Below are 54,661 nucleotides of genomic sequence, written 5' to 3'. Positions count from 1 at the left end.
CGACATACGAGACATGGTTCGCGGAAAAGCAACTTGAGGCTGGTGTCCACTATGTGCCGCTCGACCCGGATTTCTCCAACCTTGCGGAACGCGTGGCATATTTCGAGCGGCATCCGGCCGAGGCGGAACGCATTATCGCCGCGGCCAACGCCTATTGCCGCCAATTCTCCAACGAGCAGGCCGAACAGGCGATTTCCCTGCTCGTCCTCTACAAATACTTTGTCCTCAGCGGCCAGATCGACCCTGATCCCGAGGTCTGGCGATTTATCCAGGGTTAATGCATGTCGCCCAAAAGTGGTCCCGGTTTTGGGAGAACGACATGCATGAAAACAAAGACCTAAAGCGCGGTGCCTCAAGCGCGACGCGCTTCAGGACGTCGCGTGCCTCGGCGCCTGCTCGTCAGATGCCGCTGCGGTCAAGAACCAGATCGGCGGGGCCGAAGCGGTCCTTTGCCGTCAGCTGCTGGTGCCAGTAGGGATAGAGCAAGGGCGGCCGGCTGACCGCGTCGAGGCGACCGCGTTCCTCGACGGAGAGCACCAGGCTTGCCGCCGCGATGTTGTCCCTGAACTGCGTTTCGGTCCTGCCGCCGATCACCAGCGAGGAGACCGCAGGTCGGCCGAGCAGCCAGGCCAGTGCCACCTGCGCCGCCGACACGCCGCGCTGCGTGCCGATCTCGACAAGCACGTCGACGATCCGCCACAGCCGGTCCTCGTCGCGGATCGGCGGTTCGGACCAGCCGGCGAGCTGGCGGGCGGTGGGGCTGTCGCGGCGGTATTTGCCGGACAGCAATCCGCCGGCAAGCGGGCTCCAGACCAGAACGCCCAGCCCCTGGTCGACGGAAATCGGCAGCAATTCATATTCCGCCTCGCGCGCTTCCAGCGTGTAGTGGATCTGCTGGGTGACGAAGCGTGGCTGGTGATGGCTGTCGCTGATGCCGAGCGCCTTCATCACCTGCCAGCCGGAATAGTTGGAACAGCCGACATAGCGGATCTTGCCCTGGGCAACCAGCGTGTCGAGCGCGGCGATGGTTTCCTCCAGCGGTGTCACGCCATCCCATTCGTGCAGGAAGTAGATGTCTATGACGTCGGTCTTGAGCCGCTTCAGGCTCTTCTCGCATTCGCGGATCAGGTGATGACGCGACAGGCCCTCGTCGTTGGGACCTTTGCCGATCCGCATCCGCGCCTTGGAGGCGATCAGCACGTCGCCCTTGCGCTTGCCGCCGAGCGCTTCGCCGATGATCTCTTCCGAAATGCCGTTCGAATAGACATTGGCGGTGTCGATGACGTTGATGCCGGCATCGATGCAGAGATCGATCATCCGGCGCGCCTCGTCGAGGTCGGTCTTGCCGACAGCCGAAAACGCGCCGGCGCCGCCGAAAGTCATCGTGCCCATGGTCAGCGTCGAAACCTTCAGGCCGGAACGGCCGAGAGTGCGGTATTCCATGTCAGTCCTCGCTATTGCATTGGGGAAGGGGCGTTGGGGAAGGCCGCCCCGAATGTGGCCGCTATTTGTAGGACAATTTGAGCGGTTTGTCGCCATGCCACGACAACGGATCGATCATGCCTCACGGGATTTGCAGCGGCGACTTCATGTTCCAGGCTGCAATAAAACCGTCATTGCCGGCCTATATTGAAGTCGGCTCAGGTGTTGGCGCTCCGAGACGCAAGCCAGGGGTTTGGGGCGCGCCGGACGTGGATCGACAGGGCTTGCAGGTGGAGCAGCTGATATGATCGAGCTAAAACAGAATTCTCCTGCCAAGGACTGGCTTGAGGCCGAGCTCGCCGACACGCTCGACGAGGACTATGAGCTCGAAATATCGGAGCCGGCGCTGTCGATGGAGATCGCCAAGATCTACAAGAACGCGCATCCGCCTTCGATCGATCGCATGCAGTATTTTCGCGACCTGATCACCTTACAGTCCGAACTGATCAAGCTGCAGTCCTGGGTCGCCTACCACAAGAAGAAGCTGGTGGTGATCTTCGAGGGGCGCGATTCGGCCGGCAAGGGCGGCGTCATCAAGCGCATCACCCAGCGGCTCAATCCGCGCATCTGCCGTGTCGTGGCACTGCCGGCGCCGACCGAACGCGAGAAGTCGCAATGGTATTTCCAACGCTATGTCCCGCATCTGCCGGCCGGTGGCGAAATCGTGCTGTTCGACCGCTCCTGGTACAACCGCTCGGGCGTCGAACGGGTGATGGGCTTTGCCCAGCCCGATCAGGTCGAAGAATTCTTCCGCGACGTGCCGGAGTTCGAGCGCATGCTGGTTCGCTCGGGCATCACCGTGGTCAAATACTGGTTCTCGATCACCGACGAGGAACAGCAGATGCGCTTCCTGATGCGCATCCACGATCCGATGAAGCAGTGGAAACTGTCGCCGATGGACCTGCAGTCGCGCATCCGCTGGGAACAGTACACCAAGGCCAAGGAAGAGACCTTCATCCGCACGAACATCCCGGAAGCCCCTTGGTTCATCGTCGAAGGCAACGACAAGAAGCGGGCGCGACTGAACTGCATCGATCACCTGCTCAAGCAGATGCCGTATGAAGAGGTGCCGCACGAGGAGATCACGCTGCCGGAGCGCGTCTTCAACCCCGAATACGAGCGCCAGACCCTGCCGCGCGAGCTCTACGTTCCGGAGAAGTACTGAAGGTTCTCCCTTCTCCCCGTCACTATACGGGGAGAAGGTGCCGGCAGGCGGATGAGGGGCGGCGCTGACTTAGACAGTTGAACTCGGTAAAATCGCCGCATGGGCGAAACGTATTCTGTCCCCATATTGCCATCGGTGGCATTCTCGGCAACACAATATTCGACCGGTTGCGCCGCCCCTCATTGCCCTGCCGGGCATTTCTCCCCGTATAGTGACGGGGAGAAATGGGCCTGCACCGAAGGTTTCGCCACCTAAGCCCGTTTGATAACCACGGGGCTCAAGCACGCTTGATGACGACGTGCGTAGCGAGCGGCGTCGCAACCTGCTCGCTGCAGACATAGCCGAGCTTGACCATGTCGAGGCCGGCAAAAAGGTTCTCGCCCGCGCCGAGCAGCACCGGCGCGATCGCCAGATGCATCTCGTCGATCAGCTTCTCCTGGAGATATTGCTGGATGGTGGCGACGCCGCCGCCCACCCGCACGTCCTTGCCGTCCGCCGCCGCTTTTGCCTGTTCAAGCGCCGAATGGATGCCGTCGGTGATGAAATAAAAGGTCGTGCCGCCCTCCATGACGATCGGTTCGCGCTTGTGGTGGGTCAGCACGAAAACCGGCACGTGATAGGGCGGGTTGTCGCCCCACCAGCCTTTCCAGCTATCGTCAGGCCATTCGCCGCGGATCGGCCCGAACATGTTGCGGCCGAGGATCCAGGCGCCGACATTCTCGAAGCTGCGCGCCGCGAAGTCCTCGTCAATGCCGTCCGCGCCGCCTTCCTCGCCAAACATCTTGCGGAAGGTGCGGGTGCTAAAGGCCCATTTGTGCAGGGATTCCCCGCCGACACCGAGCGGATTTTGCAGGTCCTGATCAGGACCCGCGCCGTAGCCGTCAAGCGACAGGCTGAAAGCGTTGACACGTAGTTTGGACATGCGAGCCTCCTCGATAACCAGTTGTATTTTGCAAGCAGTTGTTTCGTAGCAGACTGATTGCGAATTGCAAGCGGGATTTTTAGGGCGACGATCGGACTGTCGGCTCTGAAGACAAGCCAGCAGCCTCGCCGGCGTGAACCCGCCGTTGCTGCCGCGCTAGTTACATGTGCGGAGAAGAAAGATCCGGCGAATCGGTTCGATCCGGCGCACTGCCATCAGAATATGCGCACAGCAGATCGTTCGATATCGGCCTTCAACATGGGATTGAGGCTGTCGCGGGTGGTGATATCGATCTCCGCTGACATCTTCTCTTCAAGAAATTGCTTGATGCCGACCAGATCGATCAGCGAAAAGCGCCTTGCAGGATCATAATCGATGAAGAGGTCGAGATCGCTGTCGGCCCCTGCGTCGCCCCGCAAAGTCGATCCGAAGAGATAAAGCGAAGTCGCGCCCATGCCTTTGATGGCATCTGCATTTCTCTGCAACCGCTCTATGACCTCATTCCTGCTCATGAATTCATTCTAGCGGATTGCGCTAAAATTCCAAACGACCTGGTGGCCTATCCCTTCAGCATCATCGCCACTTCGGGGGCGAAATAGGTCAAAATGCCGTCGCAACCGGCGCGCTTGAAGGCGAGCAGCGATTCCAGCATCGCCTTCTCGCCGTCGATCCAGCCATTGGCGGCGGCGGCCTTGATCATCGAATATTCGCCCGACACCTGGTAGGCGAAGGTCGGCATCTGGAACTCGTCCTTCAGCCGCCGGATGATGTCGAGATAGGGCAGGCCCGGCTTGACCATCAGCATGTCGGCGCCCTCAGTGATATCCTGTTCGGCTTCGCGCACCGCCTCGTCGGAATTGGCATGGTCGATGTAATACGTCTTTTTGTCGCCCTTGAGCAGGCCGGCGGTGCCCACCGCTTCGCGATAGGGACCGTAGAAGGCCGAGGCGAATTTGGTCGCATAGGACATGATCGCCACGTCCTGGAAACCGTTGGCGTCGAGCGCGTCGCGGATGGCGCCGATGCGGCCGTCCATCATGTCGGACGGCGCGATGATGTCGGCGCCGGCCGCCGCCTGGATGACAGCCGCGGCGGTCACCTGTTCCACCGTCTCGTCGTTGACGATGATGCCGTCGCGCAGGATGCCGTCATGACCATGGCTGGTGAACGGGTCGAGCGCGGCGTCGGTGATGATGCCGATTTCCGGCACCGCGTCCTTGATCGCGCGGGTGGCGCGGTTGATGACGTTGTCGGGGTCGAGAATGTGCGAGCCGGTCTGGTCGCGCAGCGAGATGTCGACATTGGGGAAGGTGGCAAGTGCGGGAATGCCGAGTTTTGCGGCGCGTTCGGCCTCCTTGACGGCGAGATCGATCGACAGGCGGAAGACCCCCGGCATGGCGGCGATCGGCTCGCGCACATTTTTGCCGTCGACGACGAAGATCGGCCAGATCAAATCGTCGACCGAGAGCCGGTTCTCCTGCACCAGACGGCGCGACCAGTCTGCCTTGCGCATGCGGCGCAGGCGGCGGCTGCCGGTGATGTCGTCGACGCTGCGAGCGCCGGCTGGCTTTGCGGGGGTGAATTTGTTCATCGCCAAAACTCCAGATCGGCGGCTTTTATCACGAGCCCTTGCCGCTGACCAATGCGATACGTTTGTGCCAGCAGTCCGTTCCAATTCTATTCCGGTTGGCCGTTGCCCGACAGGATCTGCGCCGCGCCTTTGACAGCAACGCGGAACGCCTCGTCGAAACTGACGCCGCGCACTTGCCACCGATATGTCTTGCCGGCCATCGCCAGCCGCCAGTCGGCGATCCAGCCCAACTCCTTGTCGCTCCACATGAGGCTGCCGCCCAAGACCTGGCGGCTGCCAATACTTCTTGCAACACTGCCTAGCAGTTCGGGTGAGATAGGCCCCACCTCTTCGAAAGTGAGTCCGGCCTTGGCGAGCGTGGCCTTGTTCGGAACGACAATCGACATCGCCATGGGGTCAGCGGCCGATTGAAAAGACTCTATCATGTACGGATTTTCGTCCCCATCATTGGCAAGGACGAAATGTCGGCGCGAGTCGTCCACAGCCAGGACGACCGAGAGCGTCGGCCGTTCGGCCAGCCAGGGCTTGCTGCCGAGCGAAGCCAGAACCGGGTCGATCGTCGCCGGCGTGTACTGGCAAAAGAGATCGTGAGGCCTGTCATGGGTGCCCTGTTCGTCATGCACTGGAATGCCTTCCATGCGGTCGCGGTAACGGAAGCCGGTGACGAAGCTGCCGGCCTTGTCGCGCAGCGCTGTCAGCTCAGGTTTTGCCAGCAGACGCTGGTCGCCGGAAACCCGGACCAGGACCGCGTCGAGGCAGATCTTGAAACCTGCCTGGCGGTTTGGCTCGCCCTGGCCGGTGACGATGGTCTGGGATCTGTAGAGATCCTCGACATCGGCCGCCCTGGCCAGGCCATTGGCGGAGCAGATGGCCAGGAAGCCACCCAGAACAAAGGCAAGGCGCAAAAAGTGCGGCATGGCTCACCATCCGGTTCGAGGCTTGGCGGCCAATCTCTAACACCGAGTGCCGCTGGCGGCCAAGACCGTGCGAAGCTCAGTTCAAGCCTGCGATCTAGGAAGCGGCTGTCGGCGGGCAGGCCTCGCCCGCCGGTGTTCCTGACCATGCCCGCCGCTGGAAGGCCTTGGCGTGACAGCGCGGCAAGCGCCTTTCTCCCGCACCATTTGGCCGGGACGCAAAGGATGGCGTCTTTCCACTTCCGAGCCCAAACTGATACACGCCCGGCAGGGCTTGGCATTGACGCACCCATGCGCCACCCTTTAGCACTTCAATCCCGGCGGCGCGGGGGAGGGATTCTTTCACGATGGATTTTGGCGGAGGCGACGAGATCCGCTTCGAACATCTGGGCCGGGCCGGCGTCGTCACCTTGACGCGGCCGCTGGCGCTCAATGCCTTGACGCACCGCATGATCAGGGCGCTCGACGTTGCCCTTTCCGCCTGGGAGACCGACCAGGGCGTCGATGTCGTCGTCGTCAAGGCCGAGGGCAGGGCCTTTTCGGCCGGCGGCGACATCCTGCACGTCTATGAGGCCGGCCGGGCGGGAAAACCGCCGGTCGAGTTCTTCGCCGACGAATACCGGCTCAACGCCCGCATAAACAGCTTCAACAAACCCTATGTCGCCCTGATCGACGGCATCGTCATGGGCGGTGGCGTTGGCATTTCCTTCCACGGCTCTCACCGGGTGATGACCGAGAATGCCCAGTTCGCCATGCCGGAGGTCGGCATCGGCTTTTTCCCCGATGTCGGCGCCAGCCACCTGCTATCCGATCTCGGCGGCTCCTTCGGCATGTATCTGGCGCTGACCGGCAATCGCATCCGCTATGGCGATGCGCTGTGGTCGGGGCTGGCCACCCACGCCATCAAGGCCGAGGACCAGGGCGGCTTCCTCGACCGGCTGACGCTGACCGGCGACCCGGAATCGGTACTGCGCGGCTTCTTCGTTCAGGCAAGGCGAGAGACCGACAGGCCGACGCTGGAGGCGATCGTTCGCCATTTTTCACAACCATCCCTCAAACGCGTCATCGACAGCCTGGAGCGCGCCGCGGACGCCGACGAGTTCGCCGCAAAGACGCTGGCCACGATCCGCACCCGCTCGCCGACCAGCCTGCACGTCGCCTGGCGCCAGATCAGTGCTGGGCTGACACTGTCCATGGACGATTGCATGAAGATGGAGTTTCGCATCCTCAACCGCATGCTTCTCGGCCATGATTTCTACGAAGGCATCCGCGCCGCCATGATCGACAAGGGCTCAAAACCGCAATGGCGTCCGGCGAGCCTCGATGCGGTCAGCGAGGCGGATGTCGACGCCTATTTCGCTCCGCTGGGCGAACGGGAGCTCTTGATATGAGCGAGGTGACCTCGAGACGCGTCGTGCTGCAGCCCTCCGGGGTGGAGGTGATTTTCGCCTGGTTCCAGCGGGTCATCGCCGGTTACTGCCTGCTGTTCGGCATTCTCTACTGGATCAAGCTGATCGGCTTCTATCCGGGCTCGCTGTGGCGTTTCGACCTGATGCCCGTGCACTGGCAGGTGGCCGCGGTGGTGCTCGCCGTGTTCTTTCCCTTCGCGGCTGCCGGCCTGTGGATGCTGGCGTCCTGGGGGCCGGTGATCTGGTTCATTTGCGCGGTGACCGAGACGGTCATGTATGCCGGCTTTCCCGAGCTTTTCGGGCATCGCCCGCTGATTGTCGTCTCGCATGCCGCGGTGGCGGTGCTCTACATTGTCTTCCGCGTCGTCATCTACCTGCAGAAGCGCCCGGTCCGCCACTAAGCCCTTGAGCACATTGGCGACCTGGCGACTGCATGAATTCAGCCGCGAAATCATTGCCGAAATCTTTAGGTTAATTGTCCTTGCTCGAGTGACCGTTCGTTAAGGCTCTTTCGAAACCTATTACCGGTAAGCTCTTGTTAGCCCTAGCGTTTAAGTCGAATTTTATGAGTATTCGATAGTGTCGCGATCAAGGTGAAAAACAAAAAATCACCAGGGCGACAAACGAGAGGCAAAGACAATGATCAATTCGCGTCCGGCGGCGAAGACCGCCAACGTATCCGACGATCGCCGCGAGGCTATCCGTTCCCTGTACATGGAATCGCTGCAGCTTGTTGAGCGGCTGCACCGCCGCCTGCTTGATGTAATCAAGGACGAATTCGACCGCAACGGCCGTTCCGACATCAATGCCATCCAGGCGCTGCTGCTGTTCAACATCGGCAATTCCGAGCTGACCGCCGGCGAACTGCGCTCGCGTGGCTACTATCTCGGCTCGAACGTCTCCTACAATCTGAAGAAGCTGGTCGATCTCGGCTTCATCAACCACCAGCGCTCGCGCATCGACCGCCGTTCGGTCCGCGTCTCGCTGACGCCGAAGGGCAACGAGGTGGCGGAGGTCGTCGCTGGTCTCTACGAGCGCCATGTCGGCTCGATCGAGCAGGTCGGCGGCATCAACACCGACGAGTTCAAGCAGATGAATCGTGCCCTGCAGCGGCTCGACCGCTTCTGGAACGACACCATCGCCTACCGGATGTAGGACATCCGGTGCGTCGGATACGGCCCGCGCCACAGAAGCGCGGCCGAAATATCGACCTTCAGTCAGGGCCGGTGCCGAAAAGCATCGGTCCGTTTCTTTTCGGAATGCCGGCCGGTCGGATTTGGGAGCAAGGCCACGTTGCCGCCATATTCCAATGGAACCGAGAGTGGCAGTGATGCTGTGGTGAAGACCATGCGTTCACCCGCAATCCGTATCGCGCCCGTGCGTTGTCACGCCAAGGGGATACGGACCATGGTTGGCTAATTGTTAAGATTGCCAATTTTAGAGTGCGGGCGAGATCGCCCGGTGATCAACGCAGCAAGTGATCGAACTGCTACAAATGTCTGGAATGTCTATGAGAACCAGCCGTCGTTTTTTCCTCTCCGGAGCCTCCGCGCTCGCAGCCGCGATGGTTGCCGGCGGCGCCAATGCGCAGGATGTGATCGGTGATATCCTGAAGTCCTCGGCGCGCGGCAATTGGGACGATCAGTTCGACGCCCGCGCCAGCGAGGGCGGCAAGGTGGCCTCGACGCTGCCGATCTTCAGCCTGCAGACCGTCGCCTTCACGGAACAGGCGGTCGCGCAATATCAGAACATCGTCGGGCAGGGCGGCTGGGTAGAGGTTCCCGCGACCAAGAAACTGCAGCTTGGCGTCGATGATCCCGATGTGGTGCCGTTGCGCAAGCGGTTGATGGTTTCCGGCGACCTGGCACAAGGCGCCGGCATTTCGACGGCCTTCGATTCCTATGTCGACTCGGCGGTCAAGCGTTTCCAGTTGCGTCACGGCCTGCCTGCCGACGGTGCGCTCGGCAAATACACGTACGCGGCGATGAACGTTTCGGCGCAGATCCGGCTTGGCCAGTTGCAGACCAATCTGCAGCGGCTGCGCGAGAAGGCCGGCACGTTGGGCAACCGCTACGTGCTGGTAGACATTCCGGCGGCACAGATCGAAGCCGTCGAGAACGACCGCGTCGTGCTTCGCCACACCGCCATCGTCGGCAAGATCGATCGCCAGACGCCGATCGTCAATTCTAAGATCAACGAGATCATCGTCAACCCGTACTGGAACGCGCCGGTCTCGATCGTGCGCAAGGACATCATTCCGCTGATGCGGAAGAATCCCGATTACCTGAAGGACAGTCACATCCGCCTGTTCGCGCCGGACGGCAGCGAGGTCGATCCTCTCAATGTCGACTGGTCGACCGACGATGCCGCCAAATATCGCTTCCGCCAGGACCCGGGTGCGGGCAACGCGATGGCTTCGGTCAAGATCAACTTCCCGAGCCCCGACGGCGTCTATATGCACGACACCCCGCAGCAGAGCCTGTTCGGCAAGATGATGCGTTTCGATTCCTCGGGCTGCGTTCGCGTGCAGAATGTGCGCGACCTCGTCACCTGGATCCTGCGCGACACGCCCGGCTGGGACCGCCAGCATTTCGAGGCGGCGATCAAGACCGGCGAAAACACGCCGGTCCAGGTCACCAACCCGGTGCCGGTCCACTTCCTCTATCTTTCGGCCTGGTCGACTGGTCCGGGCGTCGTGCAGTTCCGTGACGACGTCTACGCGCTCGACGGCGCCAACGAGCTGCAGATCACGTCTTCGCTTTAAGCAGCTGATTTTTTTAAAAAAAGGCCGCCGTTCAGGGCGGCCTTTTCGTTGCTCGGGTCCCACTGCGCTTTTCGCGGGATGAAGCGGATGAGGCCCGCACTGAGGCTTGCGAATCCGGAAGGCTGGAGCTGGAACTGCGGCTCGCCGGCATCGAGGCCGAGCGCGCAGCCGTGCGTGACATGTTTCGCAGCGGCGAGATCGACGACCATACGTCGCGGGCGCTGTTTACCGAGATCACGCTCACCGAGGCCTTGCTGAAAGGCCGCAAGGCGAGGAAATAGCCTCTTGTTGCCTCGCTGGCGCAAACCAGCCAGCAAATTTCGCGTCGCAAACGTGGCGGGGCGAAAACAACTGTGTTAATGGCCCGGCAAATGCAAGTCGCCCAAAAGTGTGCAGCGGTTTTGGGACAACGACTTGCATAAATCAAAAATTGCCCCGAACCCCGAGGATTTCAGCCCATGGCAACAGCAGCGGCAGTGTCGAACAAGTTCGAATCTTTCTTCGAAACCACGCTGGAAGATGCCGATCCGGAGATTTTCGGCGCCATCCGCAACGAACTCGGCCGCCAGCGCCACGAGATCGAGCTGATCGCCTCGGAAAACATCGTCTCGCGCGCCGTACTGGAAGCGCAGGGCTCGATCATGACCAACAAATATGCCGAGGGCTATCCGGGCAAGCGCTACTATGGCGGCTGCCAGTTTGTCGACGTGGCCGAGGAATTGGCGATTGAGCGCGCCAAGAAGCTGTTCGGCTGCAACTTCGCCAACGTCCAGCCGAATTCCGGCAGCCAGATGAACCAGGCAGTGTTCCTGGCGCTCTTGCAGCCTGGCGACACCTTCATGGGCCTCGACCTCAATTCCGGCGGCCATCTGACCCACGGTTCGCCGGTCAACATGAGCGGTAAGTGGTTCAAGGTCGTATCCTACGGCGTGCGCAAGGACGACCATCTGCTCGACATGGACGCCATCGAGAAGACCGCGCATGAGACCAAGCCGAAGCTGATCCTGGCCGGCGGCACCGCCTATTCGCGCGTCTGGGACTGGAAGCGTTTTCGCGAGATCGCCGATGCGGTCGGCGCCTATCTGATGGTCGACATGGCGCATATCGCTGGCCTGGTCGCCGGCGGCGTGCATCCGTCGCCGCTGCCGCATGCCCATGTCGTGACGACCACGACGCACAAGTCGCTGCGCGGCCCGCGCGGTGGCATGATCCTGTGCAATGACGAGGACATCGCCAAGAAGATGAATTCGGCGGTGTTCCCCGGCCTGCAGGGCGGCCCGCTGATGCATGTCATCGCCGCCAAGGCGGTGGCCTTCGGCGAAGCGCTGAAGCCGAGCTTCAAGGTTTATGCCGAAAGCGTCGCCGCCAACGCCAAGGCGCTTGCATCCAGTCTCAAGGAAACCGGTCTCGACATCGTCTCCGGCGGCACCGACAACCATCTGATGCTGGTCGATCTGCGGCCCAAGAACGCCACCGGCAAGCGCGCCGAGGCGGCGCTCGGCCGCGCCAACATCACCTGCAACAAGAACGGCATTCCGTTCGACCCGGAAAAGCCTTTCGTCACCTCAGGCGTGCGTCTCGGCACCCCCGCCGGCACCACGCGCGGCTTCGGCCAGGCCGAGTTCCGCGAGATCGGCAAGCTGATCGCCGAAGTGCTGGATGGTCTCAAGGTCGCCAATTCCGACGAGGGAAATGCCGCTGTCGAAGCGGCGGTCAAGGCCAAGGTCGTGGCGCTGACCGACCGTTTCCCGCTCTATCCCTATCTCGGTTGACGCGATAGGAGGTCTCATCGTCTTGCCGCCACGACGAGCGCCTGGCGGCAAGGCCGGTGCGCCCGACAGGAGCCTTGATGATACGAATTGTTCGTCTCGCCGACCTTGCCGTCGCTGGCGTTCTGGCCGCCTTGATGGCCTTGCCGCTCTCCGCCATCGCCTTGGCGCAAACCGCACCCGCGCAACCCGCACGTCCTCAGGCCGCGCCCGCTTCGCCGGCCCAGGCGGCACCCAAGCTCGAAACCTTCGGCAGGTGGTCGACCCTGGTCGACGAGGTCGACACCGGTGAGGATCTCCGCAAGACCTGCGCGGCATCAACCGCCTTTGTCGGCGCTGGCGGCGAGAGCGGCACTCTGACACTCATCATCACGAACGGCGATGCACTGCCGCCGGATGCCTACCCATCCATAACCATCTCCGTCGACAACAAGGCCTTGCCGACCGGCAAGTCGGTCGCCGCCGCTTTCGGCGATGACAAGGGCCGCGTCGCCGCAAAGCTCCATTCCGATGGTGCCGTGAACGGCCGGCTCAGCTGGACCGTGGACAACCAGGCCAAGACCAGCCTGGCGCTCTTGCGCGTCATGCGGCGGGCATCGGCGCTTGACGTTTCCTTTGGCGACGCGCCGGTTGGAAGCATATCCATGGACGGCTTCACCAAGGCCTATCGCAGCCTCGGCGTATCGTGCGGGTTCCCGACCGCCGACGTCGCGCCCTGACGGCATCGGAACGCAGTCCGGCTGCTTGGCGAGGCTGGCAATCTTGCTCGCGCCTCGCTATTTCTCTGGCTGAGGGGCGAGGGGCGGATGCAGATACTTTGCCATCGCTGCAAAAACCTCTAAGCCTTTCGCTTCACCGGATTCGCCAACCAAAGGCTTCTCAATGCGCTGTCCCTATTGCCAGTCAGAAGATACGCAGGTGAAGGATTCGCGCCCCGCCGAGGATGGCGCGGCGATCCGCAGGCGGCGCGTCTGCCCCGATTGCGGCGGCCGCTTCACCACCTTCGAGCGCGTGCAGTTGCGCGACCTCGTGGTGGTCAAGAAATCGGGCCGCAAAGTGCCGTTCGACCGCGACAAGCTGCTGCGCTCGGTGGAGATCGCCGTGCGCAAGCGCAATGTCGATCCCGAGCGCATCGACCGCGCGGTGACCGGCATCGTGCGCCAGCTCGAAAGTTCCGGCGAGACGGAGGTTGCTTCGGGGGAAGTCGGCCGACTGGTCATGGAAGCGCTGAAGTCGCTCGACGATGTCGCCTATGTCCGCTTCGCCTCGGTCTACCGCAATTTTCGCGAGGCCAAGGATTTCCACGAATTGCTGGGCGAGCTCAAGGGAGACGAAGTCAAAGGCGAAGAGGACGCCAGCTAAGCATGACTGCAAGCGAACAGGCCGCCCTTGATCGCCGGTTCATGGCGGCGGCGCTCCGCCTTTCACGGAAGAATGCCGGGCGCACCTCGACCAACCCGTCAGTCGGCACGCTGATCGTGCGCGATGACGGCAACGGCCCGATGATCGTCGGCACCGGCGTCACCGCTGTCGGCGGCCGCCCGCATGCCGAGACCGAGGCCCTGGCCGAGGCCGGCGCGCTCGCGCGTGGTGCTACCGCCTATGTCACGCTGGAACCTTGCGCCCATCATGGCCGCACGCCGCCTTGCGCCAATGCGCTGGTCAATGCCGGCGTCGCGCGCGTTGTCGGTGCGGCCAGCGATCCCGATCCGCGCGTGTCCGGCAATGGCTACGCAATCCTGCGTGCCGCCGGTGTCGAGGTGGTCGAGAAGGTGTTGGCGGCGGAAGCGGCCGAGCAGATGGCCGGCTATTTGATCCGATCATTGAGAAAACGCCCAGAAGTGATTCTCAAGCTTGCGCTTTCCAGCGACGGCAAGATCGGCCGGGAAGGCGAGGGGCAGGTGTCGATCACCGGCGATATCGCGCGCCGCGAGGTGTATCTGATGCGGGCCGAGGCGGACGGCATACTGGTCGGCATCGGCACAGCCCTTGAGGACGATCCGGCCCTGACGGTACGCTTGCCGGGGCTGGAGAACCGCTCGCCGGCGCGCATCGTGCTCGACCGCCAGATCAGGTTGCCGGAGACCTCGAAGCTGGTTTCGGGCGTCGACCGGGTGCCGCTCTATGTCGCCGCTTCCCTGGAGGCCGATCCGCTGCGGCGCGCAGCACTCGAACGCGCCGGCGTGCGCTTCATCGGCACTGAAACACATGAGGGCGGCGTCGCACTGCCGGAACTGCTCGAGGATCTGGCCGCGCTCGGCTTGGCAAGCGTGCTGGTCGAGGGCGGCGCCAAGGTGGCTAGCGCCTTCCTCGCCGATGGGCTGGTCGACCGCATCGTGCTGTTCCAGGGGCCGGAAGCGATCGGCGATGACGGCATTGCATCGCCGATCGACGTTGACCATATCCCGGCAGGTTTTCGCAAGCTTCGCGACATGCGTTTCGGCGAGGACAGCTACGCCGAGTGGATAAGGGATATCTGATGTTTACCGGGATTGTCAGCGATGTCGGCACTGTCGCTTCCGTCAAGCCGCTCAGGGAAGGGGTGGGGTTGCGCATCGACACCGCCTATGACCCCGACACCATCGCCATCGGCGCCTCGATCTCCTGCGGCGGTGTCTGCCTGACGGTCACGGGCTTGCCCCACAGTGGCTCGAATGCACGCTGGTTCGAGGTCGAGGCCTGGGAAGAGGCGCTAAGGCTGACGACGGCGATGGGCTGGAAGTCGGGCACGCGGATCAATCTGGAGCGGGCGCTGAAGATCGGCGACGAACTCGGCGGTCACATCGTTTCGGGCCATGTCGACGGCATGGCCGAGATCATCGAGCGCAAGGATGAGGGCGACGCCGTGCGCTTCACGCTTGAGGCGCCGCGCGACCTGGCGAAGTTCATTGCGCCCAAGGGCTCCGTCGCGCTCGACGGCACCTCGCTCACCGTCAACAAGGTGCAAGGCACGCGCTTCGACGTGCTTCTGATCCACCATTCGCTGACCGTGACCACCTGGGGCGAGCGCAAGGTCGGCGATCGCGTCAATCTTGAGATCGACACCATGGCACGCTATGCGGCGCGGCTCGTGGAGGCCGCGAAAGAGGGCCTTTGAGTGCTTGTCGGCCTGAACCTTTACCTCGACTTAATCAGTTTTAATCGCTATGATTAAATCTGACTGTGAGGCTCAGATGGATACAAAAGTAATCACCGCTCACGTTCCGCTGCCGCTAGCAGAAAAGGTAGATCAGCTGGCTGCTCGCCTTGAGCGTCCGCGCGGCTGGATCGTCAAACAAGCCCTTTCCGCGTGGGTGGATTTGGAGGAGGAGCGCCGACGGCTCACGCTTGAAGCAATGGCCGATGTCGACGCAGGACGGGTCATCGACCACCAGGCCGTGCAGGCGTGGGCTGAGAGTCTTGGTACCGACAAGCCACTGCCGGTGCCTCGTTGATGGAGTTGAAATGGACCAACAAGGCTCTATCCGACTTGGTCCGGCTCCATGATTTTCTCGCGCCAGCAAATGGCCCGGCGGCCGCACGTGCCGTACAGTCGCTTACTGCCGCGCCGGCACGGTTAGTTGAGTATCCGCGCATCGGTGAGAGACTGGAAGAGTTCGAGCCACGAGAAGTGCGCCGCATTTTGGTAGGCAGCTACGAAATTCGCTATGAGATACAGAACACCACAATTTCTGTGTTGCGCCTGTGGCATACGCGAGAGGATCGATAGGGCGGGCGTTCATCCCGCAATCTTCCGCTTGCGGTCAACCCGGCTTCGGCCTAAGTCACCGGCAACCCCCCGGAGACTTTTATGGCTGGCACATCCCAACACGGCAAAGCGTTTATCCGTCCGAAGAAGAAAGCCCGCGTTCTGATCATCGAAGCGCGCTTTCACGACGGCCTTGCCGACGCGCTGCTCGATGGCGCGACGAGCGCGCTCGATGAAGCGGGCGCGACCTATGATGTTGTCACCGTTCCAGGTTCGCTCGAGATTCCCGCGGTGATTACCTTCGCGCTGGACGGCGCGACTGAAGGCGGTCCAAATTATGACGGCTTCGTTGCGCTTGGCACCATCATCCGCGGCGACACCTATCATTTCGACATTGTCGCCAATGAATCCAGCCGCGCGCTCATGGACCTGACCGTGCAGGATTCGGTCTGCATCGGCAACGGCATCCTCACCACCGAGAACGACGCACAGGCGTGGACGCGGGCCAAGCGCTCGGAGGGCGATAAGGGTGGCTTTGCCGCGCGTGCGGCGCTGACCATGATCGCCCTCAAAGAACAACTGGGAGCGCGATCGTGAGCGAACCCGCTTCGCCCGGCCAGCCCGCGGTGCGCCACGCCAACAAGCGCGGTGCTGCCCGTCTGGCCGCCGTGCAGGCGCTTTATCAGATGGATGTCGCCGGCAGCGGCGTCTTCGAGATCACCGCCGAATACGAGGCCTTTCGTCTCGGCAAGGAAGTCGACGGCGCGCTCTACCGCGAGGCCGATGCGCAATGGTTTCGCGCCATTCTGGCGGGTGTCGTCGAAAACCAGAAGACCATCGATCCCATCATCCGCCAGGCGCTGACCGAGGACTGGCCGCTGTCGCGGCTCGATTCGACGCTTCGCGCCATCCTGCGTGCCGGCGTCTACGAGTTGATGAAGCGCGAGGATGTTCCCGTCGCCGTCATCGTCTCCGAATATGTCGACATCGCCAAGGCCTTCTACGAGGAAGACGAGCCGAAGCTGGTCAATGCCGTGCTCGACCGTGTGTCACGCCGTGTGCGTGGCGAGGGGCGCGGCAAGGACGCATCATGACGGCAATTGCCGTCGAGGCAGGCAAGGAGGCGCGTCGCACCGCGCTGATCCTCGCCGCCTCGCAGGCGATCATCGGCTCGGCGGCCCCTATCGCCATCTCCATGGGCGCGCTGGCCGGGCAATATCTGCTTGGTCCCGACAAATCGCTGGCGACGGCACCGATCACCGGCTTCAACGTCGGCGTGGCGCTCGGCGCGCTGCCCGCGGCGGCCATCATCCGCGGCATGGGCCAGCGCGGCGGCTTCATGATCGGCACGATCGTCACGGCGCTTGGCGGCCTGATCGCCACGTTGGCACTTTTTCAAGGCAGCTTCTGGCTGTTTGCCTTTGGCTTGCTCACGATCGGGGTCGGTGGCGCTTTCGTCCAGCAGTTCCGCTTCGCCGCCGCAGACAACGCGCCGTCGGAATTCAAGGCGCGCGCCATCTCCTTCGTGCTGGCCGGCGGCATCGTCACCGCCATCCTCGGGCCGCAGATCGTCATCTTCACCCGCGAATTGTTGGCGCCGGTGATGTTTGCCGGTGCATTCATTTCCATCCTGCCGCTGGCCGCGGTCGGTGCCATCATCCTGTCGTTCCTGCGGCTGCCGACGAAGACATCCGGCAAGGTGGCGATCACCGACAGCGACGCCAGGCCATTGGCCGAAATCGTCACGCAGCCGCGTTTCATCGCCGCGCTTTTCTGCGCGGTCGGCAGCTACGCGCTGATGAGCTTCGTCATGACCGGCGCACCGCTGGCCATGGTCGGCTGCGGCCTGTCGGAGACCGACGCGACGCTCGGGATCTCCTGGCACGTCATGGCGATGTTCGCGCCGAGTTTCTTCACCGGCTCGCTGATCCATCGCTTCGGCGCGGAGCGCATCGTGGCGACCGGCCTGATCCTGCTCATCGGCTGCGCCATTGTCGCTCTGTCAGGCCTGGCGCTGTGGCAATTCTGGACGTCGCTGATCCTGCTCGGCCTTGGCTGGAATTTTGGCTTCATCGGCGCCACGGCGATGGTGTCGGCCAGCTACCGGCCGTCGGAAAAGGGCAAGGTGCAAGGCTTCCACGACTTCGTGCTGTTCGGCTCCGTCGCCTGCGCTTCGCTGATGTCGGGGATGGTTTACAACGCCTGGGGTTGGGAAATGCTGAACTGGGTGATATTCCCGGTCACCGTTCTGTGCTTCGTGGCGCTCGGTGCGCTCAAGCTGACGGGCTTGCGCAAGCCAGCGCTTGATCGCGCTTGACCTGACACGATGCTGTCAGGATGACTTCGGTCGAAGCCCCGGCCGGCGAACAAAATTATTGCGCTGATCCCCATTCTTATGAAACCGTATGCCCCGACGGGCCGTCGAAGCCATGCGGCCACCGCATTCCGGTTCACAGTAAGGGATTTTCACAATGTTCTCAGTCAAGCTTCTGGCCGGCGCGGCATTGGCGCTCGGCGTAACAGTGGCTTCCGCCAGTGCCCAGGTGGTTGTCTCCTCGAAGATCGACACCGAGGGCGGCGTGCTCGGCAACATCATCCAGCTGGTGCTCAACGCCAACAACATCAAGACATCGGACCGCATCCAGCTCGGCGGCACGCCGGTGGTGCGCAAGGCGATCATCGCCGGTGAGATCGATATCTATCCCGAATACACCGGCAACGCCGCCTTCTTCTTCGAGAAGGCCGACGACCCGGCTTGGAAAGATGCCGCCAAGGCCTATGAGACGGCCAAGAAGCTCGACTACGACGCCAACAAGATCGTCTGGCTGTCGCCGTCGCCCGCCAACAACACTTGGGCGATCGCGCTGCGCAAGGAAGTCGCCGAGACCAACAAGCTCGCCACGCTTTCAGACTTCGGCAAATATGTCGCGGGCGGCGGCCAGGTGGTGCTGGCGGCTTCCGCCGAGTTCGTCAATTCGGCGGCCGCACTTCCAGCGTTCCAGACCACCTATGGCTTCACATTGAAGCCGGACCAGTTGATCACGCTCTCCGGCGGCGACACCGCGGCGACCATCGCCGCCGCCGCCAACCAGACCAGCGGCGCCAACGCGGCCATGGTTTATGGCACCGATGGCGGCATCGCGCCGTCCGGGCTTGTCGTGCTCGACGATGACAAGGGCGTACAGCCGGTCTACCAGCCGGCGCCGATCATCCGAGAAGCGGTGCTGAAGGAACATCCCGAGATCGAGACGCTGCTGAAGCCTGTCTTCGCCAAGCTCGACCTCGTCACGCTGCAGGAGCTGAACGGGCGCGTGCAAGTCGGCGGCGAGCCGGTCAAGGGCGTCGCCGAAGACTTCCTGAAGAAGAACGGGTTTTTAAAGTAGTCACCGCGTAGCTCATCGTGACATTGGTGCAAGGCACCCCCCTCTGGACGCTGCTGATCTCCCCCCTTGCGGGGGAGATGTCCGGCAGGACAGAGGGGGGTGCTGTCCCGCCGACCTCTCGACCCGTCAAAGGTGAGTGCCTTGACAGGGTTGCTTCTGAACAGGCCGACACTCGAAAGTTGGCGATCCTTCACACCCCCCTCTGGCCTGCCGGCCATCTCCCCCGCAAGGGGGGAGATCGGATGTCGCGTCGACGTTCGCCAATCCCCAGAGAGAGCTGCGAGATGTGGCAAATCGCTCTTCATGAGGGGCAGTCATGAACCCGCGCTTCGACAAGCTCGGCGTGGTCATTGCCGCGATATCAGCCTACGCGGCTTTTGCCGCGCCCTTTGCCACGTTCCGCGCCAACCGGATCGTCCCCGGCCAGGCGCGTTCGATTCTCGAGGCGCTGCCGCCAACGACCGGGACGCTGCTGCTCGCCATCATCGTCGCCGCGGGACTTGTCGCGCTGTTCAGGACACCGCTCGCGCTGCGCCTTGCGGCCAGCGCGGTGACGCTTGCCGCGCTCGTGCTGCTGATCGGCGTTGCCGGCACATTTCTCACGCCGGCGGGCAACACCTTTGCAAGAATTTCGCCGGCCTCCGGTTTCTGGATTCTCATCTTTGCTTTCACGCTTTTGCTCGCCGACGTGCTGACACGGCTGACCCTGTCGCCATTGGCACGGGTTGGCGTGCTCGTGGTCGCGGCTTTGGCGATCGGGCTGCTGTTGATTTCGGGAAGCTGGGACAATCTGTCGATCCTCAAGGAATACGCCAACCGCGCCGACAGTTTCTGGGCCGAAGGCTCCAAGCACGTGACGCTGGCGCTCGGTTCACTGGCTGCCGCGACGATCGTCGGTCTGCCGCTCGGCATTCTCTGCCATCGCGTCGAAAAGCTGCGCGCCGGTGTGCTCAACGTGCTCAACATCATCCAGACCATTCCCTCGATCGCGCTGTTCGGCCTGCTGATCGCGCCGCTCGGCTGGGTTGCCACGCATGTGCCGGGAGCTGCCGCGCTCGGCATTCGCGGCATCGGCACGGCGCCCGCCTTCGTCGCGCTGTTCCTTTACTCGCTGCTGCCGGTTGTGGCCAACACCGTGGTCGGTCTCGCCGGGGTGCCGCGGGCCGCCAACGACGCGGCGCGCGGTATGGGCATGACCGACCGACAGCGCCTGTTCGGCGTCGAGTTTCCGCTGGCTTTTCCTGTCATCCTCACCGGCATCCGCATCGTTCTGGTGCAGAATATCGGCCTCGCCACCATTGCCGCGCTGATCGGTGGCGGTGGTTTTGGCGTGTTCGTCTTCCAGGGCGTCGGCCAGACGGCAATGGACCTTGTGCTGCTCGGCGCCGTGCCGACGGTGGCACTGGCCTTCGCCGCCGCCATCATCCTCGACGCGGTGATCGAAATGACCGCCACCAAGCGCAGGGTTGAAACGGCATGATCGAGATCGAAGGCATTACCAAGCGCTATGACGCGACGACGGTGGTCGATGATGTCTCGATGGTCATCGAGCCTCGCACCATCGCCGTCATCGTCGGCACCTCCGGTTCCGGCAAGACGACGCTGCTGCGCATGATCAACCGGCTGGTCGAACCGACCTCGGGCATCATCAAGCTCGACGGCGCCGACAATCGTTCGCTGCCCGGCTACGAACTGCGCCGCAGCATCGGCTACGCCATCCAGGGCCACGGCCTGTTTCCGCATCGCACGGTGGCGCAGAACATTGCCACCGTGCCGGTGCTGCTCGGCTGGGACAAGGACCGCATCAAGGCCCGCGTCGACGAACTGATGACACTTTACCAGCTCGATCCCGAAGCCTTCGGACCGCGCTACCCGCACGAACTGTCCGGCGGTCAGCAGCAGCGCGTCGGCGTTGCCCGCGCGCTCGCCGCCGAGCCCAACGTGCTGTTGATGGACGAGCCGTTCGGCGCGCTCGATCCGATCATCCGCACCAAGGCGCAGGAAGATCTGCTGGCGATCCAGCAGCGCTTCGGCACCACCATCATCCTCGTTACCCACGACATGGAAGAGGCCGTGCATATGGGCGACAAGATCGCCGTGATGGATGCCGGCAAGCTTGTGCAATACGCCAAGCCCGCCGAGATCCTGGCGAAGCCGGCAAGCGCCTTCGTCGAAACCCTGGTCGGCGCCAGCGAGAGGCCATTCCGGTTGCTTTCGCTCGGCCGCGTGCGCGACGTCGTGGAGAAGGGCACCGCCGAAGGCGAAGCGATCCCCGGCGATGCCAGCCAGCGCGATGCACTGGCCGAATTGTTGTGGTCGGGCCGGCCGGCGCTGCCGGTCACAGGCGCCGACGGCAAGCCGCTTGGCCGCGTCACGGTCGACGGTCTGGTGAAACGCGCGGCGAGGCCGGCATGAAGGCCTGGCTTCCATCGCTGCTCAGGCTTGCCTTGGTGATGCTGCTCGTTGCCTTCGTCACCAATCCCGGCTGGTTCGAGCCGCTGCTGAAGCCGCTGACAGAGAACAATGCGCCGGTGATCTACAACCAGGGCAGCCTGCTGACCCTGACATTGCTGCATTTGCGCACTGTCCTGATCGCCACCGTGGCCGCGACCATCGTCGCTGTGGCGCTTGCCATCCTGGTCACAAGGCCGGCCGGCGCCGAGTTCCTGCCGCTGTCGCGCAGCCTGGTCAATATCGGCCAGACCTTTCCGCCAGTGGCGGTGCTGGCGCTCGCCGTGCCGGCTGTCGGCTTCGGCGAGAAGCCGACGCTGATCGCGCTGTTTCTCTACGGGCTGCTGCCGATCTTCGAAAATGCACTGACCGGCCTGACGACGCTGCCGGCCAATGTGGTCGAGGCGGCGCGCGGCGCCGGCATGACCGGTTGGCAAAGGCTCACCAAGGTCGAGCTGCCGCTCAGCGCACCGATTATCCTGGGCGGCATCAGGCTGTCGGTGGTGATCAGCCTCGCCACGGCCACCATCGGCTCGACGGTGGCCGCCAGGACGCTCGGCGAAGTGATCATCGCCGGGCTGTTGTCCAATAACCTCGCCTTCATCCTGCAGGGCGGCCTGATCGTGGCGGCCCTTGCCGTGCTGATCTATGACGGTCTGTCGGCGATCGAGCGCTACACGGCACGACGCATGGGCCGTGAGGCTGAGTAATCGGGTTCAGATTTCATCTTCGCCTACTTCCGCCATCCTTAGAAGATGGCGCAAAGGCCAGTCTTGAGCGGCTTATTGCCGTGTATCGGAATCGCGAGACGTACAACGCTTCCCTGCTTTCCGTAGATATGATGGCTTCCGGCGACGCGCAGAAGCTCCCAACCTCGTCGCTCGACTACCCGCGAGGGTTCATTGCCGGAGATGGACTGCAAACAGCGACTTCCACGATCCTGCCGGGTTTCGAAGTCGACGACGACGGAAGGTCGACTGAAAGACAGCCCTCAATGGCTTCGCGCAGATTTGCCAACAGCTCGTCCAGGGTTTCTGCCTGCGTTGCGCACCCTGGAATGGCAGGGACTTCGGCCCAGAATCCACCCTCTTCGGCTTCGTGGACAATAGCCTTGAATTTCATCGCTCAACTCCTGTCTTGGTCCAGAAGATATGCTCGCGATGAGCATTTGCAAAGCAGGGGGATCGTGCGGCCTACTCCGCAGCGTGGGTTTGGATCAGCCCGAGCGTCCTTCCTTGTCGCCGGCAACCAGACGAAATCGTCCTCATTCAATCGATCTAATTCAACAATGACGCCGATGGGAATGCCGCCGCTTTCCACTTTTGGGCGAAAGCCGGGCAAAAACCGAACAATATCTTGACGTTCGCAGCCCTGTTTCGCATACACCGCTGCGAAGAGGCGGATTCCGTGCTCGGAATCCGGTCTTTGTCTCAACGGCCCAGGGAGGGGTTCTTTTGGGCCATCAATCGAGGAAAATCCGGCAATGACAATTATTTCCGCCGTCATCGCCTGCGGCCTGCTTTCAATCCTTTACGCCATCTGGGCGACACGTTCGGTCCTTGCGGCCGATCAGGGCAATGCACGCATGCAGGAAATCTCCGCGGCCATCCGCGAGGGCGCACAAGCCTATTTGGCGCGTCAGTACACCACCATCGCCATCGTTGGCGTCGTCGTCCTCGTGCTCGCCTGGTGGTTGCTGTCCATCACCGCCGCGGTCGGCTTCCTGATCGGCGCGGTGCTTTCGGGCTCCGCCGGCTTCATCGGCATGCATGTCTCCGTTCGCGCCAACGTTCGCACGGCGCAGGCCGCATCAAACAGCCTCGCTGCCGGCCTCGACATCGCTTTCAAGTCGGGCGCCATCACCGGCATGCTGGTTGCTGGCCTGGCCTTGCTCGGCGTGTCGATCTACTACCTTGTCCTGACCCACTTCATGGGCCTTCAGCCCAATGACCGCATCGTCATCGACTCGCTGGTCTCGCTCGGCTTCGGCGCATCGTTGATCTCGATCTTCGCCCGTCTCGGCGGCGGCATCTTCACCAAGGGCGCCGATGTCGGCGGCGATCTCGTCGGCAAGGTCGAAGCCGGTATCCCGGAAGACGATCCGCGCAACCCGGCCACCATCGCCGACAATGTCGGCGACAATGTCGGCGACTGCGCCGGCATGGCCGCCGACCTGTTCGAAACCTATGCGGTGACCGTCGTCGCCACCATGGTTCTCGCCGCCATCTTCTTCGGCGGCACCGCCGTTCTCGGCGCGGCGATGCTCTATCCGCTCGCCATTTGCGGCGCCTGCATCCTGACCTCGATCGTCGGCACCTTCTTCGTCAAGCTCGGCTCGAACGGCTCGATCATGGGTGCGCTCTACAAGGGCCTGATCGTCACCGGCCTGTTGTCCGTCGTCGGTCTCGGCGTCGCTACCTCCGTATGTCTTGGCTGGGGCGAGATCGGCACCGTTTCCGGCATGGTCATCACCGGCAAGAACCTGTTTTTCTGCGGCCTGATCGGCCTCGTGGTGACCGGTCTCATCGTCGTGATCACCGAGTACTACACCGGCACCAACAAGCGCCCGGTGAACTCCATCGCCCAGGCGTCGGTCACCGGTCACGGCACCAACGTCATCCAGGGCCTTGCGGTCTCGCTGGAATCGACGGCACTTCCGGCGATCGTCATCGTCGGCGGCATTATCTCGACCTATCAGCTCGCCGGCCTCTTCGGCACGGCGATCGCCGTCACGACGATGCTCGGCCTTGCCGGCATGATCGTTGCGCTCGACGCCTTCGGCCCGGTCACCGACAATGCCGGCGGCATTGCCGAAATGGCTGGCCTGCCCAAGGAAGTGCGCCACTCCACCGACGCGCTCGACGCGGTCGGCAACACCACCAAGGCGGTTACCAAGGGCTACGCCATCGGTTCGGCCGGTCTCGGCGCACTGGTGCTGTTTGCTGCCTACTCGAACGACCTGAAGTTCTTTGCCGCCAATGGCGACAAATATCCCTACTTCCAGGGCATGGGCGAGATCTCCTTCGACCTCTCCAACCCCTACGTCGTCGCCGGTCTCATCTTCGGCGGCCTGATCCCGTATCTGTTCGGCGGCATCGCCATGACGGCTGTCGGCCGCGCGGCCGGCGCCATCGTCGAGGAGGTGCGCAAGCAGTTCCGCGAGGATCCGGGCATCATGGCCGGCACCTCCAAGCCGAACTACGCCCGCGCGGTCGATCTGCTGACCAAGGCGGCGATCCGGGAAATGATCATCCCGTCGCTGCTGCCGGTGCTGGCGCCGCTCGTCGTCTATTTCGGCGTGCTGCTGATCTCGGGCTCGAAGGCGTCCGCCTTTGCCGCCCTCGGTGCCTCACTGCTGGGCGTCATCGTCAATGGCCTCTTCGTCGCCATCTCGATGACTTCGGGTGGTGGCGCCTGGGACAACGCCAAGAAGTCGTTCGAGGACGGCTTTGTCGACAAGGACGGCGTCAAGCATCTCAAGGGTTCCGAAGCGCACAAGGCTTCGGTGACCGGTGACACGGTCGGCGATCCCTACAAGGACACCGCTGGTCCCGCCGTCAATCCGGCGATCAAGATCACCAACATTGTCGCGCTCTTGCTGCTGGCCGTGCTCGCGCACGGCTGATCGAGGAGCATTGCTCGAAACAAAACCCGCGGGAGCGATCCCGCGGGTTTTGTGTTGAACGATAACGACGCCGATCCTCCAGTGCTTATCTTTGCCCCGTCCAAGCCTGGCTTGCGTTTCGGCTGTCAGCCACGCCAATCTGTTGGCAGGCGTACGACGGCCTCGCCTTGACCGTGGCCATAACAAAAACCCGCAGGATCGCTCCCGCGGGTTTTTGGTCGCCTGAGATGGTGCTGCCCTCCTCGAAGGGAAGGCAGTCTGAGATCAGGGAGTGCCGCCGCCGGGAATGCCGGGGGCCAGCTTGCTGGCGCCGTTGATGATCTGGCTGAGGAAGTTCTGGTCCTTGCCGCCGGTCGGGGTGGTGCGCGAGACGAAGTCGAACATCTTGCCGTCCTTCAGCCCGTAATTGGCGATCTGGGTGACGCGCCCGTCCGCGCCGAAATAGACCGCCAGCACCTTCTGGTCGATGAGCCTCGGCTTGTCGAAGGCGACGTAGCGCTTGCGCGTCTGCGAAATGTAGTAGAACGCCTCATTGTCGAAGGTCGCCGTCGTCGACGGCGTGCCGAGCGCCAGCAGCACCTGCTCGCGGCTGGAGCCGACGGGCACCGAATCGATTGCCTGCTGGTCGATGACGTACCCTTGCGTCAGTGTCTCGCTCGGGCTGAGGTCACCGATCATCTTGTTGGTGTGGCAGGCGGATAGCGCCGAAATGATAACCAGCAGCGAGATCGCGCCGGCGGGCCTGGACGAGAAGGTCGACTTGAAATTCAGCGCGCGCAACAACAACTCCATTAGCTGGCCGCAACTTGCGCTGGGCCGCGAAACCGGTAAACCAGCTTGCTTGCCGATGCAACAAGGCCACTTCAACAAACGGTCCCCAGGAGACCATCCCCAATGTTCCAGCGCTTTTTTGGCCGCGAACGCCACGCCAACCGCGCTATCACCGAGGCGCTTTACGCACAAATCGTGGCGGCGGCGCGGCAGACCGTGTTTTATTCCCATTGGAATGTGCCGGACACGCCGCTTGGCCGTTTCGAGATGCTGTCGCTGCACATGTTCCTGTTCCAGCACCGGTTGCGTGGTGAGGACGGCGTGGCGCAAGAAGTTGCTCAAGTGCTGATCGACGAGTTCTTCCTCGACGTCGACCATTCGCTGCGGGAATTGGGCGTTGGCGATGTCGGCGTACCCAAACGCATGAAAAAGTTGGCAAAGATGTTTTATGGCCGAACCGCCGCCTATGACGATGCGCTGGAAAGAAATGACCGCGAAGGGCTCACCGCGGCCCTTGCCCGCAATGTCCGACCCGACGCCGGCGCCTGGCCGGAAGCGTCGCTGCTGGCCGCGTATGTCACCGACGCTTGCAATCAACTGGCCGCGCAACCGTCAGAATCGATTGTTACCGGCGCGCTGGCGTTTCCCGTCCCAAGGGAGGTTGAACAATGAAGCACGTTGACCCGCAAAGCCCGGTATCCTTCCGCGCAAACGTCACTCGCCTGCCGCAGAAGGGTCTGCCGGTGGTTATCGAGGCCGATGCCGCGCAGCGCGCGGCGCTGGCCGAGGAGCACGGGCTGATTTCGGTCGAATCCTATCGCGCCGAGCTTCTGGTGGCGTCATGGAAGCGCAATGGCGTGAAGATCAGCGGTCGCGTCGAAGCAAACATCACCCAAGCCTGTATCGTCACGCTCGAGCCTGTCGAAGCGCATATCGACGAACCGGTCGAAGCGCTGTTGCTGCCCGAGGACTCCAAGCTTGGACGGCAGGGTTTCGATGGTGGCGGCGAGATACTGCTCGACGCGGAAGGCCCTGACAGTCCCGAAACATTTTCCGGTGACACGATCGATGTCGGGGCACTTGCCGAACAGTACTTCGGACTGGCCATCGACCCCTATCCGCGCAAGCAGGGCGCCTCGCTGAATGCCGGCACCGAGACCGAACCAGCGGAGAATGAATTTCAGCAGAAACTGCGATCCTTGCTGGGAAAATCCTGAAAAGCTCGCCCGCGACGGAAAAGTCGGTTGTGCGGCAGCCCAAAACCGTTATTTTCGCCGAACCTTCGCGGTCGCTGAAGCGACCTGCCCGCATAACCGTGAGATAAATACCGCGTGATCAGGATTTCCATCGATGCCATGGGCGGCGATCACGGACCAGCCGTGGTCATTCCGGCGCTCATGACGGTCGCGACCCGCCGTCCCGACATCCGCTTCGTCATCTACGGCCGTGAGGAGGTCGTGCGCCCGGAACTCGCCAAATTTCCGAAGCTCGCCGAGATCAGCGAGTTCTTCCATTGCGAGGTAGCGGTCAGGATGGACGACAAGCCGAGCCAGGCGCTGCGCCACGGCCGCTGGAAGTCGTCGATGTGGAAGGCCGTGGAAGCGGTCAAGGCCGGCACGGCGGACGCCTGCATTTCCGCCGGCAACACCGGCGCGCTGATGGCGATGTCGAAATTCTGCCTGCGCACCATGGCCACCATCGATCGCCCGGCGATCGCGGCCCTGTGGCCGACATTGCGCGGCGAAAGCGTGGTGCTGGACGTTGGCGCCACGATCGGCGCCGATGCGCACCAGCTGATCGACTTTGCCATTCTGGGCACCGGCATGGCGCGCTCGGTCTTCGGCGTCGCCAGGCCGAGCGTCGGCCTGCTCAATGTCGGAGTCGAGGAGATCAAGGGCCAGGAAGAGGTCAAGGAGGCCGGGCGCATGCTGCGCGAAGCCAACATGGCCTCGATGAACTATCACGGTTTCGTCGAAGGCGATGACATCGGCAAGGGCGTGGTCGACGTTGTCGTCACCGAGGGCTTTGCCGGCAACATCGCGCTGAAGACGGCGGAAGGCACGGTGCGCCAGATCGGTGGCTATCTGCGCGCGGCGATGAGCCGGACGCTGATGGCCAGGATCGGCTACATCTTCGCCAAGGGCGCCTTCGATCGCCTGCGCGAAAAGATGGATGTCGGCCGCTCCAACGGCGGTGTCTTCCTGGGACTGAACGGCATCGTGGTAAAAAGCCATGGTGGTGCCGATTCGGACGGCTTCGCCGCGGCGATCGAGCTTGGCTATGATATGGTGCGCAACAATCTGCTCGACCGCATCGAGGCCGACCTCGACCTGTTCCATGCGCGCAACCCGCATGCCCAGGCAAACAGGAAATCCGACGTCGTTACCGACGCAAAGGAATAGGAAAGAACTTTGATCAGATCAGTCGTGCGCGGCACAGGCGCCGCGCTGCCCCGCCGAATCATGAAGAATGCCGATTTTGAAGGCATGGTCGAGACATCCGACGAGTGGATCGCCCAGCGCACCGGTATTCGCCAGCGCCATATTGCTGGGGATGACGAGACGACGGCTTCGCTCGGTGAGGCGGCCGCGCGCGCAGCACTTGCCGATGCGGGTCTCACGCCCGCCGACCTCGATCTGATCGTGCTGGCGACCTCCACGCCCAACAACACATTCCCGGCCACCGCCGTCGAGATCCAGAACCGGCTCGGCATGCATCACGGGTTTGCCTTCGACCTGCAGGCGGTCTGCTCCGGCTTCGTCTACGCCGTGGCCACGGCCGACCTCTACATCCGCGGCGGCCTGGCCAAGCGCGTCCTGGTCATCGGCTCGGAAACATTCTCGCGCATCCTCGACTGGAGCGACCGCTCGACCTGCGTGCTGTTTGGCGATGGCGCCGGTGCCGTGGTCATGGAAGCAGGCGAGGGGACTGGCGCGATCGCCGACCGTGGCGTCCTGGCGGCCAGCCTGCGCTCCGACGGAGCGCACAAGGACAAGCTTTTCGTCGACGGCGGGCCGTCGACCACGGGCACCGTCGGCCACCTCCGAATGGAGGGCCGCGAAGTCTTCAAGCATGCGGTGGGCATGATCACCGACGTCATCGAAGCGACGTTCTCACAAGCCGGCATATCAGCCGATGACCTCGATTGGTTCGTGCCGCACCAGGCCAATAAACGAATTATTGACGCTTCCGCCAAGAAGCTCGGGATAGCTGAGCAAAAGGTGGTGGTTACGGTCGATTTACACGGTAACACCTCGGCTGCTTCCGTGCCGTTGGCACTTTCGGTGGCCGTCGCCGACGGCCGCATCAAGAAGGGCGATCTCGTGCTTCTGGAGGCCATGGGTGGCGGCTTCACCTGGGGCGCGGTCCTGGTTCGCTGGTAAGTGCCAAACGGTCCGGTTTCGGTCCTTGACCTTGCCGGATCAATTACTTAGGCTCTGCCGTTGTTGTGCCGAATTTTATGTTTTGAGCTGATGGGACGGTCGGATGGGGGGAAAGACACTTACGCGCGCCGACCTTGCCGAGGCGGTTTACCGGAAGGTCGGCCTGTCGCGCACTGAATCGGCCGAGCTCGTCGAAGCGGTGCTGGACGAAATCTGCGAAGCGATCGTCCGTGGCGAGACGGTGAAGCTGTCGTCCTTCGCGACATTCCACGTCCGCTCCAAGAACGAGCGCATCGGCCGCAACCCCAAGACCGGTGAAGAAGTGCCGATCCTGCCGCGCCGGGTGATGACCTTCAAGTCGTCGAATGTCCTGAAGAACCGTATCTTGCGCTCCCACCAAAGCGGCAAGGCCAAAAGCGGCAAGTGACCATTGCGCGGTTGAAAACCGCCGCCGCCATGACGTCGGGCTTGAATATTGCTTCATAAACCGCTGAAATAAGACCCGATTCGGCAGGGTAAGCCGGATCATCGTCCAGCGTGAGGATTCGCCCATGGACAAGAGCCCCGACGCCTTTCGTACCATCAGCGAGGTCGCTGAAGATCTCGATTTGCCGCAGCATGTGCTGCGCTTCTGGGAAACGCGTTTCACCCAGATCAAGCCGATGAAGCGCGGCGGCGGTCGTCGTTACTACAGGCCGCAGGATGTCGAGCTGATCAAGGGCATCCGCCACATGCTCTACGACCAGGGCTACACCATCAAGGGCGTGCAGAAGCTGTTGCGCGAGAACGGCAATCATTTCCTGGTCGCCATCGGCAATGGCGACATGGCCGCCGTCGAGGCGATCTCGCAGCGAAAGCAGGCCGATCAAGTGCCACTGACGCCCGCGGCCCAGCCGCGCGGCATGGACGACGAACTGGTTGGCCAGCCGCGCGTCAAACCCAGTCGCCGCTTTTTCGGCTTGGGCAAGAGCGACGAGGACGGTCCGGTGCAGCCGGACGCGTCGAAACTCTCGCGCGACAATCGCGCGCTGCTGCAGGAGGCGCTGTTCGACCTCCTGGAATGCAAGCGCCTGCTCGACCAGGTGCGCTGACCGCTGCCCGAAGCGATATCGATATTTCGAAAACCGGAACCCGTCTTCCGGTAAGGCGTTACGTTTCCTTCTGCACGTGAAGGAAATACATCATGGCATCATTTTCGACCCTCTCAGACATCGATCTCGACAGGCAGGTCGCGGCTCTCACCAGGGAATTGGCCAGCCTGAAGAAGGCCGTGGCCAGGCGAGGCGGCGATTACTACGAAGATGGTCGCGATGCCGCGCTCGACACCTATTCCGATCTTGCGGGGCGTCTGCGCGATGCCATGCCGGCGATCCGCAAACAGGGCAGGGTGATCGAGAAGTCGGCCCGCGATCATCCGGCGGCGGCCGCCGCGGTCGGCCTTGTGGTGATCGGCCTCGTTGCCAACCTGCTGTTCAGCCGGCGCTGAGGCGTAGGCCCGGTCATTCGGATGCATCCCTGGCGAAACCACTGAGCAAAAAGTTGCTCGGGTGTTCAAAAGAACTTGATGGGGCCGATCTGCGTGAGACGGCCTCACAGGCGCCTGGTTCACGATCCCGTGACGGTCGGTTTGGCTCTTGGCAAATCGCCGGCGAGCGGGCATGTTCCCGATCGTCTCAGGCAGCACTCCACATTTGATCAAACTCTTTCAGTCATGGAGTTGCCAATGCCCCATAATGCAAAAAGCGAAGCCCTCTCCGAACCGGCAGCCAACGGGAACGGGCCTGATCACAGCACCCTCAGAGCGATGCGGGAGACCCGCGGCTACAGCGTGGAAAAGCTTTCCCTGACATGCGGTCTGGCGGTCGACGAGATTGAGGATATCGAGAACGGCAGGGTGACCGATCCGTCGAAGCTGCGTCGTATTGTGTCTGCGCTTCGACTTCCGCAGGAGGCTCCGATTACCCCGGCCGTGCCGACGCCGGCGGGGCAAGGTCGATCCCTGGCATAAATCAGCCCTCAGGCATGCCCGACAACCCGCCAAGGCATCCTTGGCGGGTTTGTTTTTGTCGGGTGCCGCCGTCTCCCTGCCTCGGCCTGGGGCTTGCCGATTTGTGTGTCGCGCGTGTTTATACGCGATGCCGTCCATCAAGTTCTGAACCATGGGTTTTGACGATGAGCCTGGAATCCGTTCGTGCCTTCTTCGCCGCTCACGCACCTGGCATCGATGTCATCGTCACCGAAGCGAGTTCGGCGACGGTGGCGCTGGCGGCCGAGGCGCACGGCGTCCTGCCGGCACAGATCGCCAAGACGATCTGCCTGCGCGTCGGCGACCGCACCATGCTGGTGGTGACCAGCGGCATCGCCAGGCTGGACAACCGCAAGTTCAAGGATCAGTTCGGCGGCAAGCCGCGCATGCTCGACGCCGCGGAAGTTGTCGAGGCGACGAGCCACCCGGTCGGCGGCATCTGCCCGTTTGGCCTTCCGGCGCCGCTGCCGGTCTATTGCGACGTATCGCTGCGCGAGTTCGAAGAGGTGGTGCCTGCAGCCGGCGCCACCAACGCCGCCGTGCGGCTCAGCCCGCGACGCATGGCCGACCTCACCGGCGCCGAATGGATCGATGTCTGCCAAGGTGAGGATGGTCGCCGAATTTTGGTTGACCCGACCGGGGTTATCACGATACATCGCGACCGGTCCGGAGTGTAGCGCAGCCCGGTAGCGCACTTGACTGGGGGTCAAGGGGTCGTCGGTTCGAATCCGGCCACTCCGACCATTTTGAAGCAGGACTTCCCCCGAGTCCGCATCGGCTGGAATCCGGCCAGATCAAATTTCCAATCGATTAGGCCTTTAACTTCTTGCTTGATCCGGCGCAGGCCGCAACAGCCGCTGGTGCCTATATTCCAGCGCGATGGCGCCCCAGATCAGTCCGAGCAGCAGGTAGACGTGGCGCCAGTGGTCGATGTCGATGAAGGTGCCGAGCCCGACATTGCCGATGAAGGCGACATAGGCGCACAACAGATAGGGCTGCCATGGCCGGTCGCGCAGCAGGATGCGGAAGCCGGCTGCTATCGTCCATAAGACAAGCGCGAGGAACGACACGAAGCCGAGCCAGCCATAGTCCATCAGCATCTTCAGCCAGATGTCGTGGGTGTCTTCGCCGAAGATCGTGCCGAACACCAGCGGGCCGATGCCGAATGGATGCTCCATCGCCATCTGGAAGCCGATTGCGTAGCGGGCGAAGCGTCCCAGGCGGGCGGTGTCGTAGCTCTGCTCGAGATGGGCACGGTTGGAGAACATCTCCGACACGCCGGGCAGCTGCAGGATGACGATCATGGCGACGACCAGCAGCGCCAGCGCGGCGATCGTCATCACCACCACGCGTAGCCGGAACATGCCGCTGGCGCTCTGCAGGAACAGGCAGCCGGTGAGCAGGACAGCCGAGACGGCGAACATGCCCCAGGCGCCGCGCGAGAAAGAGAAGAAGATGCCGGCGGTGATGATCAGCAGCGGCACCGCCAGCAGCGGCATGCGCGAGACAGGCCCGGTCAGGAGCAGGTAGAGCAGATAGATGCCGGGCAGCACCAGGAACGGGCCGAATACGTTCGGGTCCTGGAAGGCGCCGGCGGCACGGTCGTATTTGGTGAACATCTCCGCGCCCGGAAAGGCGTGGAAGTAGCCTGCAATGCCAAGCAGCGAGGTCGCCACGGCAGAAGCCACGTAGGCAATGAAGATCAATCGGTAGAGGCTCGGCCGCACAGCGGTGATCGATGCGAAGAACACCGCGCTGAAGGCAAGAAACAGCGATACGGCGAGATAGAGCGGCGTATTGGCGAGGTCCGCCATCTGCGTCATCGCCATCATGCCGCCGATGTTCATCGTCACCAGCAGCACCAGGAGCGGCGTGGCCGCGCGGGAAATCCTCAAGCCGAAAAGCGCCCAGATGGCGATCAGCCCGGCCATGTAGAGTTCATAGGGCGCCGGCTCGCTGATGACGAAGCCGGACAGCAGAATGCCGAGGAAGACCGCGCATGAGGAAATCAGCGCGATCAGCTTGGCGTTGACCGCCGCGCGCGGCAAATCATGGCTGATCGCGCTCAATAGGCGTTTTCCGTGTTGAGCAGCCGGATCGGCGTCAGGAACAGGATGCGCAAGTCGAACAGCAGCGACCAGTTCTCGATGTAGTAGAGGTCGTACTCCGTCCGCATGCGGATCTTCTCGTTGGTGTCCATCTCGCCGCGCCAGCCATTGATCTGCGCCCAGCCGGTGACGCCGGGCTTGACCTTGTGGCGTGCGAAATAGCCGTCGACCACCTCGTTGTAGAGCAGGTTGTGTGACTGCGCGGCGATGGCATGCGGGCGCGGGCCGACCAGCGACAGCGAACCCAGCAGCGAGTTGAAGAACTGCGGCAACTCGTCGATCGAGGTCTTGCGGATGAAGCGGCCGACGCGGGTGACGCGCGGGTCGTTCTTGGTCACCGTCTGCTTGGCGGTCGGGTCGGCCTTGTCCGTATACATCGAACGGAACTTGTAGACCTCGATGGTCTCGTTGTTGAAGCCGTGCCGCTTCTGATGGAACAGCACCGGCCCCTTGCTGTCGAGCTTGATGGCGATGGCGGTCGCCAGCATCACCGGCGAGAACACGACGATGCCGATGAGGCTGAAGACGATGTCGAAGGCGCGCTTGGCGACCGAATCCCAGTCGTTGATCGGCTTGTCGAAGATATCGAGCATCGGCACCGAGCCGATGTAGGAATAGGCGCGCGGGCGAAACTGCAGTGCGTTGGAATGCGCCGACAGCCGGATGTCGACCGGCAGCACCCACAGTTTTTTCAGTAACTGCAACACACGCGATTCGGCCGTCAGCGGCAGCGACACGATCAGCATGTCGATGCGTGCGATGCGGGCGAACTCGATCAGTTCCGAAATGGTGCCGAGCTTGGGATAGCCGGCGACGATGGGCGGCGAGCGCTTGTCGCCGCGATCGTCGAATATGCCGCAGATGCGGATATCGTTGTAGGGCTGCTTTTCGACGGAGCGGATGAGGATTTCCGCCGCCTTGCCGCCGCCGACGATGACGGCGCGCCGCTCCATGCGGCCATCGCGCGCCCAGCGCCGGATCAGCTTCGACATCACCAGCCTGAGGCCGAAGATGAGAACGAAACCGATGACGAACCAGGTGCCGAACAGAAGGCGCGAATAGTCCTGCGACATCTTCATGGCGAACGCGGTCAAAGCCATCAGCGCGAAGGCACCAGCCCAGGCCAGCAGCACGCGGCCGAAATTGGCGATGGGCCGCATCAGGGCGACGATCTGGTAACAGTCGGTGACGTCGAGCAGCACCACGGCAAGGAACGACGCGGCGGCGATCGTCAGCGGATACTGCCAGGCGAGATAGTTGAAGAACCCGACATAGTGGAAATAGACGGCGAGCCCGGACAGCAGCAGCAAGCCGAATTCGACCATGCGCAGGACGCCGCTGACCATGATCGGCGACATGGTATCGCGCCTGTACTGCGTGGCGACCTGGCGGGCGACATCGTTCATGCCGCTTGGCATGTCGCCATCGGCCGGGCCGTCGAATTTACGCACCGCCTCTGCTGAAAAGCGGCGCGCTGGGTCGATCTCGTTCATGGGGGCTTTCCGCAAGCTTCCCTTCGGTGAATAGCAAAAGAGAGCTAAGAAACCCTTGAAACAACCCGTGGCTTTGAAACGGCTTGACCTTGCGGCTATCTGTCTAGCGCGGCGAAGTAGGCCTTCTCGATGTTGGCGGCCATCACATCGGCGCCGAAGCGCGCCTTGAGGTCGGCGCCATCGGGCATCAGGTCGCTATAGGCAGCGGGGTCGGTCAGCGCCTGGCTCATCTTGTCGGCAAGCTCGACCGGGTCGGGCCGGATCAGGGCAGGGGAACCGGTGCCGAATATCTCCGGAATGCCGCCGACCGCGGTGGCGATCATCGGCTTTCCCGCGGCTAGCGTTTCCAGGACGATATAGGGCATGGCTTCGGCGCGCGAGGGAACGATGACGAGCGCCGCCAGTGCAAAGGCCTCCCTGGCCGGCATCGGCGGCAGGAAGCGGACATGGCGCTCGAGCCCGAGGCGTTTCACTCGCACGTGGTAACGCGGCAGGTCGTCGCCGTCGCCGACCATGACTGCGGTCAGCGCGCGGCCGAACTGGGGGCCGGCCAGCGCCAGTGCATCGATGAAGATGTCCGGCCCCTTCAGGTCGCGCATCATGCCGATATAGAGCAGATCGGCTGCGTCTGGCTCGGCGATCACCGGCTCGAATTCGGTGGCGCGCAGGCCGTTATAGACCAGGGTGTTGGGAATGGGCGGTTCGCCGACCTTCCTGCGGTAGGTTTGCCGTTCATAGTCGGAGACAAACAGCAGGCAGTCGGTGAAGCGAGCCATGAAGCGCTCGAGCGCGAAGAACAGCTTTCCGGTGGTCGTGTTCTCGTCGTAGTGGAGAGAGCCGCCATGCGGCGAATAAAGGCGGGCTACGCGAGACCTTGATACCCGCAACAATGAGCCGAACAGACGGGCATAGGCGCCACCCTTGGCGCCGTGCCCGTGCAATATGTCCGGCCGCAATTCCTTGATGATCCTGTAGGTGCGCCAGGCCGAGGCAAGGTCGCCCGGGCCGACATGGCGCTGCATCGGCGTGCGGTGGATGCCGAGCGCCAGCATGTCCTTCATCTGCTCGAACAGACGCTCCTCGAACGCGCCGCCCGTCGTCGAATCGCAAACGATGCCGACGGAATGCCCGGCGGCTACCTGCGCCTCGGTCAGGTCGCGCACATGCCGGAATATTCCCCCGACGGGTGAGCGAAAGCAGTGGACGATCCTGAGTGTGTCCGCCACGTGGTTCGTCAGAACAGGCGTTCGCGGACGTAGACGGTATCGCCGGGCAGCAGCGGGTCGGAGGTGACCACGCGGCCGGTCATCACCTTGCCGTTGATGTCGCGGGTGATGTCGACGCTTTCCTGGTTGGCACGCGGCGAGAAACCACCGGCAATGGCGATGGCCTTCTGCACCGTCAGGCCGGGGACATAGGAATATTGGCCGGCCGCACCCACTTCGCCCATGACGAAGATCGGCCGGTAGCGGTCGATCTCGACCGAAACGTCTGGATCGCGCAGATAGCCTTGCCGCAATTTGTCGGCGATTTGCTTTTCCATCTGCTGTGCGGTGTGGCCGCGCGCCGGAATGGCGCCGACAAGCGGGAAGGAGAGGTAGCCGGATTGGTCGACGCTGTAGGTGTTGGTCAGGCCGTCCTGCTCGAACACGGTGACGCGGACGCGGTCGCCGGCGCCAAGACGATAGGGCTGATCGAGCACCTCATGGAAGGCTGCCGGCGTCGGCCGGTAGCTGGAACAGCCGGCGAGCATCGATACGGCAAGCAGCGCGCGAAACAGGGAAGCAGTGCTTTTCATGACCGGATAGGTACCTTCGACTGGTCGCCGCAACGTCGCAGCAACTCTAGGGATCGAGGTCCGTTATCATCCTGTTAGGGTTAATGGCCGGTAAAGGGGGCGGCCGACGGACGGCGCATCGGCAAGAGTTTTACGATTTCTGGCGGTTTTGTTTATCGCCCGCCAGTAAACCCTAATGGAAACTTACCGCGATCTTAACGGCTGAGTTACCATAGTTGTTTACGGTGCGTGCTGACCCAGTATCGGAGTAGGGATGCATGTCCGTTCAGTCCGCGGCCGCAGATGTCGACGTCGATCTCAGCCAGCTCTTCGGCAGCCTGGCGAGGAGTTGGCTGCGCATTCTCGTCGTCGCGCTGTTGGTGACCGGCGCGGCTTTCGCCTTTGCCTCGCTGGCAACCCGGCACTACAAGGCCGAGACGCAGGTGGAAATCGCTCCGCGTGAATCCGTGTATACGCGGCCGGCCAGCAACAACAATGATACCGACAAGCCTATTCTCGACGAACAGGGCGTCGCCACCCAGGTCCAGATAATTTCCTCCAACGAAATCCTCAAGCAGGTCGCGCAAAAGCTTGGCCTGGCAAAATTGCCCGAGTTCGACGACGCGCTCTATATGTCGCCGTTGAGCCGCGCTTTGGTCCTCGTCGGCTTGAAAAGCGATCCGATGGAGATTCCGGCGGAAGAGCGGGTCCTCAAGAAAATGCACGAGAAGCTCAACGTCTATGGCGTCGAGAAGACCCGCATCATCGCCATTGAGTTCTCATCGGAAGATCCAAGGCTCGCGGCCGCCATACCAGACGCCATTGCCGCCGCCTATATAGCGGGGCAAGGGGCCGCCAAGCTCGAATCGAACAATGCCGCCGCCGATTTTCTGGCGCCGGAGATCGCCGACCTGTCGAAGCAGGTCAAGGATGCCGAGGCCAAGGTCGCTGCCTACCGCTCACAATCCGATCTTCTGATGGGTGGTAACAATTCGGTGCTGGCCACCCAGCAGCTCTCGGAACTGTCGAGCGAACTGTCGAAAGTGCGCGCCAACCGCGCCGCGGCCGAAGCGACCGCTGACGGTGTGCGCAGGGCGCTGCAGAATGGCGGTTCGCTGGACGCCGTGCCGGAGGTTTTGTCATCGGACCTGATCCAGCGCCTGCGCGAGCGCCAGGTCGAACTGCGCACCAACATCGCCGATCTGTCGACGACATTGCTTGGCAATCATCCACGCATCCGCGCGCTGAAATCGCAACTGGCCGATCTCGATGCGCAGATCCGCGGCGAGGCGCAAAAGGTCATGAAGGGCCTGTTGATGCAGGCCGAGACGGCAAAGGCCCGCGAGAATCAGCTTGTCGCCGACGTCAACACATTGAAGGCCGCGTCGGCGCAGGCCGGGGAACAGCAGGTCGATCTCGATGCGCTGCAGCGCGATGCCACCGCCAAACGGCAGCAACTCGAGTTGTATCTGACCAACTACCGCGAAGCGGCTTCGCGCCAGGATCGCAATTATCTGCCGGTCGACGCGCGGATCGCCTCGAAGGCTTCGGTTCCCTCCGAGGCCTATTTCCCGAAGGTCGGGCCGATCGTTGGCGCCGCTTTCGCCGCATCGCTGCTGATCATGGTCATTGTGACGCTTCTGCGGGAGCTGTTTTCCGGCCGTGCGATGCGTCCGGCGACCGGTTCCCGCTTCGAGCGGATCGATGAGGTCGCGATGCCCCATGTGGCGCAGGCGCCTGATAGGGTCGCAATGCCGGTTGTCCGCCATGAGCCTTCAGTCCGCCAGGATCCCGTCGCTCGCCAGGAGATGGCGGAACGTCCGGCTGCAGCAGAGGCCAAGCCCTACACGGCCGCGATGCCCTATAGGGCCGAAGCGCCTGATATGGTCGCAATGGCCGAGGCAGCGGCAGCCGAGCAGACGGCTGTCGAGCCCGAACCGGTGCGTTCGACGCTGGGTGAGATCGACGTCGAGAAGGCTGCCGAAAAGCTGATCGCCAGCGGTGCCGCGCGCGCCATCTTCGTCTCGCCGGAGGGCGACGAGGCCGCCGCATCCGCGATTCTGGTGGCCCGCGAAGTCGCGGACGCCGGCCTGCGCGTCCTGTTGCTGGATCTCACCGCGTCGGGGGCGGCCTCACGGCCGATGCTGGACAGTGGGCTTTTCCCCGGAATCACCAACCTGCTCGCTTCGGAAGCGCAGTTCAGCGACGTCATCCACGCCGATCTCTACTCGGACTGTCACGTCATTCCCGTCGGCACCGCCGATCCGGTCCGCGCCATGCGAGCCGCCGACCGGCTGCCGATCATCATGCAGTCGCTGACAACCGCCTATGATCTGGTCGTGGTCGAGTGCGGACCAGCCGACGCGCAGGGCATCAGCCGTCTGACCGGCGATGCCACCGAGGTCTTTCTCTCCATGCTGGAGCCGGACGACGAAGTAACAAAGGCCGCGGTCAGGCTGATCGAAAGCGGCTATCCCGACGTGACGCTGGTGACGCCGCTCGGCCACGAACCGCCCGGCAATCCGGTGCCGGGACGGCGCACCGCCGCCGCCTGAGCGAGCCTTGGATCGTTTGGCGGAGACCTGTTCAGAGGCCCGTCTGATTTCTATCCCAGTTCCAGGGTCGTTACGCCGAACAACCGCTGCGGCCCAAGCTTCGGGGCTGGGCCCTTGTACATGCGGGTGGTGGTGAAGGTCGGCGCAAAGCCGGCCGCATCAAGCGCTGCAATGAAGTCCAGTTTGGTGGCTGGAACGTCGACGCTCAGGTCGCCGCCCTCGCAGGCACCAGCCAGTCCGTCCAGCAATCGCAGAGCGATTTCCATGTCGTCGGCAAACAGCGGGCCGATCTTGAAGCCGGATCGACACCGGCGCGCCACGCCATAGCCGTTGATGCCGCGTGAACTGATCGCCGCCAGCCCGTGATGTGGCGGCCGCAGCCAGCGCTGCAGAAAGGCACGTCGGGGCGCGGGAAAGCAATGCGCGTCATAGGCGATGATGTCGGGCACGAGCTCAGTCTTCACCGTCCTCAGTCCGTTGGCTCTGCCCGATGGGCCTGCCTTGCGGCCGCTATAGCGGATGGTCTCGTAGGCCGGGCTGAAGCCCTTGCGCCGGTAATTCGCCTGCTGCTCGGCGACGCCGTCGAGGCCGATTGTGCGGCCGGCAAGTCTCGTCATTCCGGCGTTCCACACCGCCTTTGCGTAGCCTTTGCCGCGCATGTCCGGCCGGCAGATGTAGAGGCCGATGAAACCGAACTCGCTTCCATAGGCTACCGCCGAGATTGCCGCGACCATTTCGTTGCCTACAAAGGCGCCGATGAAGCCTTCAGGGTCCGCGGCCTGGAACATCGCCGCGTCTTCAAGGCCAGGATTCCAGCCTTCCGCGGCCGCCCAGTCGACGAGAACAGCCTGCTCCTGCAGCGACAGCGTCCGGATGGTCGGCTTCATGGCACTCACTCCGCGGCGGCTATTCCGGGTGAGAAGGATTTCAGCACACCACGATAGGGCTTGGCCAGCGGGCTTGCATAGGCGCCGCGCTTCGATGTCGACAGGCCGAGCGAGATCAGCGCCTCGGCCTGCTTGAGTGCCGCACCGACACCGTCGATAACCGGCAGTTGGAACTCCGCTTGCAGCCGGTGTGCAAGGTCGGCCATACCGGCGCAGCCGAGCACAATGGCCTCGGCGCGATCCTCTCCGATCGCTCGGGCGATTTCGTCGCGCAGTTTTCCGACCGCGCCGGATGCCGGGTCCTCCAGCGCAAGCACGGGGATGTCCGCGGCGCGCACGCGGACGCGTCCCGCCATGCCGTAGCGCTGCACCAGCCCCTCGACAGGTATAAGCGAGCGTTCGGTGGTTGTCACCACGGTGAAGCGCTGGGCAATGAAAGCAGCGATGGAAAGCGCCGCCTCGCAGATGCCGATAACGGGGATACCGGCCATGGCGCGTGCCGCATCAAGGCCGGTGTCGTCGAAACAGGCGATGATGGCCGCCTGCGCGCCGGCACGCTCGCCGGCGGCGATCTCCATCAGCAGGCCCGGCACGGCCAGCGCCTCGTCATAATAGCCTTCGATCGATACCGGCCCCATGGACGAGGTGACGGCAACCACTTCCGTCCAGGCGCCGGCGACGGCGCGTGCGGCGGCCGCGATGGTCTCGGTCATGCTCGCCGTCGTGTTTGGGTTTACCACCAGTATCTGCACGGTTACGCGCTCGCCCGGCGGCGGCCGACATAGAGGATGGCGCCCAACGTTGCCAGGATCACCAGGAACGAAAACACCGTGGTCACCGTGCCCAGCGCGTAGAGGACAGGCGTCGTGACATTGGTGGTCATGCCGTAGATCTCGAGCGGCAGCGTGTTGAAGGTGCCTGAGGTCATCAGCGTACGCGCGAACTCGTCGTAGGACAGCGTGAAGCCGAACAGGCCAACGCCGATCAGGCTCGGCGCGATCATCGGCAGCACGACATGGGCGAAGGTCTGCCAGGAGGTGGCGCCGAGGTCGCGTGCGGCCTCCTCATAGGCCGGCGAGAAGCGGTTGAAGACGGCGAACATGATCAGTACGCCGAACGGCAAGGTCCAGGTCAGATGCGCGCCGAAGGCGGACGTGTACCAGGCCGGACGAAAGCCGATCTGCTGGAAGACCACGCCGATGCCCAGTGAAATGATGATCGAGGGCACGACGAGGCTGGCGACAGCCAGGTAGAACAGCGCTGTGGCGCCGCGAAATTTCTGGCGGAAGGCGAGGCCCGCCAGCAGTGACACCACGACGGTGACGATCATCACCATGACGCCCAGCACCAGCGAGCGCTTGAAGCTGCCGCCGAAGTCGCCGACTGCCTGGCGCTCGAACAGATTGGCGAACCAGTGCAGCGACACGCCGTTGAGCGGGAAGGTGAGGCCACCGGTCTCGCCCTGGAAGGACAGGATCAGGATCGCCGACAGCGGGCCGTAGAGGAACAGCACGAACAGCGTGAAGAAGACAGCCAGCACGTAGAAACCGACAGTGCGTTTTTCGTGGCTCACGTCAGAGCTCCTTGCGGATGTCGACGACGCGCAGGATGCCGGCGACCATCAAAAGCACCAGCACGAGCAACACCACCGCATTGGCCGCGGCGGCCGGATATTGCAGCAGCGACATCTGGTTCTTCATCATCAGCGCGACGGAAGCGCTCTGGCCGCCCGACATCACCTGCACGGTGGAGAAGTCGGCCATGACTAGCGTGACGACGAAGATGGTGCCGATGGCCATGCCCGGCTTGGCCAGCGGAATGATGACGTTCCACAGCACCTGCCAGCCGGAGGCGCCCGCGTCGCGCGCGGCCTCGACCAGCGAGCGGTCGATGCGCATCAGCGTGTTGAAGATCGGCGTCACCATGAACAGCGTGTAGAGATGGACCATGGCGAGCACGACCGCGAATTCCGAATAGAGCAGCCATTCGATCGGTTTCGGCACCAGCCCCAGATGCACCAACGTCGAGTTGATCAGCCCGTTGCGGCCGAGCACGGGAATCCACGAGATCATGCGGATGATGTTGGAGGTCAGGAAAGGCACGGTGCAGACCAGGAACAGCACCATCTGCATGGCCGTGGTGCGGATGTGGAAGGCCAGGAAATAGGCGACCCAGAAGCCGATGAACAAGGTCAGCGCCCAGACGATGGCGGCGAATTTGATGGTGTTGAGATAGGTCTTCCAGGTAACCCACGAGCCCAGAACATCGGAATAGTTTGTGGTCAGGAAATCCGGATACATGGCGGCGAAGTCGTAATCCCAGAAGGACACGACGACGATCATGATGATGGGCAGGAGCAGGAACGCACCAAGGATCAGCGCCAGAGGCGCCGACTGGAGGTAGGGCGTGACGGCGCTGACGGAGAAGCGTCGTTGTCGGACTTGTTTCGCGGCGGCGATTGCGGGGCGTTCGATCGCGACTGTCATTAATGCTCTCGATTTTTCGCGATGCGGCTGAGCCGCGTTCCCTTCTCCCGCAAGGGGAGAAGGGGTAGAGAAGGGGCGCTTGTTTGTTCCTTACGCCGCGATGAACTCGTTCCAGCGCTTCACCATATAGCGGTCCTCGTCCATGACCGAGTTCCAGCAGGCGACCTTGCCCATGCGCTCCTCGAACGAGCCGCCGTCGCGCACCGCGCCGGCCTTCTCCATGACCGTGCCGTCCGGTGCCTTGATGTCGCCCTTGGCCGGCTTGCCTTCGATCCAGTAGCCCCACTCGTCCTCGGTCATGAACTTCTTGGCCGAGACCATGTTGGCCGAGTAATAGCCTTGGCGGTTGAGATAGCCGCCGACCCAGCCCGACGTGTACCAGTTGATGTATTCGTAGGCAGCGTCGAGCTCGGCGCCCTTGAGATGGGCGGCAAGACCGAGGCCGCCACCCCATGAGCGGTAGCCTTCCTTGAGCGGCTGGAAGCGGCAGGCGATGCCCTTGGAGCGCACGGCGGCGACGGCCGGTGACCACATCGACTGGATGACGACTTCGCCCGACGCCATCAAATTGACGCTCTCGTCGAAGGACTTCCAGAAGGCGCGGAACTGGCCGGCCTGCTTGGCCTTGATCAGGAAGTCGATCGTCTTGTCGATCTCCTCCTTGGTCATGTTGCCCTTGTCGGCATATTTGATGTTGCCCGTGGCTTCCATGATCATCGCCGCGTCCATGATGCCGATGGAGGGGATGTTGAGAATCGCGGTCTTGCCCTTGAAGGCCGGGTCCATGATGTCGGCCCAGGTGGTGATGTCGCGGCCGACAAGGTCGGGGCGGATGCCCAGCGTGTCGGCGTTGTAGATAGTGGGCACCATGGTGAACCAGTTGGTCGGTGCCTTGGCGAAGGTCTTTGAGTCCTGCGCGTCGACATAACCGACTGTGTGCGGCGCCGTGCCCTGCGCGATGACGCTGTCGGGCGTCAGTTTGCCGGTTTTGAACAGCGGCACCAGTTCGTCATAGTACTTCAGTTTGCTGACATCCATCGGCTGCAGCACGCCGCTCGGGAACACCTTCTTGCAGATCCAGTATTCGATGTCGGCGATGTCGTAGCTGTCGGGCTGGGTCACGGCGCGCTGGGCGGCGGCGTCGGAATCTGTCGCCGTCATCTCGAGCGTGATGCCGAGGTCGGCCTTGCACTTGTCGGCGATGGCATTGAGGTTCGACACGCCGGTGCCGAACTGGCGCAGCGTGATGTTGGATTGCGCCCAGATGGTCGGAAAGCCTGATATGGCACCAGAGCCGGCGGCAAGGCCGACGGCAGCGGCACCCGTCTTCAGCAGCGAGCGGCGCGAAATACCCGCCTTGGTTTGCGTAGTGTTTGTCATCCTATTCCCCTATCTTGTTTTGCTTGGTTGACGTCATGAATGCAGGCGACCGAGGACGATGGCATCCTCGGAATCCCAGGCGACCGGTACGGCGTCGCCAATGGCGACGGGTTTGGCGAAGAAGTCGGAATCGTCGATGATGACGGTGAAATCGTCGATGCCGGCGCCGGTGACCGACAGCTTCACCGTGGCGCCGCGATATTCGATGTTGGAGACGATGCCGGTGAAGCCGAGGCCGGGCGAGGGCGCCTCGCCGATGCGCACATGGTCGGTGCGGATGGCGATGTCGATCGGCGCTCCCACGTCCTGTGGCCGGCCACTGGCGGCAAGCGAGCCGCCGCCATTCACGTCGAAGGCGACCATGGCGTCGCGTTCACCGGTGACCCGGCCGGAGATGACATTGTGGTCGCCCATGAAGCGCGCGACGAAGGCGGTGGCCGGCCGCTCGAACACGTCGCGCGGCGCCGCTGCCTGTTCGATGCGGCCGTCATTCATCACCACGATCAGGTCGGCGAGCGCCATCGCCTCCTCCTGGCTGTGGGTGACGTGGACGAAGGTGATGCCGAGTGACGCCTGCAGCTTCTTCAGCTCGGCCCGCATGCGGATCTTCAGGAACGGGTCGAGCGCGGAAAGCGGCTCGTCGAGCAACAGCGCCTCGGGATCGGTGATCAATGCGCGAGCGAGTGCTACGCGCTGCTGTTGGCCGCCGGAAAGCTGCGCGGGCCGGCGCGTCGCATAGGCCTCCATCTGCATCAGCTTCAGCATGTCGAGCGCCTTGGCACGACGCTTTTCCTTGTCGACGCCCTTCATCTTCAGGCTGAAGGCGACATTGTCGATCAGGTCGAGATGCGGGAACAGCGCATAGGACTGGAACATCATCGCCGTGCCGCGCTTGGCCGGCGGCAAGTCCGTCACCACCACATTGCCGAGGCGGACATCGCCGCTGGAAATGCTCTCATGACCGGCGATCATGCGCAGCGTCGAGGTTTTGCCGCAGCCGGAAGGGCCAAGCAGGCAGCAGTAGGTGCCGGCCGGGATCTTGAGGCTGATGCCCTCGACGGCGGTCGTCGTTCCATAGACTTTCGAAACGGACACAATGTCGATTTCGGCGGCTTTGGACATCAGGCTTCCCCATTTGGTCGCATTAACCAAAGCATCATGCGTGCCAATCGCGAGATGACTGGCCAAGCACTTGAATCGTCGGGAAAATCAGGATTTTTGGACGGCGCCTATCAGGCGGGCTGTTTGTGCATTGCACAAATTATGGGCGATTGTCGGCGATCTCTACCCAAATCGTATGCAATCTTTTTTGCCTTCGTGTCCACTTTGCCTCTCGTGCAGGCGTCAAGAGTCGCGTTAGAAGGGGACGGAAAGAATTCCCGCCATGAACATCGCCGACCAGATCTATTCCGCCACCGACAGCGCCACGCAGGATCGTGCCCGGGCGATCCGCGACCAGTTGCGCGACGCCATCGTCGACCGCCGGCTGGCGCCGGGCACCAAGCTGTCGGAAGGTGAGGTCGGCACACTGTTCGACGTCTCCCGTACCGTGGCACGCGCGGCGCTGCAGATGCTGTCCTTCGAAGGGCTGGTGCGCACCGAGCGCAATCGTGGCGCCTTCGTCGCCAACCCATCGCCGGAGGAGGCGCGCCAGCTGTTCGCCTCGCGCCGGCTGATCGAACCGGGCATTGCCATCGCCGCCTGCGGCCGTGTCACCGCTACCGACATTGCCGCATTCAAGGCGCAACTCGACGAGGAGGGCCGCTTCATCGCCGAGCGTGGGCCCAATGCGCGGCGGTCCGAAATCAAGGCGTCGGGCGATTTCCACTTGCTGCTCGCCGCCGTCGCCGGCAATGCCATCCTGCAGCGCTTCATGGAGGAACTGGTGGCGCGCTCGTCATTGGTCATCGCGCTTTACGGGCGGTCTGGCATATCGGCCTGTGGGCACAGCGAACACACGGAAATTGTCGGCGCGCTGGAGAGCGGCGATTGCGGGCGGGCGAGCCGGCTGATGCTGCACCACATCGATCATATCGAGGCCGATCTGGATTTGCGCGTCAGGGCCGGCCCGGCGCTGCGGGAAGCCCTCAATTTCTGAGAGCTAGCTTTCGTCCTCGGCGGGCACTGCTTGTCCCACCGCCTTGCGGCGCAGCATCTTGGTCAGCTTCCAGATCGTCGGGCTGTTCTTGATGAAGGCTTTCAGCCGCGCGCCCTGCCTGAGCGTCAGCGACAGCACGCGGCCCTTCATAGTCAAGGGGATCAGCACCTCGAAATGCTGGGTTTCGATATCGCACCACAGCCGCTTGTATGGCTCGTCGCCGACGGAGAAATCATAGACCTCGAAACCGCTCTCGCAGGCTTCCTGGATGTTGTCGAAGAACAGGAAATCGCCGGGGCTGGCGTGACCGAGATCGTCCTCGGCGATCGCGCCGAACTCGCAGATCAGGCGCTTGCCCGACCGGCTCGATCCAGTGATGGCGCGCAGCTTGCCGGCAACCTCGAGCCCGTGCAGCACGAAGGAAGGTTTGTCCTCGGCAAGCGCTTGCACGAACAGCGCGCGGAAGAAGCCGCGCACCTGCTCGCCGCCGAAGACGTTGGTGATGCCCATCTTGCGGAAGCGGAATTCCTTCATCTCGAAAAAGGCGTCGAGCAGCCTGGTCACCTCGTCCGCCGTGCGCGCCTCGATGCGCCGATGGCTGCCGACGGCCTCGAACTTGCGGATCTGAGAACGGTGCTTCTTGCGCTTGCGTTTGCCGCTGGCGCGAGAAAGCAGCGCATCGAAGCCGCCGGCAAGGTCGACGGCCAGCGACAGATTGGGGCTGGCAAAATGGTCAAGCGAGGCGAGGGGATTGGCGACGCCGTCGAGATCGGGCAGCAATCGTTCCAGTGCGACGAGATCGATGTCCGGACGTGCCCTGGCGATGGCCGCCAGCATCGATCGGACGGCCGGGATATCCGCCCTGGCCAGCCAGTCCGCATCGCCGGCGACGAAGTTGCCATTGGCGTGGCGGCCTCCCATGAAGCGGGCGACGCGGAATGGACCGCTGGCGGTGACTTCCAGCGCCAGCGAAAAAACCGGCCTGCCTTCGGCGCTCAGCGTGGTGACGAGCAGATCCGGTCCGGCCTCGGCGGCCCAGTTCAAGACCCAGGCAGCACTCTGCGCCGGTGCGAACAGGGCCGAGCGGCAGAACTCGGCATAGGCTGCGAGCCCGTCCGTGGACACCACTGAAATCGACAGGCCGGCATGTTCCCGTGGCAAGGCGCGCGACGACGCCTCGGTCGCCGCAAGCCGATTGCCGTCAAATGACGCTGAAGCGTCAACCATACCTCAATCCTTAGGGCGTATTGATCGCGATTTGGGGTTCGCGCAGGCGCATTCCGTGCTTGGATCAGCCTAGGCGCAAAAGGTGAATGAATGATCGACGGCGGGGAGGCAATCCGGAAACTGGCGCTGAACGTCGCCCGCTATACCGGTCTTGCACCGCTGGCCAAGCCGTTCATCGGCGGCATTGGCGCCATCCTGATGCTGCACCGCGTCACCGCGACGCCGGAAAAGCCGCACAGCGTCAACCGGCATCTCAACATCGCGCCCGGTTTCCTCGATGCCATGATCGCCGACATGAAGGCGCATGGCTATGTCTTTGTCTCCATGGACGAAGCCGTTGAGCGCATCAAGGCAGGCGGCAAGGGTGGCCAGTTCGCAACCATCACCGCCGACGACGCCTATCGCGACAACATGACCGAGGCGCTGCCAGTGCTGGAGAAGCACGGCGCGCCGATCACCATCTATGTCGCGCCCGGGCTGATCAACGGCACCGCCGACCTGTGGTGGGATGTGGTCGAGGACATCGTCAACGCGCGGAAGACCTTGTCGCTGACAGGGCTGAACGGTCCCCTGACGATCGATTGCTCGACACCCGCGAAGAAACTGCAAGCCAATGCACGCCTGCACGCCTATCTCACCTCCGAAGTCCGCGAGGAGGATCTGCAAGCGGTGCTGCGCGACCTGGCTAGCTCAAATGGTGTTGACGCCGATGGTCCGCGCTTGCGGACATTGATGAACTGGGACGAAATCCGCAGCATCGCCGCGCATCCGCTGGTGACGATCGGCGCCCATACGATCAGTCACAGCAATCTGAAGCGGCTCTCCGAAACCGATGCCCGGCACGAGACCGGCGCCGTGCGCGGCATGTTGCAGGCCGAACTGGGCGAAAAGCCCGGCCATTTCGCCTACCCTTATGGCTATGCAAGTGCTGTGGGTTGCCGGGAAGTCGCCTTTGCCCGCGACGCCGGCTACACCTCCGCCGTGACGACGCGCCACGGCGTGCTGCGCGCCGAACATGCCGGGTTCCTGCAAGCCTTGCCGCGCATTTCAGTCAATGGCCGCTACCAGAGCCTTGCCCACATCCGTACCATGCTGTCGGGCGTGACGACGCCGCTCGCCAATGCAGGGAAGATGCTCGTTACCATCTGACGGTGACGGGTTCCGCTTAGCGCTTGGCCCGCGGCTCCAGCATCAGCCATTTGATGATGCCCATCGCCGGCAGCACCCAGAGCAGGCCGCTGAGCAGGAAGAACAGAAAATGCACCCACGGGCCCGACTCCGAGAGCTGGGCGACCGCGAAGATCGATGCGACCAGCGCATAGATGATGACCAGCGCGATCAGCAGAAACATTCCGATCAGCTTTTTCAGGCGCAGGGGCATGATTGGTCTCCTGTGGAGGATGCCGGCAACTCGGACAAGGGACCGGGCAACCTCTGAGTGTTGGCCTCGCATAGGCTTTGGCGCGAAGCTGTGCAACCGGTGAGACGCGGCGCGACGGCGTGCCGCGCCGCATGGCCTTGCCAGCACGAGAGCGATGGTCCACCAATCCGCCAAACCAACCTGCCGGGACAAGACCATGGCTGCCATACCAGCTGCCGCGCCATTTGTGGCCCGCGACCGCGACCTCCACAATCGGGCGCTGCTGCGCGGCTGGCTCTATGTGGTGGTGCTGATGCTGGTTGCGCTTGTGCTGGTCGGCGGCGCCACCAGGCTGACCGATTCCGGCCTGTCGATTACGCAATGGAAGCCGATCCATGGCGTCATACCGCCGCTCAACGACGCCGAGTGGCAAGAGGAATTCCAGCTCTACCAGCAGATCCCGCAATATGCCGAGCTCAACAAGGGCATGAGCATCGAGGCGTTCAAGTCGATCTTCTGGTGGGAGTGGGCGCACCGCATCCTGGCGCGCGGCGTCGGCCTGGTCTTTGCCTTGCCGCTGCTGTTTTTCTGGACAACGCGCCGCATAGAGCGTGGCCTGGGGCCGAAACTCGCCGGCATCCTCCTGCTTATCGGCCTGCAGGGCGCCATCGGCTGGTGGATGGTGGCCTCGGGACTGATCGACCGGGTCTCGGTCAGCCAGTACCGTCTGGCCACCCATCTGACACTCGCCGCGCTGATCTTCACCGCGACCATGGTCGTGGCGCGCGGACTGGCGCCGCATTCCGAACCCGCCGCCGATCGGTCGACGCAGAGGCTGGCCGGTTTCATCGTGTTTCTGGCGCTGATCCAGATTTATCTCGGCGGCCTGGTCGCCGGGCTCGATGCTGGCCTGAGCTACAACACCTGGCCGCTGATGGACGGCAAGATCATCCCGGGCGATCTCTTGCTGCTCGAGCCGGCATGGCGCAACTTCTTCGAAAGCCCGAAGACGGTGCAGTTCGTGCATCGGCTCGGTGCCTACACGGTGTTCATCGTGGCCCTGTGGCACGTGATCGCCACGCGCCGGAGGCTGCCAGGCTCAACCCATGCCCGCCGTGCGACGTTGCTGTTTCTGCTGGTGCTGGTGCAGGCCTCGATCGGCATCGGCACGCTGCTGATGCATGTGCCGCTGCATATGGCGCTGACCCATCAGGGGTTTGCGCTCATCGTGTTGGGCTTTGCCGCCGCGCATTGGCGCGGCACCAAGGGCGCCTATCCCTTGCGGCACGAAATCGCGCTCAGGAGCTGATCCCGAGCCGATCGGCCAGTCAGAATTCAATCCGCACCGTCCGCCGCGGCGTTGCGGCAGGCGGAATTCGACGTTCAGAAGACGACATGTTCAAACGAGCAGCATGCCGTGGCCGTCTCGGCAATGAGTTCGGGCGCGCTGACCTTCCAGCGCGCCGGAAAGGCTGGCGCGTCCATCAGAGGCCGAGCATCAGGTCCATGTTCTGGACGGCGGCACCCGAGGCACCCTTGCCGAGATTGTCATAGACCGCCAGCAGCAGAACTTGCGCCCGTTTGTCGTTGGCGAAGACGTAGACCTTCATCCGGTTGGTGCCGTTGTAGATCTCCGGATCGATTTCCGGCATGCGCTCCGAATGCGCATAGGGCGCCACCTCGACCACGCCGCCCTTGATGGCGGCGAAATGGTCGGCGATCGCCGCATGCAGCTCCGCACCCGTCGGCACATGGTCGAGGCCGCCGAGCTGCAATGGCACGACCGTGATCATGCCTTGCGCGAAATTGCCGACCGCCGGCTGCATGATCGGATCATGCGACAGCCTGGCATAGGCCCTGAGTTCCGGCACGTGCTTGTGCTGCAAGGTGAGGCCATAGGGCAGGAATTCCGAGGCGTCCTCGCCCTTGGCGACATAGTCCTCGATCATCGGCCGTCCGCCGCCCGAATAGCCCGAAATGCCGTTGACGGTGATCGGGAAGTCCGCCGGCAGCAGGCCGGCGGTGACCAGCGGCCGCAGCGTGGCGATCGGTCCCTGCGGCCAGCAGCCGGGGTTGGCGACGCGCTTTGCCGAGGCAATTGTCTTCGCCTGCGTCTTGTCCATTTCGGCGAAACCATACGCCCAGCCTTCCGCCACGCGATGCGCGGTCGACGCATCGATGACCTTGGTGGTGTCGTTGGCAATCAGCGAGACGCTTTCCTTCGCCGCATCGTCGGGCAGGCACAGGATCGCGACATCGGCGGCATTGAGGAACTCGGCGCGCGCGGCTGTTTCCTTGCGGCGCTCGGTCGGAATGGAGATGATCTCCAGGTCGCCGCGCTCGGCAAGCAGCGCCCGGATCTGCAGACCGGTGGTGCCGTGTTCGCCGTCGATGAAGATTTTCGGTTTCATGGATCGATCAAATTCCCTGATATTTCAAGACTATATGCCCTGACCTTGATTCACCGCGGCACCGTTGTGGCTGCCGTTGTTGTTCAACTCTTCAAGCCGGGCCTTCCGCTCCGCCAGCAGGCCGAGATATTGCATGGCCACCATCGAGCCGGCGATCGCCGTTATATCGGCGTGATCATAGGCCGGCGCAACCTCTACGACATCGGCGCCGACAATATCGATCTGGGTGAGCTGGCGCAGCGTCGACAGGATCTTCGCCGACGACGGCCCGCCGGCAACCGGCGTGCCGGTTCCCGGCGCATAGGCCGGATCGAGGCAGTCGATGTCGAAGGTGAGATAGGTCTTCTTGCCGCCGGTGCGGTCGACGATGGCGTAGGCGATATCGGACGCCCGCATCTCCTCGATTTCATGGCCATAGAGGATCTTGATGCCGAACGTGTCGGGCGCATGAGTGCGGATCCCGATCTGGATCGAGCGATCTGGATCGATGATGCCTTCCTTGACGGCGCGGCCGACGAAGGAACCATGGTCGATGCGCTTGCCGTCGTCCGGCCAGGTGTCCTGATGCGCGTCGAACTGCACCAGGGCGAGCGGGCCATGGATGGCGGCATGCGCCTTGAGCAGCGGCCAGGTGACGAAATGGTCGCCGCCGAGCGTCAGCAGGAAGGACCCTGATTTGAGGATCTTCGCCGCTTCGCGTTCGATCGTACCGGGCGTCTTCTGGTGATTACCGAAGTCGAGCAGGCAATCGCCATAGTCGACGACCGCCAGATGCTCGAACAGATCGCGTGAAAACGGATATTGCGGGTCGTTGTCGAGGATCGCAGAGGCGCGGCGAATCGCCTGCGGCCCGAAACGGGCGCCGGGCCGGTTGGTGACGGCGGCGTCGAAAGGAATGCCCCACACCACCGCGTCCGCGCCCTTCACGTCCTTCGTGTATTTGCGCCGCATGAACGACAGCGCGCCGGAATAGGTCGGCTCGAACGCGGCGCCCGTCTTGGAACGGGCGGTGAAGGCGTTGTCGATGTTGTTGTTCGCCATTACGGATCCTCGTTTTTCATCGGGGTGCAACAACTACAGAAGCGGCACGGAAGATGCCAGTCACAGCTTGGCGAGACGGAATGGTGCTGCGCGAGTGCACGTGGCGCCTCATTGATATGCCGGCCATGGCTTGGTTCCGCCGGCTCTCGAAACGCATCTGACGCATTCCGCTAGCCGGCTTCGTTCACCGAGATGTCACGGGCATCGCCTATCCGGGTTTCGATCCGGCAAGGAGCGATTCTCGATGCGGACCCTCTGGCTGAGCCTTTTGTTTTCCGCGGCACTTGCGGCCGCCGCTGGCCAGGCCTTGGCCGGCGAGACCCGCGCCAGACAGATACTCGACCGCTTCGAGCATGCCAACCAGTGGCGCGACCACGTGATGGTGGCCGCGCATCGCGCCGGCAGCATGCAGGCCGGCAAGACGCTCTATGCGGAAAATTCGATTGCCGCCGTGGAAGGCTCGATCGCCATGGGCGCGGAGATCGTCGAGGTCGACATCAGGCGCTCGAAGGACGGCGAGTTCGTCGTCATGCATGACAGCTGGCTCGACCGCACCACGACCTGCAAGGGCGAGGTGGTCAAGCGCACGCTGGCCGAACTGAAGACCTGCCGGCTGGTGGTCGAGGGCACCGGCGTCGTCACCGATGAAACGGTTTCGACGTTGCGCGAGATGCTGATGGCGACCCGAGACAGGATCCTCATCAACCTGGACAACAAGCTCGACGTCGGCGATCTCTCGGGCATGATCGCGGTCGCTCGCGATCTCGGCATGGCCGAGCAGGTCATCGTCAAGGAGAACCTCTGGAACTCCACCCGGATTTCAACGGTCAAGGCCGCCATGGGCGCCATCGGCGGCGGCTTCCAGTTCATGCCGATCATCGCCGATGACGCGGTGCACGATGCCGGTTTCGCCGAGACGGTCGACCACGCCTTCTCACCGCGCGCGATCGAGTTGATCAACTGGCGGGCGGGCGCCGAGACGCTGACCGAGACCGGCGGACCGCTGTTCAGCACGCGCATGCGCGCGGCCGCGGCGAGGGGCGATTGGCACATCTGGGCCGATACCTACGCCATCGTCAACAAGCCGGGCGGCTTCCTGGCCGGCGGCCGCGGCGACGAACTGGCTGTGCAGGCCAGCCTGCCGCGCGAAAGCTGGGGTTTTTGGGCCGATCGCGGCGCCACCATCATCCAGACCGACGAACCGAAGGCAGCCATCGACTGGCTGGCGGTCAACGGTTTTCGTGTTCCCTATGCCGACAAGGCGCGGCCGGTTGAGCCGGCGAATACGGCAAGTATCAATTAGGAACGCTGGCGCCGGGTGACTGCCGAGCCCTAACAGGAAGGCCTTGCTCCCCAGTGGGTCGCCCGCCCTCAAGCAGCCATCGCTATGCCATCCAATTTCCTGAGCACGTCGTCCGAAAGCATCAGTTCGGCAGCAGCGAGGTTCTCCCTGAGATGCCCGACAGACGATGTACCGGGGATCAGCAGGATATTGGGCGCGCGGTGCAGCAGCCAGGCGAGCGCGACCTGCATCGGGGTGGCGCCGAGGCGCTTCGCCACATCGGACAGCGTCGAAGACTGCAGCGGGTTGAAGCCGCCGAGCGGAAAGAACGGCACATAGGCGATACCGTCGCGGGCAAGATCATCGATCAAGGCATCGTCGTCGCGATGCGCCAGATTGTACTGGTTCTGCACGCAGACGATCTCGGCAATCCCGCGTCCTTCGGCGATCTGCGCAGCCGTCACGTTGCTCAGTCCGATATGCCTGACAAGCCCCTTTTGTTGAAGCTCGGCCAGCACGGTGAGCGGCGCTTCGATCGATCCTTCGGCGGGACCGTGGGGGTCGAACATGATGCGCAAATTGACCACATCCAGCACTTCGAGCCCGAGATTGCTTAGATTGTCATGCACCGCCTGGGACAACGCTTCGGGAGAAAATGCCGGTAACCACGATCCATCCGTGCCGCGGCGGGCGCCGATCTTGGTGACGATGACCAGATCGTCAGGGTAGGGTGATAGCGCCTCACGGATCAGAAGGTTGGTGACGTGCGGACCGTAGAAGTCGCTGGTATCGATATGATCGACCCCTTGCGCCACGGCGTCGCGTAGCACGGCCAATGCCGCGTCATGGTCCTTCGGCGGCCCGAACACGCCGGGTCCGGCGAGCTGCATGGCGCCATAGCCGAGCCGCTTTACGGTGTGGCTGCCAAGGGTGAAGGTGCCGGCCTGTTGAATGTTGGACATGATTGATCTCCTTTGAGGAGGCAGAGATAGGCCCTGCTCAATCCTGTGATAATCAGGTACAATCCACACAGGCTGTGCGGAATTGCGAACAATGATGGACCTCAGTGATCTGAACGCCTTCGTGGCGGTGGCGCGCGCCCGCCGCGTACCCCGCCGCCCGCCGGCCCCCCGCGGCCGCCCCGAACGTTTTAGCCAGGCGGGGCGTCGCCACCAGACACACCACGGTGTGAAGGAGTTTAACCCCACCACCC

59 protein-coding genes and 1 tRNA gene (1 of these 60 cut by a window edge) are annotated in these 54,661 nt (G+C 63.0%); 36 read left to right on the top strand and 24 right to left on the bottom strand.

All coding sequences use genetic code 11. The features are described from left to right. Nucleotides 1–278: the final stretch of a glycosyl transferase family 90 gene (locus tag NKH03_RS21715; RefSeq protein ID WP_352970439.1), read on the top strand. 694 nt of this gene lie to the left of the window's left edge; only the last 278 of its 972 coding nucleotides appear in the window; its start codon lies beyond the left edge, outside the window; the stop codon is at nt 276–278. Nucleotides 279–399: 121 nt separating this feature from the next. Here NKH03_RS21715 and NKH03_RS21710 read toward each other — a convergent pair whose 3' ends face one another. After that, complete coding sequence (locus NKH03_RS21710; RefSeq protein WP_352970437.1) at nt 400–1,443, bottom strand: aldo/keto reductase; 1,044 nt, start codon at nt 1,441–1,443, stop codon at nt 400–402. 283 nt (nt 1,444–1,726) lie between these two features. Here NKH03_RS21710 and ppk2 point away from each other — a divergent pair, with 283 nt between their 5' ends. After that, nucleotides 1,727–2,647: a polyphosphate kinase 2 gene (gene ppk2, locus NKH03_RS21705; RefSeq protein ID WP_352970436.1), complete on the top strand. Its 921-nt coding sequence runs from the start codon at nt 1,727–1,729 to the stop codon at nt 2,645–2,647. A gap of 277 nt (nt 2,648–2,924) precedes the next feature. Here ppk2 and NKH03_RS21700 read toward each other — a convergent pair whose 3' ends face one another. The 4 genes from NKH03_RS21700 to NKH03_RS21685 all read right to left on the bottom strand — a co-directional run bounded on the left by NKH03_RS21700 (nt 2,925) and on the right by NKH03_RS21685 (nt 6,077). Further along, on the bottom strand, nt 2,925–3,569 hold the full coding sequence (locus NKH03_RS21700) for a dihydrofolate reductase family protein (protein ID WP_352970434.1): 645 nt from the start codon (nt 3,567–3,569) through the stop codon (nt 2,925–2,927). Between the two features lie 215 nt (nt 3,570–3,784). Beyond that, the gene (locus NKH03_RS21695; RefSeq protein WP_352970432.1) at nt 3,785–4,081 is read right to left on the bottom strand and encodes a nucleotidyltransferase family protein; all 297 of its coding nucleotides are present in this window, start codon (nt 4,079–4,081) and stop codon (nt 3,785–3,787) included. Nucleotides 4,082–4,128: 47 nt separating this feature from the next. Further along, complete coding sequence (hemB, locus tag NKH03_RS21690) at nt 4,129–5,160, bottom strand: porphobilinogen synthase (protein WP_352872856.1); 1,032 nt, start codon at nt 5,158–5,160, stop codon at nt 4,129–4,131. Nucleotides 5,161–5,246: 86 nt separating this feature from the next. Then, entirely contained in the window at nt 5,247–6,077 is an 831-nt protein-coding gene (locus NKH03_RS21685; RefSeq protein ID WP_352970431.1) for a DUF8605 domain-containing protein, read from the bottom strand. A gap of 344 nt (nt 6,078–6,421) precedes the next feature. Here NKH03_RS21685 and NKH03_RS21680 point away from each other — a divergent pair, with 344 nt between their 5' ends. From NKH03_RS21680 to NKH03_RS21665, 4 genes are all read left to right on the top strand, one after another. Then, nucleotides 6,422–7,465, top strand: coding sequence for an enoyl-CoA hydratase/isomerase family protein (locus tag NKH03_RS21680; protein ID WP_352970430.1), 1,044 nt, complete (start codon nt 6,422–6,424; stop codon nt 7,463–7,465). Beyond that, nucleotides 7,462–7,884 carry a DUF6163 family protein gene (locus NKH03_RS21675; protein ID WP_352872859.1) on the top strand — a complete coding sequence of 141 codons (423 nt, stop codon included), beginning with the start codon at nt 7,462–7,464 and terminating at the stop codon, nt 7,882–7,884. Before NKH03_RS21680 ends, NKH03_RS21675 begins: the two co-directional genes overlap by 4 nt. Before the next feature lie 238 nt (nt 7,885–8,122). Continuing rightward, entirely contained in the window at nt 8,123–8,638 is a 516-nt protein-coding gene (gene ldtR, locus NKH03_RS21670) for a transcriptional regulator LdtR (RefSeq protein WP_008875359.1), read from the top strand. Nucleotides 8,639–8,993: 355 nt separating this feature from the next. Further along, complete coding sequence (locus tag NKH03_RS21665; protein WP_352872860.1) at nt 8,994–10,247, top strand: L,D-transpeptidase family protein; 1,254 nt, start codon at nt 8,994–8,996, stop codon at nt 10,245–10,247. Here NKH03_RS21665 and NKH03_RS21660 read toward each other — a convergent pair. Beyond that, nucleotides 10,244–10,456 (bottom strand): hypothetical protein, encoded by a 213-nt coding sequence (locus NKH03_RS21660; protein WP_352970428.1) that lies wholly within the window; start codon nt 10,454–10,456, stop codon nt 10,244–10,246. The two genes, NKH03_RS21665 and NKH03_RS21660, sit on opposite strands and share 4 nt — an antisense overlap. Nucleotides 10,457–10,705: 249 nt before the next feature. On the opposite strand from NKH03_RS21660, the gene glyA reads away from it, so the two are divergent. The 14 genes from glyA to NKH03_RS21590 all read left to right on the top strand — a co-directional run bounded on the left by glyA (nt 10,706) and on the right by NKH03_RS21590 (nt 22,248). Further along, nucleotides 10,706–12,019, top strand: coding sequence for a serine hydroxymethyltransferase (gene glyA / locus NKH03_RS21655; protein ID WP_352882908.1), 1,314 nt, complete (start codon nt 10,706–10,708; stop codon nt 12,017–12,019). 77 nt (nt 12,020–12,096) lie between these two features. Beyond that, nucleotides 12,097–12,735, top strand: a complete 639-nt coding sequence (locus NKH03_RS21650; RefSeq protein ID WP_352970426.1) for a hypothetical protein — start codon at nt 12,097–12,099, stop codon at nt 12,733–12,735. Nucleotides 12,736–12,898: 163 nt separating this feature from the next. Continuing rightward, nucleotides 12,899–13,378: a transcriptional regulator NrdR gene (gene nrdR / locus NKH03_RS21645; protein WP_256750776.1), complete on the top strand. Its 480-nt coding sequence runs from the start codon at nt 12,899–12,901 to the stop codon at nt 13,376–13,378. Between the two features lie 2 nt (nt 13,379–13,380). Continuing rightward, nucleotides 13,381–14,496: a bifunctional diaminohydroxyphosphoribosylaminopyrimidine deaminase/5-amino-6-(5-phosphoribosylamino)uracil reductase RibD gene (gene ribD / locus NKH03_RS21640; RefSeq protein ID WP_352870524.1), complete on the top strand. Its 1,116-nt coding sequence runs from the start codon at nt 13,381–13,383 to the stop codon at nt 14,494–14,496. Next, nucleotides 14,496–15,113, top strand: a complete 618-nt coding sequence (locus tag NKH03_RS21635) for a riboflavin synthase (protein WP_352970424.1) — start codon at nt 14,496–14,498, stop codon at nt 15,111–15,113. The genes ribD and NKH03_RS21635 overlap by 1 nt, the downstream gene beginning before the upstream one ends. A 76-nt stretch (nt 15,114–15,189) precedes the next feature. After that, nucleotides 15,190–15,450: a CopG family ribbon-helix-helix protein gene (locus NKH03_RS21630; protein ID WP_013532247.1), complete on the top strand. Its 261-nt coding sequence runs from the start codon at nt 15,190–15,192 to the stop codon at nt 15,448–15,450. Further along, on the top strand, nt 15,450–15,725 hold the full coding sequence (locus NKH03_RS21625; protein WP_352881748.1) for a type II toxin-antitoxin system RelE/ParE family toxin: 276 nt from the start codon (nt 15,450–15,452) through the stop codon (nt 15,723–15,725). Before NKH03_RS21630 ends, NKH03_RS21625 begins: the two co-directional genes overlap by 1 nt. Before the next feature lie 81 nt (nt 15,726–15,806). Beyond that, nucleotides 15,807–16,301, top strand: a complete 495-nt coding sequence (ribH, locus tag NKH03_RS21620) for a 6,7-dimethyl-8-ribityllumazine synthase (protein WP_352881749.1) — start codon at nt 15,807–15,809, stop codon at nt 16,299–16,301. Further along, the gene (nusB, locus tag NKH03_RS21615; RefSeq protein WP_023798402.1) at nt 16,298–16,798 is read left to right on the top strand and encodes a transcription antitermination factor NusB; all 501 of its coding nucleotides are present in this window, start codon (nt 16,298–16,300) and stop codon (nt 16,796–16,798) included. Before ribH ends, nusB begins: the two co-directional genes overlap by 4 nt. Beyond that, nucleotides 16,795–18,021 (top strand): MFS transporter, encoded by a 1,227-nt coding sequence (locus tag NKH03_RS21610; RefSeq protein WP_352970423.1) that lies wholly within the window; start codon nt 16,795–16,797, stop codon nt 18,019–18,021. Before nusB ends, NKH03_RS21610 begins: the two co-directional genes overlap by 4 nt. Nucleotides 18,022–18,175: 154 nt before the next feature. Beyond that, nucleotides 18,176–19,087 (top strand): glycine betaine ABC transporter substrate-binding protein OsmF, encoded by a 912-nt coding sequence (gene osmF / locus NKH03_RS21605; RefSeq protein ID WP_352970421.1) that lies wholly within the window; start codon nt 18,176–18,178, stop codon nt 19,085–19,087. 316 nt (nt 19,088–19,403) lie between these two features. Beyond that, entirely contained in the window at nt 19,404–20,567 is a 1,164-nt protein-coding gene (locus NKH03_RS21600) for an ABC transporter permease (protein WP_352970420.1), read from the top strand. Then, nucleotides 20,564–21,502 carry an ABC transporter ATP-binding protein gene (locus NKH03_RS21595; RefSeq protein WP_352870532.1) on the top strand — a complete coding sequence of 313 codons (939 nt, stop codon included), beginning with the start codon at nt 20,564–20,566 and terminating at the stop codon, nt 21,500–21,502. The genes NKH03_RS21600 and NKH03_RS21595 overlap by 4 nt, the downstream gene beginning before the upstream one ends. After that, complete coding sequence (locus tag NKH03_RS21590) at nt 21,499–22,248, top strand: ABC transporter permease (RefSeq protein ID WP_352970418.1); 750 nt, start codon at nt 21,499–21,501, stop codon at nt 22,246–22,248. The genes NKH03_RS21595 and NKH03_RS21590 overlap by 4 nt, the downstream gene beginning before the upstream one ends. Nucleotides 22,249–22,286: 38 nt before the next feature. Here NKH03_RS21590 and NKH03_RS21585 read toward each other — a convergent pair whose 3' ends face one another. Next, on the bottom strand, nt 22,287–22,460 hold the full coding sequence (locus tag NKH03_RS21585) for a type II toxin-antitoxin system HicA family toxin (RefSeq protein WP_352970415.1): 174 nt from the start codon (nt 22,458–22,460) through the stop codon (nt 22,287–22,289). Further along, entirely contained in the window at nt 22,424–22,660 is a 237-nt protein-coding gene (locus NKH03_RS21580; protein WP_352970412.1) for a type II toxin-antitoxin system HicB family antitoxin, read from the bottom strand. Before NKH03_RS21580 ends, NKH03_RS21585 begins: the two co-directional genes overlap by 37 nt. 361 nt (nt 22,661–23,021) lie before the next feature. Here NKH03_RS21580 and NKH03_RS21575 point away from each other — a divergent pair, with 361 nt between their 5' ends. Continuing rightward, nucleotides 23,022–25,163 (top strand): sodium-translocating pyrophosphatase, encoded by a 2,142-nt coding sequence (locus NKH03_RS21575; protein ID WP_352970409.1) that lies wholly within the window; start codon nt 23,022–23,024, stop codon nt 25,161–25,163. 264 nt (nt 25,164–25,427) lie between these two features. Here NKH03_RS21575 and NKH03_RS21570 read toward each other — a convergent pair whose 3' ends face one another. Then, on the bottom strand, nt 25,428–25,943 hold the full coding sequence (locus tag NKH03_RS21570) for an outer membrane protein assembly factor BamE (protein WP_352870537.1): 516 nt from the start codon (nt 25,941–25,943) through the stop codon (nt 25,428–25,430). A gap of 114 nt (nt 25,944–26,057) precedes the next feature. Here NKH03_RS21570 and NKH03_RS21565 point away from each other — a divergent pair, with 114 nt between their 5' ends. The 10 genes from NKH03_RS21565 to NKH03_RS21520 all read left to right on the top strand — a co-directional run bounded on the left by NKH03_RS21565 (nt 26,058) and on the right by NKH03_RS21520 (nt 32,087). Continuing rightward, nucleotides 26,058–26,606, top strand: a complete 549-nt coding sequence (locus NKH03_RS21565; RefSeq protein WP_352970406.1) for a ubiquinol-cytochrome C chaperone family protein — start codon at nt 26,058–26,060, stop codon at nt 26,604–26,606. Further along, nucleotides 26,603–27,151, top strand: a complete 549-nt coding sequence (locus NKH03_RS21560; protein ID WP_352970403.1) for a YceD family protein — start codon at nt 26,603–26,605, stop codon at nt 27,149–27,151. The genes NKH03_RS21565 and NKH03_RS21560 overlap by 4 nt, the downstream gene beginning before the upstream one ends. Before the next feature lie 114 nt (nt 27,152–27,265). After that, the gene (plsX, locus tag NKH03_RS21555) at nt 27,266–28,336 is read left to right on the top strand and encodes a phosphate acyltransferase PlsX (protein WP_352870540.1); all 1,071 of its coding nucleotides are present in this window, start codon (nt 27,266–27,268) and stop codon (nt 28,334–28,336) included. 9 nt (nt 28,337–28,345) lie between these two features. Then, nucleotides 28,346–29,317 (top strand): beta-ketoacyl-ACP synthase III, encoded by a 972-nt coding sequence (locus NKH03_RS21550; protein WP_352970400.1) that lies wholly within the window; start codon nt 28,346–28,348, stop codon nt 29,315–29,317. A gap of 103 nt (nt 29,318–29,420) precedes the next feature. After that, on the top strand, nt 29,421–29,744 hold the full coding sequence (locus NKH03_RS21545; protein WP_023759885.1) for an integration host factor subunit alpha: 324 nt from the start codon (nt 29,421–29,423) through the stop codon (nt 29,742–29,744). Nucleotides 29,745–29,868: 124 nt separating this feature from the next. Next, complete coding sequence (locus NKH03_RS21540) at nt 29,869–30,408, top strand: MerR family transcriptional regulator (protein WP_352870542.1); 540 nt, start codon at nt 29,869–29,871, stop codon at nt 30,406–30,408. A gap of 92 nt (nt 30,409–30,500) precedes the next feature. After that, nucleotides 30,501–30,803: a hypothetical protein gene (locus tag NKH03_RS21535; RefSeq protein WP_352970398.1), complete on the top strand. Its 303-nt coding sequence runs from the start codon at nt 30,501–30,503 to the stop codon at nt 30,801–30,803. Nucleotides 30,804–31,040: 237 nt separating this feature from the next. Beyond that, nucleotides 31,041–31,325 (top strand): helix-turn-helix domain-containing protein, encoded by a 285-nt coding sequence (locus NKH03_RS21530; RefSeq protein WP_352970395.1) that lies wholly within the window; start codon nt 31,041–31,043, stop codon nt 31,323–31,325. Nucleotides 31,326–31,489: 164 nt separating this feature from the next. Then, nucleotides 31,490–32,020: a YbaK/EbsC family protein gene (locus NKH03_RS21525; protein WP_352970392.1), complete on the top strand. Its 531-nt coding sequence runs from the start codon at nt 31,490–31,492 to the stop codon at nt 32,018–32,020. Continuing rightward, nucleotides 32,011–32,087 (top strand) — tRNA-Pro (locus NKH03_RS21520). Before NKH03_RS21525 ends, NKH03_RS21520 begins: the two co-directional genes overlap by 10 nt. Before the next feature lie 74 nt (nt 32,088–32,161). Here NKH03_RS21520 and NKH03_RS21515 read toward each other — a convergent pair. The 4 genes from NKH03_RS21515 to NKH03_RS21500 all read right to left on the bottom strand — a co-directional run bounded on the left by NKH03_RS21515 (nt 32,162) and on the right by NKH03_RS21500 (nt 36,742). Next, nucleotides 32,162–33,412, bottom strand: a complete 1,251-nt coding sequence (locus tag NKH03_RS21515; RefSeq protein WP_352970390.1) for an O-antigen ligase family protein — start codon at nt 33,410–33,412, stop codon at nt 32,162–32,164. Then, entirely contained in the window at nt 33,409–34,944 is a 1,536-nt protein-coding gene (locus tag NKH03_RS21510) for an undecaprenyl-phosphate glucose phosphotransferase (protein ID WP_352870550.1), read from the bottom strand. The genes NKH03_RS21515 and NKH03_RS21510 overlap by 4 nt, the downstream gene beginning before the upstream one ends. A gap of 95 nt (nt 34,945–35,039) precedes the next feature. Then, entirely contained in the window at nt 35,040–36,170 is a 1,131-nt protein-coding gene (locus NKH03_RS21505; protein ID WP_352970387.1) for a glycosyltransferase family 4 protein, read from the bottom strand. Nucleotides 36,171–36,178: 8 nt separating this feature from the next. Then, on the bottom strand, nt 36,179–36,742 hold the full coding sequence (locus NKH03_RS21500; RefSeq protein WP_352870552.1) for a polysaccharide biosynthesis/export family protein: 564 nt from the start codon (nt 36,740–36,742) through the stop codon (nt 36,179–36,181). A gap of 257 nt (nt 36,743–36,999) precedes the next feature. Here NKH03_RS21500 and NKH03_RS21495 point away from each other — a divergent pair, with 257 nt between their 5' ends. Next, nucleotides 37,000–39,276, top strand: coding sequence for a GumC family protein (locus tag NKH03_RS21495; protein ID WP_352970385.1), 2,277 nt, complete (start codon nt 37,000–37,002; stop codon nt 39,274–39,276). A 50-nt stretch (nt 39,277–39,326) separates the two neighbouring features. Here the strand turns inward: NKH03_RS21495 and NKH03_RS21490 are convergent, their stop codons facing one another. The 6 genes from NKH03_RS21490 to NKH03_RS21465 form a co-directional block, all read right to left on the bottom strand. Next, nucleotides 39,327–40,163, bottom strand: coding sequence for a GNAT family N-acetyltransferase (locus NKH03_RS21490; protein ID WP_352970384.1), 837 nt, complete (start codon nt 40,161–40,163; stop codon nt 39,327–39,329). A 5-nt stretch (nt 40,164–40,168) separates the two neighbouring features. Further along, entirely contained in the window at nt 40,169–40,915 is a 747-nt protein-coding gene (locus tag NKH03_RS21485; protein ID WP_352970382.1) for an aspartate/glutamate racemase family protein, read from the bottom strand. A 2-nt stretch (nt 40,916–40,917) separates the two neighbouring features. After that, on the bottom strand, nt 40,918–41,736 hold the full coding sequence (locus tag NKH03_RS21480) for an ABC transporter permease (RefSeq protein WP_352870555.1): 819 nt from the start codon (nt 41,734–41,736) through the stop codon (nt 40,918–40,920). Nucleotide 41,737: 1 nt separating this feature from the next. Then, nucleotides 41,738–42,649 (bottom strand): ABC transporter permease, encoded by a 912-nt coding sequence (locus NKH03_RS21475; RefSeq protein WP_352881790.1) that lies wholly within the window; start codon nt 42,647–42,649, stop codon nt 41,738–41,740. Nucleotides 42,650–42,739: 90 nt separating this feature from the next. Next, on the bottom strand, nt 42,740–44,029 hold the full coding sequence (locus NKH03_RS21470) for an ABC transporter substrate-binding protein (protein WP_352970381.1): 1,290 nt from the start codon (nt 44,027–44,029) through the stop codon (nt 42,740–42,742). A gap of 33 nt (nt 44,030–44,062) precedes the next feature. Then, the gene (locus NKH03_RS21465) at nt 44,063–45,151 is read right to left on the bottom strand and encodes an ABC transporter ATP-binding protein (RefSeq protein ID WP_352970380.1); all 1,089 of its coding nucleotides are present in this window, start codon (nt 45,149–45,151) and stop codon (nt 44,063–44,065) included. 262 nt (nt 45,152–45,413) lie between these two features. Between NKH03_RS21465 and NKH03_RS21460 the strand changes: the two genes are divergently transcribed. Next, complete coding sequence (locus NKH03_RS21460; RefSeq protein WP_352970378.1) at nt 45,414–46,127, top strand: GntR family transcriptional regulator; 714 nt, start codon at nt 45,414–45,416, stop codon at nt 46,125–46,127. A gap of 3 nt (nt 46,128–46,130) precedes the next feature. Here the strand turns inward: NKH03_RS21460 and NKH03_RS21455 are convergent, their stop codons facing one another. Then, entirely contained in the window at nt 46,131–47,354 is a 1,224-nt protein-coding gene (locus tag NKH03_RS21455) for a GNAT family N-acetyltransferase (protein ID WP_352970376.1), read from the bottom strand. 90 nt (nt 47,355–47,444) lie between these two features. On the opposite strand from NKH03_RS21455, the gene NKH03_RS21450 reads away from it, so the two are divergent. Then, the gene (locus tag NKH03_RS21450; protein ID WP_352970374.1) at nt 47,445–48,503 is read left to right on the top strand and encodes a polysaccharide deacetylase family protein; all 1,059 of its coding nucleotides are present in this window, start codon (nt 47,445–47,447) and stop codon (nt 48,501–48,503) included. A gap of 16 nt (nt 48,504–48,519) precedes the next feature. Here the strand turns inward: NKH03_RS21450 and NKH03_RS21445 are convergent, their stop codons facing one another. Next, entirely contained in the window at nt 48,520–48,735 is a 216-nt protein-coding gene (locus NKH03_RS21445) for a DUF2842 domain-containing protein (protein WP_023759866.1), read from the bottom strand. A 196-nt stretch (nt 48,736–48,931) separates the two neighbouring features. On the opposite strand from NKH03_RS21445, the gene NKH03_RS21440 reads away from it, so the two are divergent. Further along, nucleotides 48,932–50,023 (top strand): COX15/CtaA family protein, encoded by a 1,092-nt coding sequence (locus tag NKH03_RS21440; RefSeq protein ID WP_352970373.1) that lies wholly within the window; start codon nt 48,932–48,934, stop codon nt 50,021–50,023. 175 nt (nt 50,024–50,198) lie between these two features. Here NKH03_RS21440 and argC read toward each other — a convergent pair whose 3' ends face one another. Beyond that, a complete protein-coding gene (argC, locus tag NKH03_RS21435; RefSeq protein WP_352970371.1) occupies nt 50,199–51,125 on the bottom strand; it encodes an N-acetyl-gamma-glutamyl-phosphate reductase in 927 nt (308 codons plus the stop codon). 30 nt (nt 51,126–51,155) lie between these two features. Continuing rightward, nucleotides 51,156–52,166 (bottom strand): agmatinase, encoded by a 1,011-nt coding sequence (gene speB, locus NKH03_RS21430; protein ID WP_352870565.1) that lies wholly within the window; start codon nt 52,164–52,166, stop codon nt 51,156–51,158. A gap of 244 nt (nt 52,167–52,410) precedes the next feature. Here speB and NKH03_RS21425 point away from each other — a divergent pair, with 244 nt between their 5' ends. Next, complete coding sequence (locus NKH03_RS21425; protein ID WP_352970369.1) at nt 52,411–53,469, top strand: glycerophosphodiester phosphodiesterase family protein; 1,059 nt, start codon at nt 52,411–52,413, stop codon at nt 53,467–53,469. A 68-nt stretch (nt 53,470–53,537) separates the two neighbouring features. On the opposite strand, the gene NKH03_RS21420 is transcribed toward NKH03_RS21425, so the two are convergent. Continuing rightward, on the bottom strand, nt 53,538–54,410 hold the full coding sequence (locus NKH03_RS21420) for an aldo/keto reductase family oxidoreductase (protein WP_352970367.1): 873 nt from the start codon (nt 54,408–54,410) through the stop codon (nt 53,538–53,540). Nucleotides 54,411–54,661: the final 251 nt, after the last annotated feature.

Origin of the sequence: Mesorhizobium sp. M1406, assembly GCF_040317555.1 — a bacterium.
Taxonomy (GTDB): Bacteria; Pseudomonadota; Alphaproteobacteria; order Rhizobiales; family Rhizobiaceae; genus Mesorhizobium.
The sequence above is the reverse complement of the archived record's forward strand: the minus strand, read 5'-3'. Positions and strand labels throughout refer to the sequence as shown.

What these genes read in the sequence shown, in the direction of transcription:
- NKH03_RS21710 (WP_352970437.1), bottom strand. Translation starts at nt 1,443, where the DNA reads ATGGAATACCGCACTCTCGGCCGTTCCGGCCTGAAGGTTTCGACGCTG.
- ppk2 (WP_352970436.1), top strand. Translation starts at nt 1,727, where the DNA reads ATGATCGAGCTAAAACAGAATTCTCCTGCCAAGGACTGGCTTGAGGCC.
- NKH03_RS21700 (WP_352970434.1), bottom strand. Translation starts at nt 3,569, where the DNA reads ATGTCCAAACTACGTGTCAACGCTTTCAGCCTGTCGCTTGACGGCTAC.
- NKH03_RS21695 (WP_352970432.1), bottom strand. Translation starts at nt 4,081, where the DNA reads ATGAGCAGGAATGAGGTCATAGAGCGGTTGCAGAGAAATGCAGATGCC.
- hemB (WP_352872856.1), bottom strand. Translation starts at nt 5,160, where the DNA reads ATGAACAAATTCACCCCCGCAAAGCCAGCCGGCGCTCGCAGCGTCGAC.
- NKH03_RS21685 (WP_352970431.1), bottom strand. Translation starts at nt 6,077, where the DNA reads ATGCCGCACTTTTTGCGCCTTGCCTTTGTTCTGGGTGGCTTCCTGGCC.
- NKH03_RS21680 (WP_352970430.1), top strand. Translation starts at nt 6,422, where the DNA reads ATGGATTTTGGCGGAGGCGACGAGATCCGCTTCGAACATCTGGGCCGG.
- NKH03_RS21675 (WP_352872859.1), top strand. Translation starts at nt 7,462, where the DNA reads ATGAGCGAGGTGACCTCGAGACGCGTCGTGCTGCAGCCCTCCGGGGTG.
- ldtR (WP_008875359.1), top strand. Translation starts at nt 8,123, where the DNA reads ATGATCAATTCGCGTCCGGCGGCGAAGACCGCCAACGTATCCGACGAT.
- NKH03_RS21665 (WP_352872860.1), top strand. Translation starts at nt 8,994, where the DNA reads ATGAGAACCAGCCGTCGTTTTTTCCTCTCCGGAGCCTCCGCGCTCGCA.
- NKH03_RS21660 (WP_352970428.1), bottom strand. Translation starts at nt 10,456, where the DNA reads ATGGTCGTCGATCTCGCCGCTGCGAAACATGTCACGCACGGCTGCGCG.
- glyA (WP_352882908.1), top strand. Translation starts at nt 10,706, where the DNA reads ATGGCAACAGCAGCGGCAGTGTCGAACAAGTTCGAATCTTTCTTCGAA.
- NKH03_RS21650 (WP_352970426.1), top strand. Translation starts at nt 12,097, where the DNA reads ATGATACGAATTGTTCGTCTCGCCGACCTTGCCGTCGCTGGCGTTCTG.
- nrdR (WP_256750776.1), top strand. Translation starts at nt 12,899, where the DNA reads ATGCGCTGTCCCTATTGCCAGTCAGAAGATACGCAGGTGAAGGATTCG.
- ribD (WP_352870524.1), top strand. Translation starts at nt 13,381, where the DNA reads ATGACTGCAAGCGAACAGGCCGCCCTTGATCGCCGGTTCATGGCGGCG.
- NKH03_RS21635 (WP_352970424.1), top strand. Translation starts at nt 14,496, where the DNA reads ATGTTTACCGGGATTGTCAGCGATGTCGGCACTGTCGCTTCCGTCAAG.
- NKH03_RS21630 (WP_013532247.1), top strand. Translation starts at nt 15,190, where the DNA reads ATGGATACAAAAGTAATCACCGCTCACGTTCCGCTGCCGCTAGCAGAA.
- NKH03_RS21625 (WP_352881748.1), top strand. Translation starts at nt 15,450, where the DNA reads ATGGAGTTGAAATGGACCAACAAGGCTCTATCCGACTTGGTCCGGCTC.
- ribH (WP_352881749.1), top strand. Translation starts at nt 15,807, where the DNA reads ATGGCTGGCACATCCCAACACGGCAAAGCGTTTATCCGTCCGAAGAAG.
- NKH03_RS21610 (WP_352970423.1), top strand. Translation starts at nt 16,795, where the DNA reads ATGACGGCAATTGCCGTCGAGGCAGGCAAGGAGGCGCGTCGCACCGCG.
- osmF (WP_352970421.1), top strand. Translation starts at nt 18,176, where the DNA reads ATGTTCTCAGTCAAGCTTCTGGCCGGCGCGGCATTGGCGCTCGGCGTA.
- NKH03_RS21600 (WP_352970420.1), top strand. Translation starts at nt 19,404, where the DNA reads ATGAACCCGCGCTTCGACAAGCTCGGCGTGGTCATTGCCGCGATATCA.
- NKH03_RS21595 (WP_352870532.1), top strand. Translation starts at nt 20,564, where the DNA reads ATGATCGAGATCGAAGGCATTACCAAGCGCTATGACGCGACGACGGTG.
- NKH03_RS21590 (WP_352970418.1), top strand. Translation starts at nt 21,499, where the DNA reads ATGAAGGCCTGGCTTCCATCGCTGCTCAGGCTTGCCTTGGTGATGCTG.
- NKH03_RS21580 (WP_352970412.1), bottom strand. Translation starts at nt 22,660, where the DNA reads ATGAAATTCAAGGCTATTGTCCACGAAGCCGAAGAGGGTGGATTCTGG.
- NKH03_RS21575 (WP_352970409.1), top strand. Translation starts at nt 23,022, where the DNA reads ATGACAATTATTTCCGCCGTCATCGCCTGCGGCCTGCTTTCAATCCTT.
- NKH03_RS21565 (WP_352970406.1), top strand. Translation starts at nt 26,058, where the DNA reads ATGTTCCAGCGCTTTTTTGGCCGCGAACGCCACGCCAACCGCGCTATC.
- NKH03_RS21560 (WP_352970403.1), top strand. Translation starts at nt 26,603, where the DNA reads ATGAAGCACGTTGACCCGCAAAGCCCGGTATCCTTCCGCGCAAACGTC.
- NKH03_RS21545 (WP_023759885.1), top strand. Translation starts at nt 29,421, where the DNA reads ATGGGGGGAAAGACACTTACGCGCGCCGACCTTGCCGAGGCGGTTTAC.
- NKH03_RS21540 (WP_352870542.1), top strand. Translation starts at nt 29,869, where the DNA reads ATGGACAAGAGCCCCGACGCCTTTCGTACCATCAGCGAGGTCGCTGAA.
- NKH03_RS21535 (WP_352970398.1), top strand. Translation starts at nt 30,501, where the DNA reads ATGGCATCATTTTCGACCCTCTCAGACATCGATCTCGACAGGCAGGTC.
- NKH03_RS21530 (WP_352970395.1), top strand. Translation starts at nt 31,041, where the DNA reads ATGCCCCATAATGCAAAAAGCGAAGCCCTCTCCGAACCGGCAGCCAAC.
- NKH03_RS21525 (WP_352970392.1), top strand. Translation starts at nt 31,490, where the DNA reads ATGAGCCTGGAATCCGTTCGTGCCTTCTTCGCCGCTCACGCACCTGGC.
- NKH03_RS21510 (WP_352870550.1), bottom strand. Translation starts at nt 34,944, where the DNA reads ATGAACGAGATCGACCCAGCGCGCCGCTTTTCAGCAGAGGCGGTGCGT.
- NKH03_RS21500 (WP_352870552.1), bottom strand. Translation starts at nt 36,742, where the DNA reads ATGAAAAGCACTGCTTCCCTGTTTCGCGCGCTGCTTGCCGTATCGATG.
- NKH03_RS21495 (WP_352970385.1), top strand. Translation starts at nt 37,000, where the DNA reads ATGTCCGTTCAGTCCGCGGCCGCAGATGTCGACGTCGATCTCAGCCAG.
- NKH03_RS21490 (WP_352970384.1), bottom strand. Translation starts at nt 40,163, where the DNA reads ATGAAGCCGACCATCCGGACGCTGTCGCTGCAGGAGCAGGCTGTTCTC.
- NKH03_RS21475 (WP_352881790.1), bottom strand. Translation starts at nt 42,649, where the DNA reads ATGACAGTCGCGATCGAACGCCCCGCAATCGCCGCCGCGAAACAAGTC.
- NKH03_RS21470 (WP_352970381.1), bottom strand. Translation starts at nt 44,029, where the DNA reads ATGACAAACACTACGCAAACCAAGGCGGGTATTTCGCGCCGCTCGCTG.
- NKH03_RS21465 (WP_352970380.1), bottom strand. Translation starts at nt 45,151, where the DNA reads ATGTCCAAAGCCGCCGAAATCGACATTGTGTCCGTTTCGAAAGTCTAT.
- NKH03_RS21460 (WP_352970378.1), top strand. Translation starts at nt 45,414, where the DNA reads ATGAACATCGCCGACCAGATCTATTCCGCCACCGACAGCGCCACGCAG.
- NKH03_RS21455 (WP_352970376.1), bottom strand. Translation starts at nt 47,354, where the DNA reads ATGGTTGACGCTTCAGCGTCATTTGACGGCAATCGGCTTGCGGCGACC.
- NKH03_RS21450 (WP_352970374.1), top strand. Translation starts at nt 47,445, where the DNA reads ATGATCGACGGCGGGGAGGCAATCCGGAAACTGGCGCTGAACGTCGCC.
- NKH03_RS21445 (WP_023759866.1), bottom strand. Translation starts at nt 48,735, where the DNA reads ATGCCCCTGCGCCTGAAAAAGCTGATCGGAATGTTTCTGCTGATCGCG.
- NKH03_RS21440 (WP_352970373.1), top strand. Translation starts at nt 48,932, where the DNA reads ATGGCTGCCATACCAGCTGCCGCGCCATTTGTGGCCCGCGACCGCGAC.
- argC (WP_352970371.1), bottom strand. Translation starts at nt 51,125, where the DNA reads ATGAAACCGAAAATCTTCATCGACGGCGAACACGGCACCACCGGTCTG.
- speB (WP_352870565.1), bottom strand. Translation starts at nt 52,166, where the DNA reads ATGGCGAACAACAACATCGACAACGCCTTCACCGCCCGTTCCAAGACG.
- NKH03_RS21425 (WP_352970369.1), top strand. Translation starts at nt 52,411, where the DNA reads ATGCGGACCCTCTGGCTGAGCCTTTTGTTTTCCGCGGCACTTGCGGCC.
- NKH03_RS21420 (WP_352970367.1), bottom strand. Translation starts at nt 54,410, where the DNA reads ATGTCCAACATTCAACAGGCCGGCACCTTCACCCTTGGCAGCCACACC.